The sequence below is a fragment of the Rhizobium sp. RCC_161_2 genome, assembly GCF_041355235.1.
Lineage (GTDB): Bacteria > Pseudomonadota > Alphaproteobacteria > Rhizobiales > Rhizobiaceae > Rhizobium.
This window is the reverse complement of sequence record NZ_JBFUPL010000001.1, coordinates 803,677-858,822: the sequence shown is the minus strand read 5'-3', so window position 1 is coordinate 858,822 and position 55,146 is coordinate 803,677. Positions and strand designations below refer to the sequence as shown.

Annotated in this window: 57 protein-coding genes (2 of these 57 cut by a window edge); 38 read left to right on the top strand and 19 right to left on the bottom strand. The window is 60.7% G+C overall.

What is annotated here, in order from left to right:
* The 3 genes in view from minC to minE are tightly spaced (at most 32 nt apart) and all read left to right on the top strand, a layout consistent with a single transcriptional unit that may run on beyond the window.
* Positions 1–677, top strand: the 3' portion of a protein-coding gene (minC, locus tag AB6803_RS03835) for a septum site-determining protein MinC (RefSeq protein ID WP_371107617.1). 49 nt of this gene lie to the left of the window's left edge; the window shows 677 of its 726 coding nt (coding positions 50–726); the start codon falls outside the window, past its left edge; its stop codon occupies positions 675–677.
* 32 nt (positions 678–709) lie between these two features.
* Positions 710–1,525 (top strand): septum site-determining protein MinD, encoded by an 816-nt coding sequence (gene minD, locus AB6803_RS03830; protein WP_153367792.1) that lies wholly within the window; start codon positions 710–712, stop codon positions 1,523–1,525.
* Complete coding sequence (minE, locus tag AB6803_RS03825) at positions 1,522–1,782, top strand: cell division topological specificity factor MinE (RefSeq protein WP_047458073.1); 261 nt, start codon at positions 1,522–1,524, stop codon at positions 1,780–1,782. Before minD ends, minE begins: the two co-directional genes overlap by 4 nt.
* Positions 1,783–2,043: 261 nt before the next feature.
* Here minE and AB6803_RS03820 read toward each other — a convergent pair whose 3' ends face one another.
* A complete protein-coding gene (locus AB6803_RS03820) occupies positions 2,044–2,169 on the bottom strand; it encodes a hypothetical protein (RefSeq protein ID WP_371107616.1) in 126 nt (41 codons plus the stop codon).
* Positions 2,170–2,258: 89 nt separating this feature from the next.
* On the opposite strand from AB6803_RS03820, the gene AB6803_RS03815 reads away from it, so the two are divergent.
* Complete coding sequence (locus tag AB6803_RS03815; RefSeq protein ID WP_371107615.1) at positions 2,259–4,004, top strand: type I secretion system permease/ATPase; 1,746 nt, start codon at positions 2,259–2,261, stop codon at positions 4,002–4,004.
* Entirely contained in the window at positions 4,001–5,311 is a 1,311-nt protein-coding gene (locus AB6803_RS03810; RefSeq protein WP_371107614.1) for an HlyD family type I secretion periplasmic adaptor subunit, read from the top strand. Before AB6803_RS03815 ends, AB6803_RS03810 begins: the two co-directional genes overlap by 4 nt.
* A 57-nt stretch (positions 5,312–5,368) precedes the next feature.
* Here AB6803_RS03810 and AB6803_RS03805 read toward each other — a convergent pair whose 3' ends face one another.
* A complete protein-coding gene (locus AB6803_RS03805; protein ID WP_371107613.1) occupies positions 5,369–6,808 on the bottom strand; it encodes a family 16 glycosylhydrolase in 1,440 nt (479 codons plus the stop codon).
* Positions 6,809–7,115: 307 nt separating this feature from the next.
* Here AB6803_RS03805 and msuE point away from each other — a divergent pair, with 307 nt between their 5' ends.
* The 4 genes from msuE (at position 7,116) to AB6803_RS03785 (ending at position 9,474) form a co-directional block, all read left to right on the top strand.
* On the top strand, positions 7,116–7,676 hold the full coding sequence (gene msuE / locus AB6803_RS03800) for an FMN reductase (RefSeq protein ID WP_371107612.1): 561 nt from the start codon (positions 7,116–7,118) through the stop codon (positions 7,674–7,676).
* A gap of 62 nt (positions 7,677–7,738) precedes the next feature.
* Positions 7,739–7,915 carry a hypothetical protein gene (locus AB6803_RS03795; RefSeq protein ID WP_371107611.1) on the top strand — a complete coding sequence of 59 codons (177 nt, stop codon included), beginning with the start codon at positions 7,739–7,741 and terminating at the stop codon, positions 7,913–7,915.
* A 205-nt stretch (positions 7,916–8,120) separates the two neighbouring features.
* Entirely contained in the window at positions 8,121–8,705 is a 585-nt protein-coding gene (locus tag AB6803_RS03790; protein WP_371107610.1) for an RBBP9/YdeN family alpha/beta hydrolase, read from the top strand.
* A gap of 109 nt (positions 8,706–8,814) precedes the next feature.
* Positions 8,815–9,474, top strand: a complete 660-nt coding sequence (locus AB6803_RS03785; RefSeq protein WP_371107609.1) for a peroxiredoxin — start codon at positions 8,815–8,817, stop codon at positions 9,472–9,474.
* A 25-nt stretch (positions 9,475–9,499) separates the two neighbouring features.
* On the opposite strand, the gene AB6803_RS03780 is transcribed toward AB6803_RS03785, so the two are convergent.
* The gene (locus AB6803_RS03780) at positions 9,500–10,402 is read right to left on the bottom strand and encodes a LysR family transcriptional regulator (RefSeq protein ID WP_371107608.1); all 903 of its coding nucleotides are present in this window, start codon (positions 10,400–10,402) and stop codon (positions 9,500–9,502) included.
* A gap of 93 nt (positions 10,403–10,495) precedes the next feature.
* On the opposite strand from AB6803_RS03780, the gene AB6803_RS03775 reads away from it, so the two are divergent.
* On the top strand, positions 10,496–11,530 hold the full coding sequence (locus AB6803_RS03775; protein ID WP_371107607.1) for an aldo/keto reductase: 1,035 nt from the start codon (positions 10,496–10,498) through the stop codon (positions 11,528–11,530).
* 28 nt (positions 11,531–11,558) lie between these two features.
* Here the strand turns inward: AB6803_RS03775 and AB6803_RS03770 are convergent, their stop codons facing one another.
* From AB6803_RS03770 to AB6803_RS03745, 6 genes are all read right to left on the bottom strand, one after another.
* Positions 11,559–12,329, bottom strand: coding sequence for a gamma-glutamyl-gamma-aminobutyrate hydrolase family protein (locus AB6803_RS03770; protein WP_371107606.1), 771 nt, complete (start codon positions 12,327–12,329; stop codon positions 11,559–11,561).
* Positions 12,330–12,497: 168 nt separating this feature from the next.
* Complete coding sequence (locus AB6803_RS03765; protein ID WP_371107605.1) at positions 12,498–13,355, bottom strand: transporter substrate-binding domain-containing protein; 858 nt, start codon at positions 13,353–13,355, stop codon at positions 12,498–12,500.
* A 36-nt stretch (positions 13,356–13,391) separates the two neighbouring features.
* Positions 13,392–14,156, bottom strand: a complete 765-nt coding sequence (locus AB6803_RS03760) for an ABC transporter ATP-binding protein (RefSeq protein ID WP_371107604.1) — start codon at positions 14,154–14,156, stop codon at positions 13,392–13,394.
* A complete protein-coding gene (locus AB6803_RS03755) occupies positions 14,153–14,878 on the bottom strand; it encodes an ABC transporter permease (RefSeq protein WP_371107603.1) in 726 nt (241 codons plus the stop codon). Before AB6803_RS03755 ends, AB6803_RS03760 begins: the two co-directional genes overlap by 4 nt.
* Positions 14,878–15,597, bottom strand: coding sequence for an ABC transporter permease (locus AB6803_RS03750; RefSeq protein ID WP_371107602.1), 720 nt, complete (start codon positions 15,595–15,597; stop codon positions 14,878–14,880). The genes AB6803_RS03755 and AB6803_RS03750 overlap by 1 nt, the downstream gene beginning before the upstream one ends.
* 84 nt (positions 15,598–15,681) lie before the next feature.
* Positions 15,682–17,106 carry a M20 family metallopeptidase gene (locus tag AB6803_RS03745; protein ID WP_371107601.1) on the bottom strand — a complete coding sequence of 475 codons (1,425 nt, stop codon included), beginning with the start codon at positions 17,104–17,106 and terminating at the stop codon, positions 15,682–15,684.
* A gap of 186 nt (positions 17,107–17,292) precedes the next feature.
* On the opposite strand from AB6803_RS03745, the gene AB6803_RS03740 reads away from it, so the two are divergent.
* Positions 17,293–17,958: a GntR family transcriptional regulator gene (locus tag AB6803_RS03740; RefSeq protein WP_371107600.1), complete on the top strand. Its 666-nt coding sequence runs from the start codon at positions 17,293–17,295 to the stop codon at positions 17,956–17,958.
* Between the two features lie 88 nt (positions 17,959–18,046).
* Here the strand turns inward: AB6803_RS03740 and AB6803_RS03735 are convergent, their stop codons facing one another.
* Positions 18,047–19,078 (bottom strand): aldo/keto reductase, encoded by a 1,032-nt coding sequence (locus tag AB6803_RS03735; RefSeq protein WP_371107599.1) that lies wholly within the window; start codon positions 19,076–19,078, stop codon positions 18,047–18,049.
* Between the two features lie 251 nt (positions 19,079–19,329).
* Here AB6803_RS03735 and AB6803_RS03730 point away from each other — a divergent pair, with 251 nt between their 5' ends.
* From AB6803_RS03730 to AB6803_RS03720, 3 genes are all read left to right on the top strand, one after another.
* On the top strand, positions 19,330–19,764 hold the full coding sequence (locus AB6803_RS03730) for an FCD domain-containing protein (protein ID WP_371107598.1): 435 nt from the start codon (positions 19,330–19,332) through the stop codon (positions 19,762–19,764).
* A 58-nt stretch (positions 19,765–19,822) separates the two neighbouring features.
* Positions 19,823–20,365 (top strand): recombination regulator RecX, encoded by a 543-nt coding sequence (gene recX, locus AB6803_RS03725; protein WP_371107597.1) that lies wholly within the window; start codon positions 19,823–19,825, stop codon positions 20,363–20,365.
* 101 nt (positions 20,366–20,466) lie between these two features.
* On the top strand, positions 20,467–21,045 hold the full coding sequence (locus AB6803_RS03720; protein ID WP_371107596.1) for a DUF922 domain-containing Zn-dependent protease: 579 nt from the start codon (positions 20,467–20,469) through the stop codon (positions 21,043–21,045).
* Between the two features lie 70 nt (positions 21,046–21,115).
* On the opposite strand, the gene AB6803_RS03715 is transcribed toward AB6803_RS03720, so the two are convergent.
* On the bottom strand, positions 21,116–21,535 hold the full coding sequence (locus AB6803_RS03715; RefSeq protein ID WP_371107595.1) for a heme-binding protein: 420 nt from the start codon (positions 21,533–21,535) through the stop codon (positions 21,116–21,118).
* A 281-nt stretch (positions 21,536–21,816) separates the two neighbouring features.
* On the opposite strand from AB6803_RS03715, the gene AB6803_RS03710 reads away from it, so the two are divergent.
* From AB6803_RS03710 to AB6803_RS03635, 16 genes are all read left to right on the top strand, one after another.
* Positions 21,817–22,839 carry a LacI family DNA-binding transcriptional regulator gene (locus AB6803_RS03710; RefSeq protein ID WP_371107594.1) on the top strand — a complete coding sequence of 341 codons (1,023 nt, stop codon included), beginning with the start codon at positions 21,817–21,819 and terminating at the stop codon, positions 22,837–22,839.
* 83 nt (positions 22,840–22,922) lie between these two features.
* Positions 22,923–24,530 (top strand): ABC transporter substrate-binding protein, encoded by a 1,608-nt coding sequence (locus AB6803_RS03705; RefSeq protein ID WP_371107593.1) that lies wholly within the window; start codon positions 22,923–22,925, stop codon positions 24,528–24,530.
* A 10-nt stretch (positions 24,531–24,540) separates the two neighbouring features.
* Complete coding sequence (locus AB6803_RS03700) at positions 24,541–25,509, top strand: ABC transporter ATP-binding protein (protein ID WP_371107592.1); 969 nt, start codon at positions 24,541–24,543, stop codon at positions 25,507–25,509.
* Positions 25,502–26,368, top strand: a complete 867-nt coding sequence (locus AB6803_RS03695; RefSeq protein ID WP_371107591.1) for an ATP-binding cassette domain-containing protein — start codon at positions 25,502–25,504, stop codon at positions 26,366–26,368. Before AB6803_RS03700 ends, AB6803_RS03695 begins: the two co-directional genes overlap by 8 nt.
* Before the next feature lie 11 nt (positions 26,369–26,379).
* Positions 26,380–27,306 carry an ABC transporter permease gene (locus AB6803_RS03690; protein WP_007695847.1) on the top strand — a complete coding sequence of 309 codons (927 nt, stop codon included), beginning with the start codon at positions 26,380–26,382 and terminating at the stop codon, positions 27,304–27,306.
* A gap of 24 nt (positions 27,307–27,330) precedes the next feature.
* Entirely contained in the window at positions 27,331–28,218 is an 888-nt protein-coding gene (locus AB6803_RS03685) for an ABC transporter permease (protein ID WP_371107590.1), read from the top strand.
* Between the two features lie 40 nt (positions 28,219–28,258).
* Complete coding sequence (locus AB6803_RS03680) at positions 28,259–29,071, top strand: glycerophosphodiester phosphodiesterase (RefSeq protein WP_371107589.1); 813 nt, start codon at positions 28,259–28,261, stop codon at positions 29,069–29,071.
* A gap of 176 nt (positions 29,072–29,247) precedes the next feature.
* Entirely contained in the window at positions 29,248–30,033 is a 786-nt protein-coding gene (locus tag AB6803_RS03675) for a GntR family transcriptional regulator (RefSeq protein WP_371107588.1), read from the top strand.
* 45 nt (positions 30,034–30,078) lie between these two features.
* Entirely contained in the window at positions 30,079–31,008 is a 930-nt protein-coding gene (locus AB6803_RS03670) for an ABC transporter permease (protein ID WP_371107587.1), read from the top strand.
* Positions 31,005–31,862, top strand: coding sequence for an ABC transporter permease (locus AB6803_RS03665; RefSeq protein ID WP_371107586.1), 858 nt, complete (start codon positions 31,005–31,007; stop codon positions 31,860–31,862). Before AB6803_RS03670 ends, AB6803_RS03665 begins: the two co-directional genes overlap by 4 nt.
* A 5-nt stretch (positions 31,863–31,867) precedes the next feature.
* Positions 31,868–32,659, top strand: a complete 792-nt coding sequence (locus tag AB6803_RS03660; RefSeq protein ID WP_371107585.1) for an SDR family NAD(P)-dependent oxidoreductase — start codon at positions 31,868–31,870, stop codon at positions 32,657–32,659.
* A gap of 17 nt (positions 32,660–32,676) precedes the next feature.
* Positions 32,677–33,612 carry a polysaccharide deacetylase gene (locus AB6803_RS03655; RefSeq protein WP_371107584.1) on the top strand — a complete coding sequence of 312 codons (936 nt, stop codon included), beginning with the start codon at positions 32,677–32,679 and terminating at the stop codon, positions 33,610–33,612.
* Positions 33,609–35,150, top strand: a complete 1,542-nt coding sequence (locus tag AB6803_RS03650) for a gamma-glutamyltransferase family protein (RefSeq protein ID WP_371107583.1) — start codon at positions 33,609–33,611, stop codon at positions 35,148–35,150. The genes AB6803_RS03655 and AB6803_RS03650 overlap by 4 nt, the downstream gene beginning before the upstream one ends.
* Positions 35,147–36,118: an ABC transporter ATP-binding protein gene (locus tag AB6803_RS03645; RefSeq protein ID WP_371107582.1), complete on the top strand. Its 972-nt coding sequence runs from the start codon at positions 35,147–35,149 to the stop codon at positions 36,116–36,118. The genes AB6803_RS03650 and AB6803_RS03645 overlap by 4 nt, the downstream gene beginning before the upstream one ends.
* A complete protein-coding gene (locus AB6803_RS03640) occupies positions 36,115–37,110 on the top strand; it encodes an ABC transporter ATP-binding protein (protein WP_371107581.1) in 996 nt (331 codons plus the stop codon). Before AB6803_RS03645 ends, AB6803_RS03640 begins: the two co-directional genes overlap by 4 nt.
* A complete protein-coding gene (locus AB6803_RS03635; RefSeq protein WP_371107580.1) occupies positions 37,111–38,616 on the top strand; it encodes an ABC transporter substrate-binding protein in 1,506 nt (501 codons plus the stop codon).
* Between the two features lie 66 nt (positions 38,617–38,682).
* Here AB6803_RS03635 and AB6803_RS03630 read toward each other — a convergent pair whose 3' ends face one another.
* From AB6803_RS03630 to AB6803_RS03610, 5 genes are read right to left on the bottom strand one after another with little or no spacing between them, the layout of a single operon-like run.
* Positions 38,683–39,408: a ribonuclease activity regulator RraA gene (locus AB6803_RS03630; protein WP_371107579.1), complete on the bottom strand. Its 726-nt coding sequence runs from the start codon at positions 39,406–39,408 to the stop codon at positions 38,683–38,685.
* A gap of 18 nt (positions 39,409–39,426) precedes the next feature.
* Complete coding sequence (gene araD / locus AB6803_RS03625; protein WP_371107578.1) at positions 39,427–41,163, bottom strand: L-arabinonate dehydratase; 1,737 nt, start codon at positions 41,161–41,163, stop codon at positions 39,427–39,429.
* Between the two features lie 55 nt (positions 41,164–41,218).
* On the bottom strand, positions 41,219–42,082 hold the full coding sequence (locus AB6803_RS03620) for an ABC transporter permease (protein ID WP_007695876.1): 864 nt from the start codon (positions 42,080–42,082) through the stop codon (positions 41,219–41,221).
* Positions 42,083–42,085: 3 nt separating this feature from the next.
* Positions 42,086–42,904 (bottom strand): ABC transporter ATP-binding protein, encoded by an 819-nt coding sequence (locus AB6803_RS03615; protein ID WP_051696717.1) that lies wholly within the window; start codon positions 42,902–42,904, stop codon positions 42,086–42,088.
* A gap of 54 nt (positions 42,905–42,958) precedes the next feature.
* Complete coding sequence (locus tag AB6803_RS03610; RefSeq protein WP_371107577.1) at positions 42,959–43,963, bottom strand: ABC transporter substrate-binding protein; 1,005 nt, start codon at positions 43,961–43,963, stop codon at positions 42,959–42,961.
* A gap of 132 nt (positions 43,964–44,095) precedes the next feature.
* Here AB6803_RS03610 and AB6803_RS03605 point away from each other — a divergent pair, with 132 nt between their 5' ends.
* The gene (locus tag AB6803_RS03605; protein WP_371107576.1) at positions 44,096–44,788 is read left to right on the top strand and encodes a GntR family transcriptional regulator; all 693 of its coding nucleotides are present in this window, start codon (positions 44,096–44,098) and stop codon (positions 44,786–44,788) included.
* 28 nt (positions 44,789–44,816) lie between these two features.
* Here AB6803_RS03605 and AB6803_RS03600 read toward each other — a convergent pair whose 3' ends face one another.
* On the bottom strand, positions 44,817–45,353 hold the full coding sequence (locus tag AB6803_RS03600; RefSeq protein ID WP_371107575.1) for an SMI1/KNR4 family protein: 537 nt from the start codon (positions 45,351–45,353) through the stop codon (positions 44,817–44,819).
* Positions 45,354–45,600: 247 nt separating this feature from the next.
* Between AB6803_RS03600 and AB6803_RS03595 the strand changes: the two genes are divergently transcribed.
* From AB6803_RS03595 to nadC, 4 genes are all read left to right on the top strand, one after another.
* Positions 45,601–46,503 (top strand): hypothetical protein, encoded by a 903-nt coding sequence (locus tag AB6803_RS03595; RefSeq protein WP_371107574.1) that lies wholly within the window; start codon positions 45,601–45,603, stop codon positions 46,501–46,503.
* A 69-nt stretch (positions 46,504–46,572) separates the two neighbouring features.
* Positions 46,573–47,544, top strand: coding sequence for a quinolinate synthase NadA (nadA, locus tag AB6803_RS03590; RefSeq protein ID WP_371107573.1), 972 nt, complete (start codon positions 46,573–46,575; stop codon positions 47,542–47,544).
* Positions 47,541–49,082, top strand: a complete 1,542-nt coding sequence (locus AB6803_RS03585; RefSeq protein ID WP_371107572.1) for an L-aspartate oxidase — start codon at positions 47,541–47,543, stop codon at positions 49,080–49,082. Before nadA ends, AB6803_RS03585 begins: the two co-directional genes overlap by 4 nt.
* 1 nt (position 49,083) lies before the next feature.
* Positions 49,084–49,941, top strand: coding sequence for a carboxylating nicotinate-nucleotide diphosphorylase (gene nadC, locus AB6803_RS03580; RefSeq protein WP_371107571.1), 858 nt, complete (start codon positions 49,084–49,086; stop codon positions 49,939–49,941).
* Between the two features lie 22 nt (positions 49,942–49,963).
* On the opposite strand, the gene AB6803_RS03575 is transcribed toward nadC, so the two are convergent.
* Both AB6803_RS03575 and AB6803_RS03570 read right to left on the bottom strand, forming a co-directional pair.
* Positions 49,964–50,740, bottom strand: a complete 777-nt coding sequence (locus AB6803_RS03575; protein ID WP_371107570.1) for an SDR family oxidoreductase — start codon at positions 50,738–50,740, stop codon at positions 49,964–49,966.
* 111 nt (positions 50,741–50,851) lie between these two features.
* Entirely contained in the window at positions 50,852–51,712 is an 861-nt protein-coding gene (locus tag AB6803_RS03570) for a MurR/RpiR family transcriptional regulator (RefSeq protein ID WP_012650309.1), read from the bottom strand.
* A 239-nt stretch (positions 51,713–51,951) separates the two neighbouring features.
* On the opposite strand from AB6803_RS03570, the gene murA reads away from it, so the two are divergent.
* From murA to murQ, 3 genes are all read left to right on the top strand, one after another.
* Positions 51,952–53,208 (top strand): UDP-N-acetylglucosamine 1-carboxyvinyltransferase, encoded by a 1,257-nt coding sequence (gene murA / locus AB6803_RS03565; RefSeq protein ID WP_371107569.1) that lies wholly within the window; start codon positions 51,952–51,954, stop codon positions 53,206–53,208.
* Positions 53,205–54,095 carry a BadF/BadG/BcrA/BcrD ATPase family protein gene (locus tag AB6803_RS03560; protein WP_371107568.1) on the top strand — a complete coding sequence of 297 codons (891 nt, stop codon included), beginning with the start codon at positions 53,205–53,207 and terminating at the stop codon, positions 54,093–54,095. Before murA ends, AB6803_RS03560 begins: the two co-directional genes overlap by 4 nt.
* A 273-nt stretch (positions 54,096–54,368) precedes the next feature.
* A protein-coding gene (murQ, locus tag AB6803_RS03555) for an N-acetylmuramic acid 6-phosphate etherase (RefSeq protein ID WP_371107567.1) crosses the window boundary here: on the top strand, positions 54,369–55,146 show its 5' portion. Its footprint extends 146 nt past the window's final position; 778 of the gene's 924 nt are visible here — the first part of the coding sequence; its start codon is at positions 54,369–54,371; the stop codon falls past the right edge of the window.

Sequence of the window (55,146 nt, the reverse complement as noted above, 5' to 3'; positions counted from 1 at the left end):
CCTTTCTGGCGGTCATGCTTTCTCCGGATCTTCCGTTCGATAACTGGTTGATAAGATTGGATGATCTGGCTGCACGCTCGGCCGGATTCTTCCTTGGGCGACCGGTTGTGCTCGACGTGACGGATCTGCCGATCGACCGTTCGCAGCTGAAGGAGCTCATCGCGGAGCTTGGCCAGCGCAATGTCAGCATCATGGGAATCGAGGGTGCGCGCCCGTCGATCCTTGGGCCGGGCATGCCTGCCGCTCTCAAGGGTGGCCGCGCGGTTTCCGACTTCGAGGTTCCCGAGAAAGAGCCGACCATCGAGCTGCGAAGCCAGCCGGCCACGGTGCCTGAAGCCCGTCCGTCGGTTCAGTCCATCACGATCAGGGAGCCGGTGCGTTCTGGCCAGTCGATCATCTTCCCGGAAGGTGACGTCACTATCGTCGGATCCGTTGCTTCGGGAGCGGAGATCGTCGCCGGCGGTTCGATCCATATCTATGGAACCTTGCGCGGCCGGGCCATGGCGGGGTCGTTGGGCAAGGCGTCGGCGCACATCTTCTGCCGCAAGCTCGAGGCAGAACTCGTTGCCATCGACGGTATCTACAAGATGGCGGAAGACATGCCCGCCAACCTTCGCGGGCAGGCCGTCCAGCTCTGGCTGGAAGGCGATGCCATCAAAGCAGAGAAACTTATCTGAGCCGGAAACCGGTCAGGAAACAGGAGAGCAAGATGGGGAAAGTCATCGTAGTGACGTCAGGCAAGGGCGGGGTTGGCAAGACGACCTCGACTGCCGCGCTCGGAGCGGCCCTGGCGCAAAGAAATGAGAAAGTGGTCGTCGTCGATTTCGACGTCGGGCTTCGCAATCTCGATCTGGTGATGGGCGCGGAGCGCAGGGTCGTCTACGATCTCGTCAATGTTATTCAGGGCGATGCCAAGCTGCCGCAGGCGCTGATCCGCGACAAGCGACTGGAAACGCTGTTTTTGCTGCCGGCATCGCAGACCCGCGACAAGGACAATCTGACGCCCGAAGGCGTCGAGCGCGTCATCAATGAGTTGAAGCAGCATTTCGACTGGATCATCTGCGACAGCCCGGCCGGGATCGAGCGCGGCGCGACCCTGGCAATGCGTCATGCGGATACGGCGGTGGTCGTCACCAACCCTGAGGTTTCTTCGGTGCGCGATTCGGATCGCATCATCGGCCTGCTCGACTCGAAGACGCTCAAGGCGGAGCGCGGCGAGCGCATGGAGAAGCATCTGCTGCTCACCCGCTACGACGCCAATCGCGCCGAGCGCGGCGACATGCTCAAGGTCGACGACGTTCTGGAGATTCTGTCCATCCCGCTCCTCGGCATCATTCCGGAAAGCAGCGATGTTCTGCGCGCCTCCAATATCGGCGCCCCTGTCACGCTGGCTGACAGCCGCAGCGCGCCCGCGATGGCGTATTTCGATGCTGCGCGCCGGCTGGCCGGCGAGGTTCTCCCGATCACGATTCCCGGTGAAAAGCGGAACATTTTCGGCAAGATCTTCGGACGGAGGGCGGCATGAACATTTTTCGTCTTTTTGGAAAGCAAAAGACCGCCCCGGCCGCGCGCGAACGCTTGCAACTGCTTCTCGCCCACGAACGTTCGTCTGTAGGATCGGACCTGGTGTTTCTGCTGCGCGAGGAAATCCTTGCCGTGATCGAAAAACACGTACAGCTCGACAGGGACAAGGTTCAGGTGAAGATGGATTGCAACGAGCACGTCTCGACGCTCGAAATCGACGTCGAAATTCCGTTGAACGCAACCGTGCGAGCCGCTTAAGGCCAGGTTTGCGGCCGCTCGATTAGAGATCGTATATTCAATAGTGCAATCCTCCGGCCACCGGCCGGGGGATTTTCTGCGTGGTGATTCCGCAGCGCGGGGTTGCTCCGAAATTGAGCGGAGGCAACCCGACCATCGTGACTTCCACCATGACATGTTTGTTCGATTGCGTGTCGCAACCGGACAATGTGCCACCATGGAACATGGCCTGAAATCCTAAGATCGGGTTCACTGAAATTGGAGGTTGGGTAAATTTCGACTTCATAAAATGCAAAGAATATTCGATACTTGTGCACGGAGCAGCCGGCTCTCAGGCTGCGGATCAGGTAAGGGGCCATAAGCAATTTTCATCGCCGCCGTAGCAATGTGGTTGGCTCTTTGCGTCATTTCGGTCTCCTCGCTTGAGGGGGACGATGCGGGGCAATGCTGTGGATACTCTGCTGTCATCCAAGGGCTAAGTTAAGGATTGAAGCGACGTGCTTGTTGTTCCGAAAGAACCACCACAGACGTTCATTTTGCTGATGCTGTCATCGCTTCGAAAGGCGTTCTTCAGCATCGCGCTCGCCAGTGCGGCGATCAATGTGCTGGCGCTCACCGGTTCGTTCTTCATGCTGCAGGTTTACGACCGGGTCATTCCCGGTCGCAGTCTTCCGACGCTGGCTGGTCTCGCGATTATCGCCGCGACCCTATTCATATTTCAGGGCGCATTGGAGTTATTGCGCTCCATGTTGCTGGCGCGCGTCGGCGCATCCCTTGATGAACGGATGAACCGGAGGGTTTTCGGCTCGCTCGTTCTTTTGCCGACCAGAATGCAAACCTCCGACGATGGGCTCCAGTCCGTTCGGGATCTGGAGCAGGTCCGCTCGTTCCTGTCCGGAGCCGGATGCGCGGCGCTGTTCGATCTGCCCTGGATGCCGTTTTACCTGGTCCTGTGCTTCCTGTTCCATTTTTGGATCGGCGTCACCGCGCTTTGTGGGGCCGTTCTGCTTGTCATTCTAACCGTGCTTGCCGAGGTGCTGTCGCATCGGCCGGCGCTTGAAGCCGCCAAATCCTCGGCCGCCCGTCTCAGCTTCGCGCAGGCCGCGCGGCGGAACTGGGAAGCTGTTGTCGCCATGGGTTTCAGCGGCCGCCTCACTGAGAAATGGGCGGCGATGAACGAGGACTATCTCGCAAATCAGCTGGCCGCGAGCAACATTGCCGGCACGCTGACCACGATCGCCAAGATATCGCGGATGATGCTTCAGTCCGGCGTTCTGGCCGTGGGCGCGATCCTCGTCATCGACCAGCAGGCAACCGGCGGCATCATCATCGCAAGCTCGATCATGGTCACTCGCGCTCTGGCCCCGGTCGAACTTGCGATCGGACAATGGAAGGGCTTCGTCGGCGCCCGGCAAAGCTGGGCGCGTCTCAACAAGCTTTTGAACCTGATCCCGAACGAACAATGGGCAGTTGCGCTGCCGGCGCCGCAAAAAGATCTCAGCGTCGAGAATATCGGTCTGACGTCTCCGGGAAACCGCGATTTCATCCTGCGTAACATCTCGTTCAAGATAGCGGCGGGAACGGTGCTCGGCGTCGTCGGTCCAAGTGCCTCGGGGAAATCGTCGCTCGCCAGGGCGATCACCGGACTGTGGCCGGTCACCATCGGCGCGATCAGGCTCGATCAGGCGGCGCTGTCGCAATGGGAGCCAAGCGAACTGGGGCAACATGTCGGATATCTTCCGCAGGATGTCGGCCTGTTCGATGGCTCGATCGCCGAAAATATCTCCCGCTTCGCCAGGGACATGCAGCCTGAGCCAATCATCGCGGCCGCGAAGGCCGCCGGCGTCTACGACATGATCGTCAAGCTGCCGGACGGATTCGACACGATCATAGGCGAGGGCGGCTCGCGGCTGTCGGCCGGTCAAAGGCAACGCATCGCCTTGGCGCGCGCGCTTTATGGTGATCCGTTCCTGGTGGTTCTGGACGAGCCGAACTCGAATCTGGATGCCGAAGGGGAGGCGTCCCTGACCAAAGCCTTGATCGGCGTACGGGCGCGGGGTGGCATCGCCATTGTCGTGGCGCACAGGCCGAGCGCGCTTGCGGCCGCCGACAAGGTCATGATTATCGCCAACGGCCAAATGCAGGCCTTCGGCACCAAGGACGAGATACTGGGGACGTCTCCGAAGCCTTCTGGGACCGGACCTGTGCGATTGATGATCGCCGGCGAGGATGTGAGCGGATGAAGAACACGAAGCTCTCCCCCACCGACCGCGCCATCCGCCGCCTTTCCATGTTCGTGTTGGCGACGATCCTCCTGCTGTTTGGCATCATGGGCGGCCTTGCGACAGCAACGAAGATCTCCGGAGCGGTCATCTCATCTGGTACCCTAGTTGTGGACAGCCACGTAAAGCCTGTGCAGCACCTCAAGGGCGGCATCGTCAGTGCGATCAATGTGAAGAATGGCGATCGCGTCGAGGCCGGTCAGGTTTTGATTCGTCTGGATGATACGCAGACCAGAGCCAGTCTCGCCATTTTCAGGAAGCGTCTGAATGAACTTGCCGCCAGAACGGCACGGCTAGCTGCCGAGCGTGACGGCAAGGATGCGATCATCTTCCCGGCGGATCTGTTGTCCAACGCCGACAATGACGACGTGAAGAGCATATTGACCGGCGAGCAACGCCTGTTCAACGACCGGCAGGCTTCGCGACAAGGCCAGAAGTCCCAGCTGCGCGAGAGAATACAGCAGCTGAAACAGGAAGTCGAAGGCCTTGTCGCGCAGGAGAAGGGCAAGCGCACCGAGATCGAGCTCGTCGGCAAGGAGCTCGGCAGCCTGCAGCAATTGCTGGCTCAGGGCATCATTTCGGCGACGAAGGTTTATTCGTTGCAGCGGGATAGCGCCCGGCTGACGGGTGAGCTGGGCAATCTCGTGTCGTCGATTGCGCAGACCAACGGCAAGATAACCGAGACCGAGCTTCAGATCATTCAGATCGATAATGACCGCAGTTCAGAGGTTTCCGATCAGCTGCGGCAGGCTGAGAGCGATACGGGGCAGTTTTCGGAGCGGCTGATCGCCGTCGAGGACGATCTAAGGCGGATAGAGATCAGGGCACCGCAAGCCGGGATCATCGATCAGTTGAACGTGCATGCGGCGGGTGCGGTGATCGGCCCGGCGGAAACCATCATGCAGATCGTGCCGGACAAGGACGCGCTTGTCGCCGAGCTGAAGCTTGCGCCACAGGACATCGCCCAGGTCTCCGTCGGGCAGGTCGTCGCTTTGCGATTTTCCGCTTTCAACCAGCGCATCACGCCCGAACTGAATGGTCGCGTCGAGACCATCTCGGCGGATCTGACGACCGATCAGCATTCTGGCCAGAGTTATTATGTGGTTCGCGCTAAAGCGTCGAAGGAGGAGTGGGACCGGCTGGGCGAGCTGACGCCGCTTGCCGGCATGCCGGTAGAAGCCTTCATGCAGACCGGCTCGAGAAGCGTTCTTGCCTATTTGACGAAGCCGATGACCGATCAGATCAAGCGGGCGTTCAAAGAGAATTAAAAGCGCGGCCGTGATTTAGACGGTCGCGCCAGGCGCCCAAGACACCCTGGCATCAGATCATATATGCCAATCGGTGGTATGGGTGGACTGAACCGCCGAGGCCGTCTGCGTTGTGTGATCATCCAGCGAATAGGCCTTGATATAGTCGATCTTCATTTCCGACCCGTCGTTCTTCAACGTGTCTCCCGGCGTGCCCGCAATACCGCCGACGGCCAGATTGACCAGCATATACATGGGGCCGTGCATATCGGCGGGCGTGTCGGCATGAGCCACGGCAACATCGTCGAAATACCAGACGATCTGGTCCTGATCCCAGAGCACGCCGTAGGTGTGGAAGCCGTCGGTGCTGGGAACCGACACGGGGATGGATTCCATCGTGTGTTCGCCCGTCGCGTTCGAATGTGCCGTCACATGGACCGTGTTCGGGTCCTGGCCGCGCATTTCCACCACGTCGAGTTCCGGCGGCCAGGATCCGTCTTCCGGCAGCAACCAGAAGGCCGGCCACGCGCCCTGATCATGCGGCATCTCTGCCCGCATTTCGAAATATCCGTAGGTCTGGGAGAACGAAGAGTAGCTGGTCAGGATGCCGGAGGTATAGTCATGGTCTTCCACGACCGATTTCAGCGCATCAGGTGTCGCTTTGGCGCTGATCGTCAAAACACCGTCGGAAACGGAAAACGGATTGACCGATGAGGTCGGAGCGTAGGACGGGTTGATGTACCACTGCAGCTCGTCGTTGAGGCTGCTGCCCTTGTCCGGCGACCAATGAAACTTCGCTTCCCAGGTGCCCTGCGTTCCGTTGCTGAGAGAAAGCGAATTGAACTCGTCCGAAAAGGTCTGGGTGAGCGAGGAACGGTCGAGACCGAGCTGAAACTGATCTTCATGAAGATCGGCCACGGTCTTGTTTGCAAAAACCAGGCTTTCGCCATTTCCCAGATCCAGCCGCAGATTGGCACCTTCCTGGGTCGTGTGGCTGGTGACCTGATCGAAGGAGGTCAGTCCGTATTGATTCAGGCGCACCTTGTCGTCGTCGCTGAAATCGGTGATCAGGTCGCTGCCATTGCCCTTGGAGATGATAAAGGTGTCAGCGCCGCCGCCGCCGGTCAGGACGTCGTTGCCGGCACCACCATCGATGGTCTGGCTTCCCGTACCACCGGTAATGATATTGTCGGCGCTGTTGCCATAGGCATGTCGGTTATTGCCGGTCACAGTCAGATTTTCGAAATTGTCCGGCAGGGTATAGTCCATCCAGGTACTGATGGTATCGATCCCGCCATTGGGCGCTTCGTAGGCATGGTTGATGCTGGAATAAAGATAGTAGATATCGTCGCCGGTACCGCCATGCATCGTCACGTTGACGGAGGCGTCGCCCCACATGGAATCATTTCCAGCGGTGCCGTAGAGTATCGGGCCGGAACCGGTGGCGGAGAAAAAACCTGTCGACGTTCCGCTGTAGTAAAGCGGCTGGCCCAGGGCATTGAGAACACTCGTGGTCATCGGCAACCTCTTCCGTTGCGTTAGGTTGTCTCCTCCACAAAGCCAACATTTTTTCGCGCCTTGTCTAGCGAGATAGGGCCGCGGGCATTCTTGCCCAGCCCCACGGAAAAATTTTTTACATTCAAAAGTAGAGATAGTGGCCACATGCGCGGGCGACGGGCGACGTCGGCCCACGCCGACCTCATTTGAACGGAACAGATTTCCCGTTTTCCGGGCAAGGAGAGATGGTCGTTCCTTTTAATCTATCATTTCCATAGACAATATTTGCTCATTGGAAAGCTCGTTTGAAGCTCGGAAAGGAATGAGAATGGTTGCCCGCAAACTCGTCGGCATCGCCGGTAGTTTCAACCGCCCGTCGAAGACATATGCGCTTGTGCAGAACGTGGCCGATCTGGCGACCAATCAGTATGGTTTTGCAAGCAGCCTCTACGACCTGCAGGATGTCGGCCCGTCGCTGGGCGCCGCTCAATGGCGCAAGGATCTGGACGATCAGGCGAAGCGGGTGATCGACGATATCGTTGCCTCTGACGTGCTCGTCATCGGCTCGCCCACCTACAAAGGGTCCTATCCCGGCCTCTTCAAGCACCTCATCGATCTCATCGATCCGCATGAGCTGCGCGCCAAGCCGATCATCATCACGGCAACGGGTGGCGGCGATCGGCATGCGCTGATGGTGGAACATCAGCTGCGGCCGCTCTTCGGCTTCTTCATGGCCCATACGCTGCCAACGGCGGTCTATGCCTCGGATCGCGATTTTACCGATTACAAGATTTCGTCCGAACCGCTTTCCAAGCGCATCGACGAGGTGATCGGCGAACTCGCCGCCTTCTTTCCCGGCGCGACGGCACTGCTTGCCGCAGCCGAGTGACCGATCGTCCCACGGCAACATCTTTTACTTAAGCAAATTGGATCAACGAGATGGAGGATAGCATGAAATTCGATGTCATCACCCGCTTGAAGACGGCCTTTGGCCAGCTCTGGATTCACTGGAAGGATGAGCCTCTTCATCTGATCGATAGAGCGGCTGCCGTCGACGATGATCGGGGGCCATCGGCGCGCGATTACGAGCTCTATTTCTGGTGCTCAACGCCGATTGCCTGGTATTGAGGGGAACGCGCGATGGCTCTGGCTTTCGATCTCCGGCGACCGGTTTCAAGACGCATCCCGAGTTACATTCGATCCCGTCTCGTTCGCGGTGCCGAAGTTTGCACCATTGCCTCCTCCTTCATCTTTCTGTTCGCACTCGTGGCGGGAGCATTCTGATGACCGCTCCCGAGCATCAATTGCCCTTGATCGAAAGAGCGGAGGTGCGATGAGCAGGGTCCTGATATTGCCGGGCCTATTCGGATCGGGGGAAGGGCACTGGCAGCGCTATTGGCTGCAGGATCAACCCGACGGCCATGTGGTGGAGCAGGACGACTGGGATCATCCGAACCTTCGTGATTGGATGGAAAAGCTCGAAGTGGCGCTCGATGAAGCGGGCGACGCCTATATCGTTGCTCATAGTCTCGGCTGCCTGCTGGCTGCCCAATTGGCGAGCCGGCCGGCCGCGCGCCGCGTCAAGGGTGCACTGCTTGTTGCGCCCTGCGATCTCCCCGCGACGGAAACGCTGCATGCGGGGCAGGTTTCCTTCGGCACCATGCCCACCGACCCCCTTCCATTTCCGAGCATGACGATCGGCAGCCTCAACGACATCTATATGACGCTCGACCGCCTTACGATGTTCGGGCGCCTCTGGAATTCCGAGATCAGGAATATCGGCCTTGCGGGCCATATCAATGTCGCAAGCGGTTTCGGGCGTTGGCCGAGCGGTTATGCGCTGCTGGATACGCTGAAAGCGCGAGCCAGACACCGGAGGCCGTATGTTTCTGCGCCGGCAGTGACGGCGAGCGCTTGAGGAGACTTTTCTTCGAGAGCATTCATCGTCGTTCTGCGGCGGATTTCTTTTGCCCAACATCTGTCGCCGGTCATCTGACAGCGACAGCCCTATATCTGGAGGACCGATCATGAGCCTGCGTATCAACGATATCGCACCCGATTTTAGCGCCGACACGTCCCAGGGACCTATCCAGTTCCATGACTGGATCGGCAGCGGCTGGGCGGTGCTGTTTTCTCACCCCAAAAATTTCACGCCGGTTTGCACGACCGAGCTTGGGGCAATGGCAGGTCTTGAGCAGGAGTTTGCGAAACGCGGCGTCAAGGTTATCGGCATTTCCGTCGATCCGGTCGAAAGCCATGCCAAATGGAAGGGGGACATCAAGACCGCCACCGGTTTCGACGTTGAGTATCCGCTGATTGGCGACAAGGATCTCAAGGTCGCCAAGCTCTATGACATGCTGCCGGCTGGCGCCGGCGAAAGTTCCGAAGGCCGCACGCCCGCCGACAACGCCACGGTGCGCTCCGTCTTCGTCATAGGGGCCGACAAGAAGATCAAGCTGATCCTCACCTATCCGATGACGACGGGCCGGAACTTCAACGAAATCCTCCGTGCCATCGACTCCATTCAACTGACGGCCAAGCACCAGGTTGCCACGCCGGCGAACTGGCAGCAGGGCGAGGATGTCATCATCACCGCCGCCGTGTCCAACGAGGACGCCATCAGCCGCTTCGGCTCGTTCGATACCGTGCTGCCCTATCTGCGCAAGACCAAGCAGCCGGCGCTCTAAACGCGCCGTTAGCCAAGCAGGCTCTTCACAGCCTGACATTGTCGTGCAGGAAATCCAGCAGCGCCCGGACGCGCGCTGGAAGCGGGCCACCCTGGCCGATATGGACGGCATAGAATTCCTCGCCGTCGCCGGGGTTGATGTCTTCGAGCACGGGTGCCAGACGGCCGGCCTCGATATCCGCCTTAACCGTGAAAGCGGGAAGGCGTGCGAGGCCGGCGCCCGTAAGCGCCAGATGGCGCATGGCTTCGCCATCGCCGACCTTCAAGCCCGGCGTAACGGGAACCTCTCTCGTCTTGCCGGCGCTTAGCAGGGGCCATCCCTCTACGGCGCGGGCATAGGCAAAGCCGATGCGGCCGTGCTTCTGGAGTTCGTCGATTGATCGCGGCGCGCCACGACGTCTAAGATAGTCCGGTGAGGCGACGATGATCTTGCGGGCCGTTCCGAGCTTGCGAGCGGTCAGGCTGGAATTCTTGAGCGGTCCTGTGCGGATCGCAACGTCGGCCCGCTCTTCCATTAAGTCCACGACCTTGTCGGTGTGAACGATCTCAAGCGAGACGGCAGGGTATAGCGCCATAAAGGATGGAATGAGCGGCGCCAGCACGTGGTTGCCGAAGGAACCGCTGGTATTGATGCGGATGGGGCCGGCGGCCTCTTCGCCCGCCGAGGCATAGCGCTCGGCCTCGGCAATGTCGGCAAGGATCGCTATGCTGCGCTCATAAAAGGTGCATCCTTCCGGCGTCAGTTGTAACCTTCTTGTCGAGCGGTTGATGAGGCGCGCCCCCAGTCGGGCTTCGAGACGCGAAATTAGCTTGCTGACGGCCGATGGCGTCATACGGCAGGCCGTGGCCGCGGCGGTGAAGCCACCAAGCTCGACCGCGCGCACGAAAACTTCCATTTCGCCGGAGCGATTGATGTCCTGACGGCTCATGATGAATTCAAATCATAAATGAGTTTCTTATGGGCAATCTATATCATGGTGGGCGGAGCGTCTATCTCAGTTGAAACGACAGGAGACAGATCGATGGAATATAGAAATCTCGGTGCATCCGGCCTTAGGGTGCCGGTCTTGAGCTTTGGAGCCGGCACCTTCGGTGGCAGCGGCCCACTATTCGGTGCCTGGGGGACGACGGACGCGGTGGAGGCACGTCGTCTCGTAGACATTTGCCTGGAGGCAGGCGTCAATCTTTTCGACACCGCGGATGTCTACTCCGCCGGCGCATCGGAGGACGTGCTCGGGCAGGCGATCCGGGGGAGGCGCGATGCCGTCCTGATCTCAACCAAGACGGCGCTTCCAACTGGCGACGGGCCCGCCGATTGGGGCGCGTCGCGCTCCCGGCTGATCAGGTCCGTTGACGATGCCCTGCGCCGTCTCGGCACGGATTATATCGACCTGCTGCAATTGCACGCCTTCGATGCCTCGACGCCGATCGAGGAGGTGCTTTCCACGCTCGACGGCCTGGTGACGGCCGGAAAGCTCCGCTATGTCGGCGCCTCCAATTTCGCTGGCTGGGAGCTGATGAAGTCGCTGGCCATCTCGGAGAGGCATGCCTATCCCCGTTACGTTGCCCACCAGGTCTATTACTCGCTTGCGGGCCGCGATTATGAATGGGAGTTGATGCCGCTTGCCGCCGATCAGAATGTCGGTGCGCTCGTCTGGAGCCCGCTTGCCTGGGGGCGGTTGACCGGCAAGATCCGCCGTGGCCAGCCTCTTCCTGAGAAGAGCCGCCTGCACGAGACGGCTAGCTTTGGTCCGCCGGTGGATGACGAGAAGCTCTTTGATATTGTCGATGTTCTTGACGAGATCGCCGCCGAGACCGACAAAACCGTGCCGCAAATCGCCATCAACTGGCTCATCAACCGCCCGACTATTTCAAGCGTCATTATCGGCGCGCGGAACGAGGAACAGCTTCGCCAGAACCTCGGAGCGGTCGGTTGGTCGTTATCAAAGGAGCAGATTGGCAAGCTTGATAAGATAAGCGCGACGGCGGCACCCTATCCATACTTCCCGTACCGGAACCAGGAAGGGTTTGCTAAACTAAATCCACCGCTTACCTGATTTATATAATCCGATTACGCAACGTCAGCTAACGACGGCTCTTGTGCCGTCTTACCGCGTCCCCGAACGCCTGAAACAGCGCGCGGTTCACGGGATTGGTTTGCGGATCATGCTCGGCGTGCCATTGCACGCCGAGGGCAAATTCCCGAGCATCCTTGAAGCGGATCGCCTCGATCGTACCATCCTCGGCAATGCCCTCCGCGATCACCTGTTCGCCAAGTTCAAGAACGCCCTGACCATGCAGGGAATTCACCCGGATCACATCCCGGCCGAAAATGCGGGCAAATGTCCCGCCCGGCACGAGCCGGACATCGTGGCGGTCGGCAAAAACCACCTCCAGATCGGGGTGAATTTCTCCGTTCTCCAGACGCGGCATCCGATGGTTCATGCGGCCTGGCAATTCGCGGATTTCCGGATGCAGCGAGCCTCCGGCGGCCACATTCATCTCCTGGAAGCCGCGGCATATGCCGAAGATGGGCAAGCCGCGTTCGACGCAGGCCCGGATCAGTGGCAGCGCGACGGCGTCGCGGTCCTCGTCATACGGCTCATGCTTGGGATGGGGTTCGGTATTGAAGTGGCTCGGATGCACATTGGCCCTGGCGCCCGTCAGCAACACGCCGTCGACCGTGTCCAACAGATCCTGAATGTCAGTGAGGCTCGGGCTACCGGCGAACATCAACGGCAGAGCGTTCGCGACTTCGGTTATGGCCCGGAGATTGTTGTCTCCTACGAGCTGGGCAGGGAAGCGGCTCTCCACAAGGCGGGTATTCCCGATGACGCCGATTACGGGTCTCGTCATTCTCTGGTCTCACCTTCAGGTCGTAACGCTGGCGACCCAGCTTGGTGGGCCTCTCTCACCATAATGGATACCTCCTGCGAGAATGAGGGCGCAAGAGTTATCGTGCCACTTGCCGGTGCAACCGGGTGAACGGCCACCACGAAGGCGGCCGTTTTTAGGAGAAAAATCTCAACGCGGTGTCACGTCGAAGCCGAACCATTTCTGCGAGAGTTTTGCGATGGTTCCGTCAGCCTTGGCGGCGGCTATGGCGTCGTTGAACAACGCCTTCAGTTCCGGATCGGTCTTGCGCAGGCCGACGGAGCTACCGCGTCCGAGCAGGCCGCCCTGGAAGCGTGGACCGGTCAGCGCGAAATCTTCGTTTCCGGGCTTGGAAGCCGCCGTCGACAGATAGGCGGTGGAAGCCATGATCAGGTCGACGCGGCCAGCCTTGAGGTCAAGATCATGCTGCTCGGTCGTCTTGTATTCCTGGATGGTGACGACGTCCTTCAGGTATTTCTGCAGGAAGTTTTCAGCGATCGAAGCCGTCTGGACGCCGATGGTCTTGCCCTTCAGCAAGGGTTCGAGCTGCTTGAGCGCGTCGATCGCTCCCTGTTCGTTCGAACCGAGCGAGAAGACCTGGTCTTTCAGCGGCATTTGCGCCAGCGGATCGGATTTCAGCGTGGCGAAGGTCTGACCGGTCGTGCCATAGGAATCGCTGAAGGCAATGACTTCCTCGCGCTTCGGCGTCGCCGACATGCCGGAGATGATGGCGTCGAACTTGCCGGCCTGCAAGGCCGGGATCATGCCGTCAAAGGACTGAACGACGGTCGTGCATTCCACCTTCATGTGGGCGCAGAGATATTTGATCAGGTCGATCTCATAGCCGTCCAAGGTGCCGTCCGACTTGGTGAAGTTCCAGGGACGGAATTCACCTTCGGTAGCGATCGTGACATGCGTCCATTTCTTTTCCTCCGCATGCACGACGGTCGACGCGAAGATCAGTGTCAGAAGGCTGAAGACCTTCATGAGAGAAATCAGATATTTCATTGTAGTCGTTCCCCTTTTTGTGGTCGTATAGGTGATTTATTTGGAAATGAACTGGCGGAAGCGCTCCGATTTCGAATTGGCGAAAATCTCGTGCGGCTTCCCGTCCTCCTCGATCAGTCCCTGATGGACGAAGATCACGCGGCTGGAGACGTCGCGGGCAAAGCCCATCTCGTGGGTGACGACCAGCATGGTGCGTCCTTCCTCAGCAAGCCCGCGCATGACGCGCAGGACTTCGCCGACCAGCTCCGGATCGAGCGCGGATGTCGGTTCGTCGAACAGCATCACCTTCGGCTGCATGGCAAGCGCGCGGGCGATAGCGGCGCGCTGCTGCTGTCCGCCGGAAAGATGCGAGGGGTAATGGTTGCGCTTGTCGGCAATGCCGACCTTGGCAAGCAGTGCTTCCGCCTCCTCGATGCATTCCGCTCTTGGGCGGCGCTGCACGTGAATGGGTGCTTCGATAATGTTCTCCAGAACCGTCTTGTGGCTCCAGAGGTTGAAGCTCTGGAAAACCATGCCGAGCCTGGAACGGATGCGATCCACCTGCCGGCGATCGGTCGGGCGATTGCCCTTGCGGCCGGACTGCATGTGGATGGTCTCGCCCGCCACCGTGATATCTCCGGAATCCGGTGTCTCCAGCATGTTGATGCAGCGAAGGAAGGTCGATTTTCCCGAGCCGGAGGAGCCGAGAATGGAGATGACATCGCCCTGCTGGGCGTCGAGGGATATGCCCTTCAGGACTTCGACCGGACCGAAGCTCTTGTGCAGGTTCCGGACGCTGAGCGCGGGAGCCGTGTCGGTCATGGCGCATCTCCTTCGGTGGTCGGTATGAGTATGGGTCGCGGCTGACGCAGATGTGGGCTCAGCCAATATTCGAGCAGCTGGATGAGGCGGGTCAGCAGGAAGTTGATGGCGAGATAGATCGCGCCGGCGACGATAAACACCTCGATGGCACGGTAGGTCTCCGAGATGAGCTTGGCGGCAACGCCGGTCACTTCCATCAGGGTGATGATGGAGGCAAGCGAGGTCGCCTTGACCATCGAGATCATCTCGTTGCCGTAGCCTGGCAGTGCCTGGCGCATGGCAAGCGGCCAGATGATGCGTCGAAATTGCATGAAGCGCCCCATGCCGCAGGCGCGCGCCGCCTCGATCTGACCATGCGGCACCGACAGCAGGCCACCGCGAATGATCTCGCTGGCATAGGCAGCCGTATTCAGCGTGAGCGCCAGGACGGCGCACCAGTAAGGCTGGCGTAGGATCGGCCATAGAATGCTGTGGCGAACCGCCGGGAATTGGCCGAGGCCATAATAGATCAGGAAGATCTGCACGAGCAGCGGGGTGCCACGGAAGAGGAAGACATAGAAGCGCGCAAACTGGTCGAGCGCCGTAATGCCCGACAGACGCGCCATGGCAAGCCCCAGCGCCAGCACCGCACCGAAGAGGATCGACAAGCCGGCGAGCGAGAGCGTCAACGGGATCGCGGAGATCAGGCTGACGAAGGTTTCGCTGAGGAAATTCCAGTCCATCAGACCCTCCTGACGCCGCGGTTGAAGTAGCGTTCCGCCTGCCGCATCAACACGCCCGACACCGTCGAGATGGCCAGATAGAGAAGCCCGGCAATCAGATAGAAATCGAAGGGCAGGCCGGTAGAGCCGGCGCCGACCTGCGCCTGACGCAACAGCTCGGCAACGCCGGTGATCGAGACCAAGGCGGATTCCTTCAATACCACCTGCCAGACATTGCCAAGGCCGGGTAGCGCGTGGCGCAGAGTGAGTGGCGCGACGATGCGCCGGAAGCGCAGCCAGCGCGACATGCCGCAGGCGATAGCGGCCTCGATCTCGCCGCGGTGCACGGCCTTGAAGGCGCCGCGAAAGACTTCCGTCTGCTGCGCGCCCGACGTGATGCCAACGGCCAGCGAGCCCGCCAGAAAGCCTGGAAAGCCGACAAACCCCTCCGCGCCGAACAGACGGCCCATTGCCGTGACTGCAGCGCTACCGCCGAAATAAAGAAGGTAGATCACCAGCAGATCCGGAATGCCGCGCAACACGGTCGTATAGGTATCGGCGGCGATGCGGGTGGAGCGGCCGCCCGAGACCTTTGCCCAGGAACCAAATCCGCCGATGACAATGCCGATGGCATAGCCGGAGATGGCAATGAGAACAGTCATCCACGCGCCGGCCAGTAATGCCTTCGCCCAACCGTCAGGCCCGAAACTTAAGATATCGAAGAAGCCTGGCTGGTTCATTGTCGGCCCAGCCGATCGCTTTGGGTCGGCATGGAAATGGGAAACGACATGTTCGGGATCTCGTTTGTCGAGGGGGCCACGGCATCAACCATGGTTGTTCTCCGGCAAAGGCGGCTCAACGTCATCAGGGATTGGATTGACGAAGGGCGTATCCTCGAGGCGAGCCTTGTGATCGGCTTTGGCCGCCTCGATGAGGGCGGGGTCAAGGATGAGATCGAGAGCCGTACTCGCCATGATCTTGGCTGCATGCTCCATGCCCTTATGGGCGGCAGGAAGTTTTCCTTGCGCGACCAGTTGCCAGGAATGGCCTGGTGTGCCGATGGCATAGGTGGCGCCGCGCATCTGTACGGTGGGCACGACCCAGCTGACCGTACCGACATCCGTGGAGCCGACCAGCGTCCCGTCGCCGGCGCCGAGCGGGAAGACGGTATCGCAAAGGCCCTGGCCCTTCTTCGGCTTGAGGCCGAAGCGGCCATAGGAAGCGGCGATATCCTCGGTGCTGAAGGTCTCCTGGAATTTGCGGGCAGTTTCCTCGTCCGCGCTGTCGTAGACCGGCGGTCCGAGCCTTTCGAGATTGGCAAACATCAGCTCTTCCAGCGGCGCATTGCCGACCAGATTGGCGTCGCCGCTGATAATCTCGCTGCGCACGGTGGTTTCCGTCATCAGCGCCGCGCCCTCGGCGACCTTCTTGACCCGTGCGACAAGGGTCAGCAATTCCGGAAGCGTGCGTGCCCGCACCAGATAGCGAACGGTCGCGCGTGCCTGTACGACGTTCGGCGCGTTGCCGCCGGTATCGGTGACGGCGTAATGGATCCGTGCCGTCGAGGGCATGTGTTCGCGCATATAGTTGACGCCAACATTCATGAGTTCTACCGCGTCGAGCGCGCTGCGGCCAAGGTGTGGTGTTGCCGAGGCATGCGACGCGCGACCGGAAAAATGAAAATTGATCTCGTTGCAGGCAAGCGAAATCGGATTGTTGACGCCGGCAAAGGCGGCCGGATGCCAGGAAATGGCGATGTCGACATCGTCGAAGACGCCGGCGCGCACCATGAAGCCCTTGGACGAACCGCCTTCCTCTGCCGGGCAGCCGTAATAGCGGACCCGTCCTCTCAGTCCGTTGGCGGCCAGGTAATCCTTGACGGCGGCGGCAGCTAGCATCGAGCCTGAGCCGAGCAGGTTATGGCCGCAACCATGGCCGTTGCCGCCGGCGACGATCGGGCGCTCTTCGGCAATTCCCGCTTCCTGGCTGAGGCCGGGTAGGGCGTCGAACTCTCCGAGAATGGCAATCACCGGGCCACCTTCGCCTGCCTCGCCCATGACGGCCGTCGGCAGACCGGCGATATTGCGATGAACGCGAAAGCCTTCCTGCTCGAGAAGCCGTTCGTGCTCGGCCGCGGAGCGAAATTCCTCATAATTGGTCTCGGGAATACCCCAGATGCGATCACTGAGATCGAAGAACGCCTGGCGCTTTGCTTCGACCACATCCCAGATTTCTGATGAATTTTTCATGGCGTTTCGACCGAGCTCGGATTATAGAGTTACCAAAATTGGCGCCAATTTAGGATACAAAAAAATTCTGCGCAATATATCGGCATGGATAAATTTTCATCAAAAGGTCCCCGCTGCATTAGACGCAGCCGGCTACAGAAATCCGTGGCAACGTGATATCGATCACGCAATGGCAGGGGAGTTGCGATGAGCGATGTCGAGTTGAAAAGTGACGTGGCGGATACCGAAAGCGAGGCGTCCCGCGATGTCACCGATCAGATTCTCCAGGATATTCTCGGCGGATTGCTTCCTCCCGGCACCTGGCTCAAGCAGATCGATCTCGAGCGGCGCTACGGATGCACCAGGCCGGAAGTGCGTCGCGCACTGGACCGGCTGGCACAGAAGCGGCTTGTCGAACATGTGCCCAACCGGGGTTATCATGTCTATGAGCAGGACGGACGGCGTGCGGTCGAAGTCAGCGATATCCGCGTCATCCTGGAGACGGCGATCGCCGACCAGATCGTCGCGAATGCATCGCCTGACAGCATTGTGAAATTGCGCGCGCTTGCCAAGCGCTTCGACGAGATGATCCTCCTCGGCACTATGCTTGAGCTCTATGAAGCCAATCTTGCGTTCCACCGCGAATTGCTGACGCTTGGCGGCAACAAGGAATTGGTCGATCTCGTCGCCGAGATCCGGCAACGCACCTCTTCAGCCCCGGTCTCGCAATGGCGCACCCGCGCACGCGTCGATCAATCCGGACGTGAGCATCATCTGATGATCGACGCCATCGAGAAGGGTGATGTTGAGGAACTGAAGCGACTGACGGTGTTTCATATCCGTCAGTCCTGGGGGCCGACCTCTTCGAACTGAAAAATATCACCGCAAAGCGAGCTTGCTTCGCCATGCTCACGAATGGCTAGCGGCGGAAGGGCGATCCCTACCGCCGCCAGATCTCGCCTTATCGGCCGCCTTCGATCTTGCGGTGGCGCTGGTTGGTGCCGCCCGTGCCGTAGGGATATTCCGCCGGATGTGGCGCGCTGATCTCGTTCAGCCTGTCCATTTCGGCTTCCGACAGCGCCAATTTCGCCGCGCCAAGATTGTCAGCAAGCTGTTCCGGCGTGCGGGCTCCGAGGATCACCGAAGTTACGGCCGGCCGCGCTGCCGTCCAGGCAAGCGCCACCTGCGCCATGCTGACGCCGCGCGCCTTGGCGATCTCCTCGACTGCGGTGATGATTGCCCAGGTCCGCTCCTGCGCATTGCGCGCCGCATAGGATTCACTGCCCCGATTGGGGTTTTCACCGAGACGGGTCGCGCCGGTCGGGGTGTTATCGCGCTTGTATTTGCCGGTCAGCCAACCGCCGCCAAGCGGCGACCACGGCAGCAGGCCCATGCCCGCATCCTGACAGGCCCCAACGATCTCAAGCTCGATATCGCGGACCAGCAGATTATATTGCGGCTGTAGCGTGACCGGCCGGGTATAGCCACGCGCCTTGGCGACTTCGACGGACTTGGCGATGTGCCAGCCGACATAGTTGGAGAAGCCGTAATAGCCGATCTTGCCGGCGGAAACGGCGTCGTCGAGAAAGCGCAGCGTCTCCTCGATCGGGGTCAGCGCATCCCAGGCATGCATCTGGTAGAGGTCGATATGCTCGACGTCGAGGCGACGCAGCGAGTCGTTCAATGCCTGATTGAGATGCCGACGCGACAGGCCGATATCGTTCGGGCCGTTGCCCATCGGAAAGCGCCCCTTGGTGGCGATCACGGCCTGCCGAGCCTCGTTTGGCCGGGCCTTCAGCCAACGTCCGATGATCTCCTCCGACTTGCCGGCGCTGTAGACGTCGGCGGTGTCGATGAAATTGCCGCCCCAGGCGAAATAGTCGTCCAGCAATCTGTGGGATGCCGCTTCGTCCGCCTCCGCGCCGAACGTCATGGTGCCAAGGCAATAGGCCCTGACGACAGCCCCGCTGGGGCCGAGCTTGCGATAATCCATTCCTGCCTCCTCTGATGGAGCGCCCGCATCCGATCCGCAAAGCGGTCGGCAGAGCCGGAGCTCCGTGATCTATAGCGATGTCGTGCTTGAGACGGCCTCCGCCGTCGAATGATGTACGGCGCTCAACACCTCCGCGTTAGGGCCGTACGGCAACCATAGCCAATCATGCGGCTGCGACCAAGCGGATTTCGCGCTTGAACGGTGTCGTTTTTGTCGCGCCGTCGATTACTCGAAAAAGATCTCGGGTCTCTGTGCCAGCAGCTTATCAATGGTGCGGAAAACCTGCTGAAGATGCAGACAAGGAAGCACGGCTCCATCGGTTTCTGGAGGACCAACGCTGGCTGATCGGCAAGGGCGACCATATCGGCTTCTTCTTGTCCGACGAGGCGATGCACCGCGCACTGATGGAAATCGCCTGCCATCCCCATGTTTGGGGCATGATCGCCTCGGCAAAAGTTTCACTGGACCGTCTTCGATATCTTTCGCTGGAAAGGATCGATTGGCTGGAGATGATCTTTCCCCAGCATGAGGATCTCGTCAAGCGCGTAGTCGCGGGCGATCCGGAAGGCGCGACCAAGGTGATGCAGGCGCATCTGCGCACCGCTTTCGCCGCCATCGAGCGCATCGCCGCCGAGAATGCGGATTTTTCGCGGAGTAGCGGCGCATTGCGCAAGTGGGGAGCGTAACGTAACAATCGATGAACTCCGAATCTTCGCCTCATCGATCCGCGAATATCTCTCCGCCATGGATGAAACTCCGACACCGACACCGCGAATGCTCAGCTGGGCGCGCAACTCGACGATCTATCGTCTTGAACGCAAGATGATGACCGAGAAGCAGTTGTTCGATGCTATTACCAAGAAGGCGAAGCAGAAGTTCGAAGACATCAGCGATGAGCAGATCAAGGCCGTTGCCGATTTCGCGGTCAAGTTTGCCTACGACCAGAATGCGCTCAACGATGTCACCTATGCCGAGATCAGCACGCGCTCGGCCGTGCGCTCTGGTAAATCGAAGAAGGCCATTGCCTTCAAGCTTTCCTCGAAGGGGATAGACAGCGAAACGGTCATCGCGGCGCTGGATGGAGCGGACGATGCGCGCGCTGCTGTCATCTTCGCCCGAAAGCGCGGCTTCGGGCCATTCCGTCGCGGTGATCTCGATGACAAGCGGAAGGCGAAGGAATTGTCGGCTTTCGCCCGCAATGGCTTCAGCTTCGGGATTGGCAAGATGGTTTTCGACATGAGCCTGGAGGAAGCGGAAGAGTTGCTGATCTCCTCATCCGTTTCTTGAGCGCTGACACTCATTGAATATAAAGCCTATGATGGTTAAGTTCGCCGCCGTAAGGTATTGGCTCGGCGGGGATTTCTGTGAGGACAAGCGTTCGACTTTGTATGCTGGCGATCAGCGCGGCCTCGTTTCCAATGGTCGCGCAGGCGGAATGGCAAGCGGTAGAAAAGGTGCAGACCTATGCTATCGCGGGTAAATCCGGCGCGGAACTCTATGATTCGATTGGCGAGCGCGGTCCGTTCCTTGGCGGTAAAACGAGGGCAATTGCCCATACCGATTTCAAGCTGACCTGGACGCGGAAATACGAGCCGCAGCCGGACGGCGCCTGTATGATCACCGTCAACATACCGAAGCTGATCATCACCTACACATTGCCGAAACCCTCTGCGCAACTGACTGGCGCGACCCGCAGGAGCTGGCAGCATTTCATTGCCGGCGTCGAAGCGCATGAGCGCGTGCATGGTGGGTTCATCAAGGACATGGTCAAGGAAATCGAAGCGATGAGCGTCAGCTTCTCTGTGCCCAATGACCCGAAATGCAGCACGATCCGCGTCGAATTGACGAAGCGCCTTGGTGAGATTTCCAAAAGAGAGCGGCAGCGAAACAGCGACTTCGACAAGGTCGAGTTCAGCGACGGCGGCAATCTCCAGCAACTCGTGCTGAAACTGGTGAGAGAGCAGTAGAAGCCGCCGCCATGTGTACGGGAGTGCCTGCGCGGAACGTCGAACGCAGGCACCGGCAGGGAGGCATTTCTTAAACCGCATCAGCTCCGATGGCGGCAAGGGCGGCGCGAGCGACTTCGAAATCCTGATCCCCGGTGCCGGACCCGACACCAATGGCGCCGGCAAGCCGGCTACCGAAGCGGATGGGCAAGCCGCCGGGCAGATGCGTAACGCCGCCCTGCGAGGCGATGCCGGCGGCCGTGCCGAATTCGAAGGACATGGTGCCTGTCGGCGCATTGCTCGATGCAGCTGTCCGAGCCTTGGCGCGGGCCGTAAGCATGCTCAGATACTTAGCGCCGTCCATTCGGATGCTGGTGATGGTCTCGCCGCTTACATCGACGATGAAGATGCATTGCGGAACGCCGATCTTCTCGGCATGTGCAATCGCGGCCACAAGCGCCTGCACCGCGCCGGAATGAGATAGGGTCAAAGTTTCGCGCATAACGGACATGGATTGGTCGCTCCTGTAATAACAAATGCTTATCGCACTACGTTGATCCACCCTAGCTAGACCGGGGTTCTCCCGATTGGCAATGCGAAGAAGCGTCGTTGCGCGGGAGAAATCCGGTGAAACTGATGTTCCAGAACGGCATAAGCGCGTCAGGTGAATGCGCGTGCAGCTTGATATCGGAGCCGGCGGCTTGCCCTGGCGGTGGTGTTTCGCCATTGTCGCCGCGCAGCGGATGAGCCCTTTTGGGGGAAGATGTGAAGACACCGGCGAGAATAGGAATCATGGAAGTGGCGCGGCTGGCCGGGGTCTCGGCGGCGACGGTGTCGCGTGTCCTGAACGACCGCACGGATGCCCGTATTAGCCTGGAGACGCAGGAGCGTGTCAGGGCGACGGCGCGCGAGGTCGGCTATGTCGTCAACCGGCTGGCAACTTCACTCAGAACCCACCGCACTGGCGTCTTTGGCGCCATCGTCGGCAGCCTCTCGGGTCACTACCAGCCGCATCTGACCGGCTGCCTGCAGGCGGCAGCGCAGAGGCGAGGGATGGAGCTGCTGGTGGCGCAGGCAAAAGCCGATGCCGGCGAGGTTGCCGGACAATTGCATCTGTTTCAGGATGATTTTTTCGATGGCGTGGTCATGGTCACCGATCTGCCCGGCCATGAGGCGCTATGCGATCATCTCGACCGCATGGGCAAGGCGCATGTGACGCTTTGCGGTGGTCTTACCGGGTCGAAACCGGCGGTGCTGACCGATGAATGGCGCGGCATGCGTTTGCTGTTCGATCATCTGGTGGGGCTCGGACATCGCCGCATCTCCTTTGTCTATCGCGAAAGCCGAAGCGCTCTTCGTGATCGCCGGACGATTTTCGGGGATGTGGTCAGTGAAAGCGCTGGCGCGATCGAAGGCGGCGTCATCTCGTTTGAAAGAGGGGAGGCGGAGCACGACGCGTTTCGTCAGATATTGATGTCGCCTTTGACAAGGCCAACCGCTTTCATTTGCGGAAGCGACGGGCTCGCGATCGAGGTCGTGGCGGCATTGCGGGAAATGGGGCTGACAATTCCTGATGATGTATCCGTCGTCGGTTACGACAATGTCCCCGACACAGCCTACTGGTCGCCGCCCTTGACGACGGTGGCGCAACCAACAGACCGCCTATGCGAAGCCGCGCTCGATCTGCTTATTGAGCTGACAGGCCTTTCGCCGGAAGCTCGCGCCGCCACACGGCCTATGCGGCTCGTTCCGCCGGAACTTGTCATACGTGCGTCATCGGACGTCCCTAGTTTGCGGCGAATTCCTCCTGCTTAGTTCGAAAGAGTAGTTTTTCACGGCAGGTAGTCTTTTTTCTTTTGCGCAAACGTTTGTGCAAGCCAGAACCGGAGAGCTCGCCGATGCCCGAGAACACCTTCAATGGCCTGAATACGGTCATTACCCGCCGCACGACCTTGTTGATGGGAGCGGCTGCCAGCCTCTCGACCCTGATGCCGGCGCTGCCCGCCTTTGCGGACGATGCCGGCGATAGCAGGCCCGAGCTTCGTATCGCCGTTCAGCTGAACCCGGTCTCGCAGGAGACGGTCGACGCGGCCAGCAACGTCGCTTTCCGCAACAATTACTCGATCCACGAAACGGTTCTTGCCCTCGACATGCGGGGGGACTTCTCCGTGAAGCCCAATCTCGGCACGTCCTGGACCTGGATCTCGCCGACCGTTCTGGAAATGAAGCTGCGTCCGGGCGTGATCTTCCATGATGGCCGCGAAATGACCGCCGAAGACGTGGCCTTCTCCTTCGGTCCCGAGCGACTGCTCAACAAGGATGCGCCGGGCTATCCCACCTATCGCACCAGCTTCACCAGCCTCGATCATGTCGAAGTGGTCGACCCGCTGACGGTGCGCTTCGTCACCAAGTTTCAGGATCCGATCTTCCTGCAGCGCCTGGCATGCTATGCCGCCTCGGTCATCAGCAAGGATGCCTGGCAGAAGAATGGCGGCAACTGGACGACCTGGCGTCAGAAGCCGGTCGGTGCTGGCCCTTACAAGGTCGAGAGCTATACTGCCAACGAAAGCGTGGTCCTTGTGTCCCACGACCAGGCGCTCCGCGGCAAGCCGGCCGCCAAGCGCGTGACCTTGCGCATCGTGCCGGAAGTCTCCTCGCGCATCGCCGGTCTTCTCGCCGGTGACTATGATATCGTCACGGACCTGCCGCCCGATCAACTTTCTTCCGTCTCCGATAGTCACGGCCACGTGATCGTCGGCGGCCCGGTTCCGAACCATCGCATCCTCTTTTTCGACAAGACCAATCCGGCGCTGAAGGACCCGCGCGTCCGCCAGGCCCTGATCCTCGCCATCGACCGCCAGGCCATCGTCGATACGATCTGGAACGGCCGCACGCGGGTTCCGAACGGTCTGCAGTTCGAGCTGTATGGCCCCGTCTATCTCAATGATTATCCGGCCTATAAATACGACCCGGATCAGGCCATGCAGCTTCTGAAGGATGCCGGCTACAACGGTGAGGAAATCGAAGTTCGCTCGCAGAACAACTACTACGCGGCGGAAAATCCGGTCACGCAGGCCGTGGTCGCCATGTGGCAGGCCGTTGGCGTCAATGCCAAGATGAAGTTCGTCGAAGGCGGCAAGCTGTTCGAAGGCACGTCCAGCCGCGCAACCGGCAACTGGTCGAGCACGGCGCAGATCCCGGATCCCTTCATCTCCTTCTATACCCAGTTCGGAGCAGCGGGCAACCTGAACTCGTTCAAGATCTGGCAGAATGCCGATTTCGATGCCCTCGGCGCTAAGATGGAGACGGCGGTCGATCCAGCCGACCGCGCCAAGATATTCCGCGACATGCTGCATCTGGCCGAATGGGAAGATCCGGCTGAGACGGTTCTGCATCAGAACGCGGTCTTCTTCGGCATCCGCAACGGCATAAAGTGGCAACCACTGCCGGCCTTCCAGATGGATCTGGGCGCAGGCAGCCTTTCCTTCGAAGAGCAGAAGAGCTGAGCCGTTCTCAATGGCCACTCCTGTTCTTTCGGTCGACAATCTGAGCGTGACGTTTCGGACCAAGACCGGCCGGTCCCATCCGGTCAACAATGTCTCCTTTGACCTTGCCGAGGGTGAAATCCTCGGCATCGTCGGGGAAAGCGGTTCGGGCAAGAGCGTGACCTGTCTCGCCCTTGCCGGCCTGCTTGGACCGACGGCGAGCGCCACCGGGTTCATCTCCTTTGAGGACGCCATGTATGACGCGGCGGAACTCGGGGCGATGGCGCGGTCGAAACTGCCCTCTATCGGCCTGATCTTTCAGGAGCCGGTCTCCTGTCTCGATCCGGTGCGGACGATCGGCTCGCAGATTGCAGAGGCGGCGATGAGCGCCGGCATGTCGGCGAGCGAGGCGCATGCCGAGGCGCTGCGGCTTCTGGCGGAAGTGGCCATTCCGCAGCCGGAGACGCGCTACAACGCCTATCCGGCGCAATTTTCCGGCGGCATGTGCCAGCGCGTGATGATCGCAACCGCGCTTGCCATGCAGCCACGGCTGATCATCGCAGACGAACCGACGACGGCGCTCGACGTTACCGTTCAGGCGCAGGTGGTGGCGCTGTTGGTGAAGGCGGTACGTGAGCGCGGCATCCCGATGATCTTCATCAGCCACGATCTCGATCTCGTCTCCGAGGTCTGCGACCGTATCGCGGTGATGTATGCGGGATCGCTGGTCGAGCTGAATACCACTGACAACATCTACGACAATCCGCGCCATCCCTATACGCGACTGCTGCTGGAGGCGATGCCCGGGCGGGGCACGCCGCTGGAAAAGCTGGCGGATATTCCAGGCGAACTGAAACTGCATGACGCCATGCCGTCGGCTTGCGCCTTCGCCCCGCGCTGCCCGCGCGTCGAGGCGCATTGCGCGACCACGGTTCCGCCCCTGATCGCGGGCGCGGCGTCGCTTGCCTGCTTCAATCCATGGAGTGCCCACGATGTCTGAGACAAGGTCGCAGTTGAATGGGAATAGAGCGGCTCTCGCGCTCGCCGCCCGCAACCTGCAATTCTCCTACTCGTCCGGTTTTTCCCTGTTGCCGCGACGAACCAAGGGCTTTCACGCGATCAAGGATGTGAGCCTGGAGCTGAAGCCCGGCGAGACGCTAGGGCTGGTCGGGGAATCCGGCTGCGGCAAGTCCACGCTTGCTTCCCTTCTTTGCGGCGACAGGTTGCCCACCTCGGGAGAGATCGAGCTGTTCGGCCAGTCTTTCGGCAGTCTGATGAAGCCGAACAGGCGAGGGCTGGCAAAGCACCTGCAGGTGATCTCCCAGGATACGCTTGGCGCGCTCGATCCACGCCGCACCGTGGGACATCAGATGCTGGAAACGCTGGCGATTCATAAAATCGGCGAGCCCGCCGGTCGCCACGACCGCGCCGCCGAGACGTTCAAGGCCGTCAGCCTGCCAGCTTCGGCCCTGCAGAAATTTCCGCATCAGCTCTCGGGCGGTCAACGTCAGCGCGTTGCCATTGCCCGCGCCCTGATCGTCGAGCCGCAAATCCTGCTCTGCGATGAGCCGGTGTCGGCCCTCGACGTGTCTGTGCAGGCGCAAGTGCTCAATCTCTTGCTCGAACTTCAGCGCGCCCGTGGCCTGTCCCTGCTGTTCATCAGCCATGACGTGCGGGTCGTACGCCATGTGTCGCATCGCGTGGCAATCATGGAGGCGGGTGAAATCGTCGAGACCGGCCGCACGGAAGAGGTTTTCTCGAACCCTGCGCATCCCTACACCGCGAAGCTCCTGGCCGCTGTCCCGCGCGGGCGCCGGCAGCGGCTGCGCCAGACAAATACCGTTCTCGAAACGCTCTAGGGAGACCCGCGATGTTCCAGGCCGTCATCCGCGCCCTTCTTAGGGCCGCTGTCACGCTTTTTCTTGCGGTGACCTTTACCTTCATCATCCTGCGCGTCAGCGGTGATCCCCTGCATTCGCTGTTGCCGATCGAGACGCCGCCGGAAGTCGTGGCGCTGATGCGTCAGCAATGGGGCCTCGATCAGCCGCTCTACATCCAATACTTCTCCTATCTCGGTCATCTTCTGCGCGGCGATTTCGGCACGTCGCTGGTGAATGGACAGAATGCACTGACGCTGGTCTTCTCCAAGGTTCCCGCCACATTGGAGCTGATGGGAGCCGCGCTGGTGGTGGCATTCGGTGCCGGCGTGCCGCTCGGCATCCTCGCCGCGCAGAACCGTGGCAGTCTGATCGACCGCTTCGTCATGGCGCTGGCGGTGCTGATGCACTCCCTCCCGAATTTCCTTATCGCCATCCTGCTGATCCAGCTTTTTGCCGTGTCGCTGCGGCTGCTGCCGAGCGGCGGCGGATCGACGGCGGCGCATCTGGTCATGCCGGTTCTGGTCATCGGTCTCTACAATGCCGGCATCATCGCCCGTTTCGTACGTTCCAGCACGCTGGAGGTCTTGGGGCAACGCTACATCCTGGCGGCACGCGCCAAGCGGATCGGCGAGCGTGCTGTCCTGTGGCAGCATGTCATGCCCAATGCGGCTTTGCCGCTCCTGACGATGCTCGGATTCCTGATCGGCGGCATGATCGGCGGAGCGGCTGTGGTCGAGACCGTCTACGCCTGGCCCGGCGTCGGCCGCTTTCTCGTCTCCTCGGTGGCGCAGCGCGATCTCAACATTGTGCAGACCATCGTCATTCTCGTCACCGCCACCATGGTGAGCGCCAACCTGCTCATCGATTTTCTCTACATCCTCGCCGATCCGCGCCTGCGGCATCGGGCGGCGGCCTGAGCCGTCTTTTCGAAAGGTATCACCATGGCGAATGCCGCAACCGGCGTGGACGATCTGACCAAGGCCAAGGCCGGGAGGTCGCCTCGCAGCGCCAGGCTGGATCTGATGACCGCGATCTGCGTGATCGTGCTCGTCACCTTCATTGTGTTTGCAGTCTTCGCCAATGTGCTTGCGCCCTACGGCTTCGCGCAGATCGATCTTCATGCCCGCAAGGCGCCACCGCTCCTGTTCGGCGGTACCTTTCGGCATGTTCTCGGCACGGACGAGCTCGGCCGCGATATTCTGAGCCGCGTTTTCTACGGACTTCGCACCAGTCTCCTGATCGCGCTCGGCGCATCGGCGATCAGCGTCACGCTCGGCACGATGCTCGGCCTGCTCGCTGCCTTTCGTCGTGGATTTGCCGACACGCTGATCCGTGTGGCCGTGGATTTCCAGGCGTCAATGCCGTTCCTGATCATCGCGCTCGCCGTACTTGCCTTCTTCGGCGACAACCTCTGGCTCTTCATGGGGCTGCTCGGCCTGTATGGCTGGGAGCGCTATGCCCGGCTCGTCCGCACCATGGCCGGGCTGGAGTTGGAGCGCGGCTATGTCGCGGCGCTGAAGCGCAACGGGGCGAGCACCGCGCGTATCGCAGTCATGCATGTGCTGCCGAACATTCTCTCGGTCGTGCTGGTCAACCTGACAGTGGTGTTGCCGGAAATCCTGCTGCAGGAATCGGTGCTGAGCTTCCTTGGCCTTGGCATCCAGCCGCCGTTGGTAAGCCTCGGCAGCATGGTGGGAGCCGGACGTGACTACATGATGACCGAATGGTGGATCTCGATGCTGCCGGGGCTCGTGATCTTCCTGCTGTCGCTGTCGATCAGCCTGATCGGCGACTACCTGCGCGACGCTTTCGATCCGACGCTGCACTAAGCTTTCAGCAATAAGTGTTTCATATCCAAGGAGAATTCCCGTGCCTTTGTCTCTTCACGCCGCCCGCCACGGATCGCTTCGCATTGCCGCCCATCGCGGTTTCAGCCGGCATTTTCCGGAAAATACCATTCTCGCCTTTCAGAAGGGCGTGGATGCCGGTGCCAACGAGAGTGAGATCGATCTGATGCTGACCCGCGACGACAAGATTGTCGTCATGCACGACCGCACGCTGGAGCGCACCACCGGCGGCTGGGGCTTTGTCGGCGATCATGATCTCGACGATATTCTGGCGCTGGATGCCGGCGCGAAATTCGATCCTCGCTTTGCCGGCGCCCGCGCGCCGACGCTTGCCGAAGCGGTCGCCTGGGCCAAGCAGACCGACACGCGCCTTGCCATCGAGATGAAGGAGCGTGAACGCGCCGATCGCCTCGCCGATGTCATGATCGGCACGCTGCGGGACATGGACGCGTTCGAACACGTCGCCATCTCCTCTTTCGATCATCTCGATCTGCGCCGCGTGAAGGAAATCGAGCCACGCTTGCAGACGGAGGCGATCCTGCATCATCGTCCGGTGGATCTGATCAACTCCATGCGTTTAGGCGGTATCGATGGTGTCTCGCTGGAATTGAACTACTTTCATCGCGCCGACGCAGAAGCCTTGCAGGAAGCCGGGATCGCGGTGCGCCTGAGCCTGCTGCTGCCGGAACGGATTGCGAAGTACTGGCAGAGCGGCCGGGACCCGCTCCCGATGATCCGGCGTTGCGTCAAGGACAGGCTGATTGACGGCCTGATCGGCGACGATGTGGATTTTCTTTGCATGCTGAGCAGAAGTGCCGCTGAACTCGAAGGCTGAACCGGCTTTTTCCGGCTATGACCGTGGCATCCGCCGATCGGAGGATGGCGCGGTCGATCTCATTGCCGATTATTTTCCTGAACATATCCCTGGTTCAGCAAAATAGTCTGCAATATCGCTCGTCCGCGCAAAACTGACACTTCAATTTTCAAAACTGAGATGTTAGTTTTGCGTTCATGTTCGATACTCAAAGCCCCTTCCTGCCGACCGGCATGCCGGATGCTGTCTCGATTGCCGAGGACAGGCTGAGGCATGCCGTCATTTCCGGCGCGCTTGCGCCTGGCGAGCGGCTGTCCGAGGTCGGGATTTGCAAGGACTATGGCGTGGGGCGCGGCATCGTGCGTACTGCTCTTGCCCGGTTGGCGCATTCCGGCTTCGTTTCGTCCCAGCCGCGCAGCGGCTGGAAGGTAACGCCGATCACCGCCATCGGTCTGCGGGAGGTGATCCTCGGCCGTCGCCAGCTTGAACCGTTGTTGGCCGATGTCGATCTGCCGCCGGAAGAATTCAGGCGTCTGGAGACGCTGTGCGATATGCATGCGGCTTTGGTTGCCGCGCACGCTGCCGGCCTGGAGGAGCAGATCGCTTTGGCGCGACGCTACGAGCGTCAATTGAAGCATTTGCTGGTGACGCATTTGAGAGCGCCGTTGATTGCCGGCTGGCTCGAAAATCTCTGGGATAAATCAGAGCGTTATGTCGGTTTCCTCGAGGCGAGTGGCGGTCAGAAATTGCCGCTGGCCGATTGGAATGTCTTTGTCGATGCCAAGCGCTCGGGTCGTGCGCAAGCGGCACGCGAATGTCTGGCGGAAATCTGCGAGACATTTGCGCGATTCACGCGGGCGCGGTTTCTGGAAGCCGACGTTGTCGCCGTCGAGCCAACTTCGAAGAAGGCGAAGGCATCGGCGGCGGATTTGCCCGTAACCGTCTTATCCAAGAGCGAAGTCAACCCGAAGCGGGCGAGTTAGCGCGCCCTTCAGTTTTCCTGCGGTCTCCAATAATGGGAGCAAGACGTGCCTGCATTCATCGCCAAGCGTCTGTTGCAGGCCTTCGTCGCGTTGTTCGGCGTGGTAACGCTCGTCTTTTTTCTGCAACGGCTGACCGGCGATCCCGTGCTGCTGCTCGTGCCGCCGGATGCGAGCAAGGCCGATATCGACATCATGCGGGCGGCCCTCGGCTTCGATCAGCCGCTTTATCTTCAATATCTTCGTTTCTTGGCAGGCCTGTTGCGCTTCGATCTCGGTCAATCCTATGTTCAGCATCTGCCCGTCTTGGATATCATCGGCAGCCGTGTTCCCTATACATTGTCGCTCGCATCGGGCGCCTTGGTGGTGGCGTTCGGTCTTGGTGTGGCGATCGGCGTTCTCATCGCCGTGCGCCGTCATTCCTGGGAATCGCGCTGGCTGATGAGCTTCGTGCTGATCGGTCAATCGATGCCAACCTTCTGGACGTCCATTCTGCTCATCATGCTGTTCGGTGTGGTGCTGCGATGGCTCCCGACATCGGGTGCAAGCGGCATGGTGAGCCTGCTGATGCCCGCTTTCGCCCTGGGCTTCCTGTCGATGGCGACCTTCGCCCGTGTCGCCCGCACCGCCGTTCTGGATGAATTGGAAAAGGACTATGTCCGCACCGGCCATGCCAAGGGCTTGTCGATGGCGCGCATCGTCATACGCCATTTGTTGCGCAACGCAGCCGTGCCGCTGGTGACGATATCGGCGCTCGAAATCGCCAACCTGCTGACCGGCGCCATCATTATCGAGACCGTATTTGCCTGGCCGGGCCTTGGCCAGTTGACGATACAAGCAATCAGCGCGCGTGATTTCCCGATCGTGCAGGGCGTCGTGCTGCTCGGCGCGGCCGCCGCCATTCTGCTCAATCTTCTCGCCGATATTCTCTACAGCGTCATCGATCCGCGCATTCGTCTCTCCGGGAGGCAAGCATGAGCGTTTCGGCCGCCGGATCGGTAAGACTTATTCGCCGCACACCAACGGGCGTCGTCATCTCGGTCGTCGTTTTGACTCTGATCGTGCTGATGGCAATCTTCGCTCCGTTGATCGCGCCTCACGATCCGAACACGCAAAATCTCCTCGGCCGGCTGAAGCCGCCAGGCACGGTGGCGCGCAATACGCTCTATCTGATCGGTTCCGATGAACTGGGACGCGATACGCTCAGCCGCCTGATCTACGGCGCTCGGGTTTCGCTGTTCGTTGCGGTCGCCTCCGTACTGCTGTCGGGAATTTTCGGCTCCGTCATCGGTATGCTCGCCGCTTTCTACCGCGGCTGGACCGAGACGCTCATCATGCGGCTGGTCGATATCGTTCTCTCCGTGCCGGCCATTCTTCTGGCGATCATTACGGTTGCGGTGCTTGGTCCCGGTCTTCTCAACGTCGTGCTGATCCTGGCGTTGACCCGCTGGCCGCGCTATGCGCGCGTTGCCTATGGCCAGACGCTGACAGTCGCCAACATGCCCTATCTGCGCTTGTCCCGGTTCATGGGGGCGGGGTGGTTTCGCGTCCTTTGGCGGCATGTCCTGCCGAATATTGCAGGCGGGCTGATCGTTGTTGCAACGCTTGAATTCGGGCTGATGGTGCTGTTCGAGGCCGGCCTTTCCTTCCTTGGCCTCGGCGTGCAGCCGCCGACGGCCAGCTGGGGCGCGATGCTTTCGACCGGGCGCAATTATGTCGCAACGGCTTGGTGGCTTTCCGTCATGCCCGGTGCCGCGCTCTTTCTTCTCGTTCTTTCCGTCAATTTCATCGGTGATCACCTGCGTGATCGCCTCGACCCACGGAGCAGTTGAGTTACATGGTTGATTTTTCAGAGGACTTCAAAGGGAAACGCGTTGTCGTTACAGGTGCTGCGGGCATCTTCGGCGGCTGGATTGCCCAGGCTTTTGCAAATGCCGGGGCGCATGTCCTTATGACGGACAAAGATCCGGCCCGCCTCGGCGCCACTACCGAAAGTCTCGCAGGCAGCGGGCATCTGCAATTTGCGGCGGATCTGACATCGGATGCCGATATCGAGGCATTGCTCGCCTATGTCGCCGAAAATTGGGGCGCGGCCGACGTTCTGGTCAACAATGCCGGCATTTACCCATCCGGCTTCCTCCTCGATATCAATGCTGACGACTGGGATAAAATCTTCGGTATCAATCTGCGTGCGCCTTTCCTGCTGTCACAGGGGATAGCGCGCCAGATGATCGATCAGGGCGTCAAGGGTTCAATCATCAACATCTCCTCCGGTGCGGCGCGCAAGATGCGGCGCAGCGTTGTGCCCTATTGCGTTTCGAAGACGGCGCTTGACCGGTTGAACAAGGGTCTTGCCATCGAGCTTGCCGAGTTCGGCATCCGGGTCAACATCGTTGAACCTGGCTTTGCGCCCGGCAGCGAAGTCAGCCACCTGACGCAGGAGCATATCGACAGCGTGCTCGGCAACATCCCGCTCGGCCGTCCTTCGCAGCCGACTGATGCGGCCAATGCCGTCCTTTTTCTTGCGTCCGATGCCGCTGCCTATATCACCGGCTCGACGCTGGCGACCGACGGCGGCAACTCCATTGGGTCGCTTGCCGTCTATCAGGCGAAGAAGAAGCCACTGTAAGTCGGGAGGAAAAGGACATGGCCCAGGATACGGTCGAACCTCCTAGCAGCTTCTCACCCTTTCCCGCCTATGAATGGCCGGAAGGCAAGAAGAGTGCTGTTCTTCTGAGCGTCGATGTCGACGCGACCTCGCCCTTTCTCTGGGAACAGAGGGAGGGGCTGTCCAATCGCCTGTCGCGATTGGAGGTCCGCCGCTTCGGCCTGCGCACCGGCATGACCCGTATCCTCGATCTCTTTGCACGCTACGATGTTAGAGCAAGCTTCTATGTGCCTGGCGTCGTTGCAAAATCCAATCCTGAGCTTTTGCCGGCGCTGGTTGACGCGGGGCACGAAATTGGGCTGCACGGATATTTTCACGAGCTCGTCGGCGATATCGGTGACGAGGAATTCAGCGCCGCGTTCGATGCCAGCCTGGCGCTCTTCGTTTCCCAGACAGGACAGAAGCCGATGGGCTTTCGCTCGCCGGCCTGGGAAATGACGCCGCATATGCTGGCCGAGATTCGCCACAACGGCCTTGCCTACGACTCCTCCCTCATGGGCTTCGATCATCCCTATGAGATCGACGGGGTGGTCGAGATTCCCGTGCAGTGGGCGCTGGATGATGCGATCTTCTTCAAGTTCGAGAATAGCGGCAACGAACGTTGGGCACCGTCCGCCGGCGCTCAGGTACTGGACGACTGGCTTACGGAATGGCGTGCCCAACACCGCTTCGGCGGATTGTTCACGCTGACTATCCACGACTGGATCTCAGGCCGGGCGCAGCGCATCGCCATGCTGGAAAAGCTGCTCGACGCGATCACCGCCGAGCCGACAAGCTGGGTCGCCACCGCTGCCGATATCGCTCGTCACCATGCGTCGTCGAATAACCGGGCCCGCTTTGCCGTCGAGCCGGACATTCCTTCCGCCATCGGCCGATCCCGCTTCGGTCCCTCGCAGTCTGGAGCGCACGCATGAGCGAGACCTGGCACATCGGAAAGCATGAAACGCGCAGCAGACACGGTATGGTCGCCTGCCAGAATTGGCGAGCGGCGGAAGCCGGAGCCGCTGTGCTGTCGAGGGGCGGCAATGCCATCGATGCTGCGGTGACGACGGCGCTCGTCCTCAGCGTCGTCGAGCCGTGGCTTTCAGGTATCGGCGGTGGCGGCTTCATGGTGCGTGCCGATGCCGGTGGCGCGGTGGATGTCCTCGATTTCAACGTGATCTCGCCTGCCGCGATCAATCCCGCCGACTATCCGCTCGTTCCCGGCCGCGATGGCGATTGGTTCGATTGGCCATCGGTCGAAGGTGACCGCAATCTGATCGGCCACAGCTCGATCTGCGTACCAGGCGCCATTGCCGGTTTTGCTGAAGCGCTCGCACGCTTTGGCACGATCTCCTGGGCCGATGCCCTCGCCCCGGCCATCGAGCAGGCGCATCGCGGCCTGCAGCTTGATTGGTATGCAGCGCTGGCGCTGGCGATCGACGGGGCCAATCTGGCGCAATTTCCGGCAGCGTCGGAACTGTTTCTGCACAATGGCCGTGCGCCGCGCGTGCCGGAGGGTGGACGGACGACCTTCCTGCCGATGAAGGCGAAGGCGAGGACGTTGGAGAGGCTGGCCGCCGCCGGCCCGCGTGATTTCTATGAGGGTGAGCTTGCCCACCAGTTGATCAAGGGGCTTGCCGACGGCGGCTCGGTGCTTTCGGAACAGGATTTCGCCGACTACGCGCCGCGTTGGCTGGCGCCATTGAAGCAGGAGTTCAAGGGACTTGTGGTCCATTCCGTGCCGGAGCTTTCGGGCGGCCCGACACTCTGCGCGGTATTGTCCGAACTGGAGACCAGCCTTCCGGACAATGATCCCTTCGGTGGGATTGCGGCTCTGGCCTTTGCCCGCGCAATCAGGCGCGCCAGCGAATATCGGCTCAAGAATCTTGGCCATGCAGCCGGAGAGAGCTGCACCAGCCATCTCAGTGTTGTCGACGCTGACGGAACCATGGTCTCGCTCACAAACACGCTGCTGTCACGCTTCGGTTCGAAAGTCGTGGTGCCGGAGACGGGCTTCGCCTTCAATAACGGCATGATGTGGTTTGACCCACGTCCGGGCCAGCCCAACTCCATCGCGCCGGCCAGCAAGCCGCTGGCCAATATGTCTCCGATCGTCGCGACGCGCGACGGCGTGCCGGAGCTGGCGCTCGGTGCGGCCGGTGGCCGGCAGATCGTTCCGGCAGTGACGCAGATCCTCACCTATGTCGCAGCCTATGGTCTGTCGCTGGAGGATGCCTTCCTCAGCCCGCGCATCGACGCCAGCGGCACGACCATCCGTGTCAATAGGACAGCAGCATCCGACGTGGCACCGACCGTCGCCTCTGAATTCAATGTCGAAGTCATCGATGACACGCTCTACCCCGTCAATTTCGCTGTTCCTTCGGCGGTTCTCCGGCGTAGCGGCATCAATACGGGCATGGTTCATCCGAAGAACCCATGGGCTGCCGTTCGCGAGGCTGACCCCAGATGACCGCTCCGGTCCTGACCGTCGAAGACCTGCATATCTCGATCGGTGGCAAGCCCGTCGTCGACGGTGTCGGCTTTTCGGTTTCCGCCAGCGAGATCGTCACGCTGGTCGGCGAATCCGGTTGCGGCAAGTCGATGACGGCCTTTTCGGTCATGGGCCTGTTGCCGCGTGTCGCCGCGAGAAACAAAGGGTCGATCCGGCTGAACGGCAAGGAGCTGGCTGGTCTGGATAATGCCGCGATGAAGCGGCTGCGCGGCGACGAGATGGCGATGATCTTTCAGGAGCCGGTCGCTTCGCTCAATCCGCTGATGCCGATCGGCAAGCAGATTGCCGAGAGCCTGATCGTTCATCGCGGCGTTGGGGGCAGGGAGGCGCAGCGGCAGGCGATCGCCATGCTCGAGGAGGTCGGCATTCCCGAGCCGGCCATGCGCTTCCACCAGTTTCCCTTCGAACTCTCGGGCGGCATGTGCCAGCGCGCCATGATCGCCATGGCGCTGATCACCCGGCCGCGCCTGCTAATCGCCGACGAGCCGACGACGGCGCTCGACGTGACGATCCAGGCGCAGATTCTGGAGCTGATGAAGCGGCTACGTGCCGAAACCGGCACTGCAATCCTGCTGATCACCCATGACATGGGCGTCGTCGCCGATATCGCCGACCGCGTGGCCGTGATGTATGCCGGCCGGATCGTCGAAGAGGCGTCCGTCGATGCTATTTTTGACGAACAGAGGCATCCCTATACGCGGATGCTGCTATCGACCATTCCGAGGCTGGATGGCAAGGCGAAGGCGCTATTGCCGACCATCAGCGGCACTGTTCCGGATATCGGCGCCTGGCCGGAAGGCTGTCGGTTCTCGACGCGCTGTCCCTTGGCTGACGAGGACTGTCGGCAGACGCCGCCGCTTGTGGCCGCTGGCGCGGATCGCCGCGCCGCCTGCTGGCATCAATATCTGACGGGAGGGCTCGCATGACCGGGCCGCTTCTTTCCGTGCGTGACCTTCGTGTGCATTTCCCGATCCGTGGCGGCTTTCTCGGTCGTCCGGTCGGCTGGTTGAAGGCGGTCGACGGCGTCGATCTCGATATTGCACCGGGAGAAAGCCTGGCGCTGGTCGGTGAATCCGGCTGTGGCAAGTCCACTCTCGGCGCGACGATCCTCGGGATGCAGAGCGCGACATCGGGCAAGATTGTCTTCGAGGGCGAGGATGTGACGAGCGATGCCTCGGTGCGCCGCGCCGATCTTTCGCGAGACATCCAGATCGTGTTCCAGGATCCGGTGTCTGCCCTCAATCCGAAGCTGACCATCGGGGAGAGCATTGCCGAGCCGCTGATCATCCATGGCGTCGGCACGCGGGAGGAACGTCGGCAACGGGTAGGGGAGTTGCTCGAACTCGTCGGTCTCAATCCGGGCCACGTCGACCGCAAGCCCAATGCCTTTTCCGGCGGCCAGCGTCAGCGCATCGTCATTGCCCGCGCCATTGCGCTACAGCCCAAGCTGCTCATTCTCGACGAACCTGTCTCGGCGCTTGATGTATCGATCCGTTCGCAGATCCTGAACCTGCTCCTCGAATTGCAGCAGCGTCTGGGCCTGTCCTATCTCTTCATCTCGCATGATCTTTCCGTGGTGCGCCACTTCGCCGATCGCGTCGCGGTGATGTATCTTGGCCGGATCGCGGAGACCGGATCGACGGCGCAGGTTTTCACAAAGCCGGTTCACCCCTATACGGAAGCGCTGCTCAGCGCCGTGCCGCTGCCCGATCCCAAGGCACAGCGCCGCCGGCAACGCATCATTCTGCAAGGGGATCTGCCGAGCCCGGCCAATCCCCCAGCGGGTTGCCGCTTTTCGACGCGATGCCCCATCGCCGTGCCGATCTGCCGGACGGTCTCGCCTGAGCTTGAAGCGGTTCAGCAGGGTGGCCATTCCGCGGCATGCCATGTGAGAACGCCCGATTTCCTAAAGGAGTAGATGATGATGTTTCGAAAGCTTCTTGTTTTAACGGCGGTCTTCGGGCTCGCTCTTCTTCCGTTCACCATGTTGGCCCAGGCTGCTGAAAAGCAGCAGATCGTCGTGGATCTCGTCAATGAGCCGTCGACGCTCGATCCGCAGCTGCAATGGAATCCGGACAGCTATTTCGTCTATCGCAATATTTTCGACAATCTCGTCACGCGCGACAATAGCGGCAAGATCGTCCCCGAGATCGCCACCTCCTGGAAGAGCCTGTCCGACACAAAAATCGTCTTCACCCTGCGCGCCGACGTGACCTTTCACGACGGTACGCCGCTGACGGCGGAAGACGTCGCCTTCAGCGTCAACCGCATCATCGATCCGAAATTGGCGAGCCCGCAGCGCAGCCAGTTCGCCAAGATCGCGAAGGCCGAGGTCTCCGGCGAGCATGAGGTGACGCTGACGCTACAGAGCCCCTACCCGCCGCTGCTTGCGCAGCTCACCAAGCTGTCCATCGTCCCCGAGCACGTCGTTCAGAAAGTCGGCGACCAGGCGTTCAATCTGGCACCTGTCGGCAGCGGCCCCTATAAGTTCGCCAAATGGGATCGCGGCGTTGCCGTGACGCTTGTTCGCAACGACAGCTATTGGGGCAACAAAGGCCCGTTCGAGCAGGCAGTCTTCCGCGCAGTGCCTGACGCCTCCACGAGACTTGCCGACCTGCAGGCCGGTGTGGCCGATTTTGCCCGCGCCCTGACGTCCGATCAGGCGGCGCAATTGTCAGGTTCGGAGACGGTCAAAGCCTTGCCGATACTGACGGAGAGAATGTCTTTTCTCCGTATCAACCCGAACAAACCTCCTTTCGACAATCTGAAACTGCGTCAGGCGCTCGCATACGCCGTGGACAAGGTTGGCATCACGCAGGGCATTCTCGGTGGGTTCGATAAGCCGGTGGCTCAGATGATGACACCGGCGCATTTCGGCTGGAGCGACAAGATCACCGGACTGCCTTATGACCCGGACAAGGCAAAGGCCCTCATTGCCAGCGCCGGCAAGCCGCCGAAGTTCCAGTTGACCGTCGGCACCTTCTTTGACCAGCGCGTGGCGGAAGCCATATTGCAGGAATTGCAGGAAGTCGGCTTAGACGTCGAGATTTCGCAGGTCGACACGCCGACCTTCCTGCAGTTGGTTCAGAAAGGCCCGGTCGATGCTCCGCCCCTGGCGCTCAGCACAAATTCTTGCGCCTGCCAGGATGCCGACGGCGTTGTGAACTATCTGTTCCACACGGGCAGCACCTGGGCGATCGTCGCCAAGCCGGAGATCGATACCCTGCTAGACGACGCAGGCTCGTCGCTCGATCAGCAGAAGCGGTTGGCGGATTATGAAAAGATCAGCCAGTTGATCGTGGATGATGTTTACGCTGTGCCGCTCTATCAGATGATTGCGATCTACGGTGCCGCAAAGCCGCTGAACTTCCAGCCGACGCCGAATGAAAGCTTCTTCCTGAATCGAATGAGCTGGGCCGGATAAGTATCTATTATTTTATGCAGAACCCCGCCGGTGCGATCACCGGCGGGGTTTCGATTTATCGCCCGATCAACGGCCCTTCTGCTTCCGCCACTCGGCGAATTTGGCCTTGGGGGCGTCGCTGGTTGCCGGATAAAGGCCGATGATGGTCGCGCCATTCAGCACTTCCTCGGTGACGAAATCCTCGTAGGCGGTCATTTCCACCGTCTCGTCGGCAATCTCGTCGGCCAGATGGGCAGGGATGACGATGACGCCCTCATTGTCGCCGACGAGGACATCGCCGGGGAAGACCGCGACATCGCCGCAGCCGATCGGGACGTTGATTTCGATCGCCTGATGCAGTGTCAGGTTCGTTGGCGCGGAAGGGCGATGATGGTAGGCGGGGATATCGAGAGCGGCGATTTCCGGGCTGTCGCGAAAGCCGCCATCGGTCACGACACCTGCGACGCCGCGCACCTGCAGCCGCGAGATCAGGATCGAGCCGGCCGAGGCGGCGCGGGCATCCTTGCGGCTGTCCATGACGAGGATTGAGCCTGGCGGGCATCTTTCGACGGCAGCGCGCTGCGGGTGCTCGGGATTGCGGAAGACCTCAAGCGTATTCAGGTCTTCGCGCGCCGGAATATAGCGCAGCGTGAAGGCCTGGCCGACCATGTTCGCCTTCTTCGTCGACAGCGGATGCACATCCTGGATGAACTGGTTGCGCAGGCCCCGCTTGAAGAGCGCGGTGGCGATGGTCGGTGTGGCGACGCCCAACAGCTTGTTGCGCGTCTCACTGCTCAGCACGTAATTGCTCATGAGATATATCCTTTGCGATCAATAAATGTCGGGTTCGCCCGGCGACGGGCCGAAACCGGGTTCCAGGAAATCGAAGTCGCAGCCGGTATCGGCCTGCGCGACATGGCGGTTGAACATCCAGCCATAGCCACGCCCGAATTTTTCGGCCGGCTTCACCCAGGCGTCGCGTCGCCGCTGCAATTCATCTTCGTCGACCAGCATATCGATGCGGCGTGCTTCGAGATCGAGGCGAATGATGTCGCCGTTCTTCAATAGCGCCAACGGACCGCCGACATGGGATTCCGGCGAGACATGCAGAATGCACGCCCCATAGCTCGTGCCGCTCATGCGGGCGTCGGAGAGGCGGAGCATATCGCGATGGCCCTGCTTTAGCAGCGCCTTCGGGATCGGCAGCATGCCCCATTCCGGCATGCCCGGTCCGCCCTGCGGTCCGGCGCCGCGCAACACCATGACGTGATCGGGCGTGATGTCGAGGTTCTCGTCATCCACCGCCGCCTTCATCTCCGGATAACTGTCGAAGACCAGTGCCGGCCCCTGATGCTTGTGGAAGCGCGGATCGCAGGCAGCAGGCTTGATGACCGCGCCCGTCGGCGCAAGATTGCCTTTCACGACGGCAAGCGATCCCTCGTGATAGACCGGATTGTCGAGCGAACGAATGACATCGTCATTGTAGCATTTGGCGCCTTCGAGGGTTTCGCCGAGGGTAACGCCCGACACGGTGAGGGCGGAGAGGTCGAGCTTCGAGGACAGCTTCACCATCAAGGCTCTGAGGCCGCCAGCATAGTAAAAATCTTCCATGAGGTAGGTCTTGCCGGTTGGCCGGATATTGGCGAGCACCGGCGTCGTGCGGCCGGCCTTGTCGAGATCGTCCAGCTTCAGGTCGACGCCGGCGCGGCGCGCCATCGCGATCAGGTGCACGACGGCATTGGTGGAACAGCCCGTCGCCATGGCGACCGCGACAGCATTATTGAAGGCGGCTGCCGTGACGATCTTCGATGGCACGAGATCCTCCCAAACCATGTCGACGATGCGGCGGCCAACGGCCGATGACATGCGGATGTGGTTAGCATCCGGCGCCGGGATCGAGCTGGCGCCCGGCAGGGTAAGGCCCAATGCCTCGGCAATTGCCGTCATCGTGCTCGCCGTGCCCATGGTCATGCAATGGCCGTAGGAGCGGGCGATGCCGGCCTCGACATCGACCCATTCCTTCTCCGTAATCGTGCCGGCGCGACGTTCGTCCCAGAATTTCCAGCCATCCGAGCCGGATCCCAGATATTCGCCGCGATAATTGCCGCGCAGCATCGGCCCGGCCGGCAGGTAGATCATCGGCAGGCCCATGGAGAGCGCCCCCATGACAAGGCCCGGCGTGGTCTTGTCGCAGCCGCCCATCAGGACGGCGCCGTCGATCGGATGCGAGCGCAGCAGCTCCTCCGTCTCCATCGCCAGCATGTTGCGATAGAGCATGGTGGTCGGCTTCACATAGCTTTCCGATAGCGACAGCGCCGGCAGTTCGAGCGGGAAACCACCGGCCTGAAAGACGCCGCGCTTCACGTCTTCGACGCGGTGCTTGAAGTGCGCGTGACAGGGGTTGGCGTCGGACCAGGTGTTAAGGATGGCGATGACGGGCTTTCCGGCCCATTCTTCCGGCGCATAGCCCATCTGCATGGTGCGCGAGCGATGCCCCGAGCTTCTGAGGTCGTCGGGTGCGAACCATCTGGCGCTGCGCAGTTCTGCCGGTTTCTTTTTGCTGCTCATTGTATTCCAGCCTTGTATTCAACGGTTGGTCGAAGAGATAAATCCGCGCGTAGGGTCATTCCTTCATGCCCCATTTAAGCAGGGTGCGGCGCTCGATCGTCTGGAACACCAGGTTCTCGACAATAAGCCCAATAACGATAACCGTCAGCAGGCCTGCGAAGACCGCGGGGATGTCGAGAAGGTTGCGGTTTTCGAAGATGAACCATCCAAGTCCACCCTGGCCGGAGGAGACGCCGAAGACGAGTTCGGCGGCGATCAAGGTGCGCCAGGAGAAGGCCCAGCCGATCTTCAACCCCGTCAGGATCGATGGGAAGGCGGCGGGGATCAGGATGCGGAAGACATAGGAAAGCCCGGTCAACCCGTAATTCGCGCCGACCATGCGCAGGGTGCGCGACACGCCGAGAAAGCCGGCATGGGTGTTCAGGGCAACTGCCCAGAGCACGGAATGCACCAGCACGAAGACGAGGCTTGCCGGCCCGAGGCCGAACCATATGAGGGCAAGCGGCAGCAAGGAGATTGCCGGCAGCGGATTGAACATCGCCGTCATGGTTTCGAGGAAATCGGTGCCGATGCGGGTGTTGATGGCGACGACAGTCAAAATGGCGGCGAGGACCGTCCCCGTCACATAGCCGGTTATCAGTACCTTCAACGTCGTCCAGATGCGCTCAGGCAGAACGCCGTCTGCGAAGCGATCGTAGAGCGCGCTCAACGTGTCGCTCAGCGTCGGGAACAGCAGCGGATTGTCGAGGTGCCGCGCATAGACTTCCCAGATGATGGCGAGAATTACGATCAGCAGCGATTTGCGGAAGAAACTCGACTGCCAAAGGAGTTCGAGGGCGCCGAGTTTCTGTTCGACAGCGGCGATGTGGTTGGCGGAATCGGCCGCATCGGCTGCAAGGATGATCTGCGGTGCGCTCATGGCCTATTCCCTATGTCCGGCTTCGGCAAACAGCATGTGATGGATTTCCTGCTCCAGCTTGGCGGCAGCTGCCGTGTCGTTGCGGACGGATTCGACATTGCGGACCTCGGCCTTGACGCGGCCGGGATGCGGCGACAGCAGCAGGATGCGGTTGGAGATCTTGATCGCCTCGGCGATCGAATGCGTGACGAAGATGACGGTGAAGCGCGTATCTTCCCAGAGCTGGAGAAGCTCGTCCTGCATCTGCCGGCGGGTCAGTGCGTCGAGTGCGGCGAAGGGCTCGTCCATCAGCAGGATATCGGGCTGCATGGCCATGCCGCGGGCGATCGCCACGCGCTGCTTCATGCCGCCTGAAAGCATGTGCGGGTAGGTGTCTACGGCGCGGGTGAGCTTCACCTTGTCGATATAGTCGCGAGCGATCGCTTCGGCCTCGGCGCGGGGCAGGCGGCGGGCGGTCGTCAGCGGAAACATGACGTTTTCGAGGACGGTCTTCCAGGGCAGCAGCTGGTCGAACTCCTGAAACACCATCATCCGGTCGGCGCCCGGTTTCTTGACCAGCTGCCCCTTGATCTCGATGCGGCCGCTCGTCGGCGTCAGATAACCGCCGATCGCCTTCAGCAGGGTCGATTTTCCGCAACCGGACGGTCCGAGCAGCACGAAGCGATCGGATGTCTCGACGGAAAAGCTGACGTCCTCGGTGGCCGTGATTAGAAGGTTGGGCGTCTTGTAGCGAAGCGTCACCTTGTCGACGTTCAAGAGCGGTGTGCCGGCGATTGCCGTTTGGGTCGTTGTCGGATCGGCTGCGATTTTTGCCTGAAGCATGAAGGCTCCTCCAAGAATTGGATCGAGAGGCGGCATTTGCGCCGCCTTCCCGGATCAATTGCCGTTCAGATCGGCGGCTTCTGGCAGATAGTAATCCGTCCAGGCCTTCGGCATCGTCTTCAAGGTTCCGACCTTGTGGAGATGAGCCGCGAACTTCATGGTTCCCTGTGGGTCCATGCGGAATTCCATCATGTGCGGCTGGTTCAGGATAGCCAGAAGGTCATCGACGCTGGTCTTGTCGCCGCTGACAGTCTTATAGGCTTCGACCGCGGTCTTCGGATCCTTCTTGATCACATCGATGGCGTCGGCCGTGGCCTGGCGGACTGCCTTGATGATCGTCGGATTGGCCTCGGCGAATTGCGTGGTCGTGAAGAAAGTGCCCTGGGTCAGCTCGCCGCCGATGATGTCGCGTGAGTTGACGACTTCATGAACGCCCGGCTGCTTCAGCTCCAGATACTGGAAGGGTGGCGCCGAGAAATGGCTCTTCACCTCATGGTTCTGGTTGGCAAGCGCCGCCATCGCATCGGGATGGCCGAGCTGCACCGTGCTGGAGTCGAACTTGTGCACCTGATCGTCGCCATACATCTGGGCGGCGGCCATCTGCAGCAAGATCGCCTGCGTCGAAACGCCGACCGTCGGGACAGCGATCCTGTCGCCCGGCTGGATGTCCTTCAGGGATTTGATGCGCGGGTCGCGCGACACCATGATGACCGGCTGGGCGGAGTTGGTGACGATGCCCTTGACCTTGCCTCTGGTGCGGTCCCAGAGCAGCAGCAGGTTGCCGGTGCCGGTATTGACGATATCGACATTGCCGGCAAGCAGCGCATCGGTCTGCGCACCGCCGCCGCTGAAGGTGCGCCAGTCGACTTTGACGCCAGCCAGACCGTCGGCCTCAGCTCGTTTCTCGATCAGCTTCTGCGTCTCCATGACGTGACTGACGAGATAAAGGATGCCCGGCTGGCGCGTGATTGAAATATCCGTCTTCTCGGCGGCGCCGGCGGACAAGGCGCTGGCAAGCACGAGACAGGTCGCGGTCAGGCCGCGAAGAAAAGCTCTCATCATTTCCTCCCAAAAATGATCCAAACGCATGAGATTGCGTTGGCATGGATAGACTAAAGCACTAATGTATCAGTGCATCAAGTCCCAAATTGTGTTTAATGGGCTGAGAGCTTCGATCAGGAAGGTGGCCGCGTGAAAGTAAACCCGAGAGAATTTACCCTGGACCGTTCGCGCCAGGTTGCGCCGCAGATCCTGGAAATCCTGCGGTCCCGTATTCTTTCGATGAGCCTGCCGCCGACGACGGTGCTGTCGCGAATCTCGCTGCAGAGCGAATTCAACGTCAGCCAGACGCCGGTTCGCGACGCCTTGATCCGGCTGGAAGAGGAGGGGCTTGTCGAGGTCTATCCGCAATATGCCACCGTCGTCTCCAGGATCGATATCGGCAACGCCAGGGAGGCGCACTTCCTGAGACTATCGATCGAGCTGGAGGCTATCCGGCGCCTGACGGCTGAAGAGCCGGCGGAGACGGCCGCCGCATTGGCGCAGGTTCTGGCCCGGCAGGAGCATGTCATGTCGCCCGAGACCTACGACTTCTTCGATTCGCTCGACAAGGATTTTCACCGGGTTCTCTTCGAGAGGGTCGGGATATTGGGGCTGTGGGCAACCGTTCGCCGCCAGAGTGTCCATCTCGACCGGCTACGCCGCCTGAACCTGCCGATGCCGGGCAAGCTGCAGCAGGTCATGGCCGACCATCGCGCCGTTGTCGATGCTGTCCGGTCGGGCGATGCGGAATTGGCGGTTGCGGCCCTGCGCAAACATCTCTCCGGAACGCTGTCGATCATCGATCTGATTTGCGAACAATATCCGGACTATGTCCGCCGATAGGGTGGTGATCAGGCATGCAGTTGGGCGGTTACCCGTCAGATTTGGGGGACGAAAATTCTAGTGTTAGGCCTTTGATGAAGGCCTCGAAGTTCTGGGCGACCATCGTAATACGATAATCGAACGCCTCATCCACATGCACGACCTTTGGCTCACCTGCCGGTCCGGACTCCCGATAGTCAAGGCATAACATGTCATGTCCGGCAGATGGGCAATCGCAAAAATATACCCCTATGGGTGGATAATCCCAGTCGTCTATCCAGAACTGACTTCCCATGCTGCTGGCCAAAGACCCCTTTGCGTGTCCAATACCGAAAATTCCAGTGATCGCGATGTGATCGGTTGCCCAGGATGTGGGTGATGAAGTCCTGTGTTCTCTGCGAACGGGCATCCCCCCATTCTTCTGACGCATCAACGCGACGTAGGCGGATGGAAGCTTGTAACCCAGTTGCGTTTCAACGGAGGAAAGAAGATTGTCAGTCAACGGCTCATCAAGATATTCTTTACGGGCGAATTCACTGTCGTCCCAAAAATCCGAGAGATCGAAATCTTCGAATGGTTGCGTCATTTTTTCTCGATCCTCACTGGCTGGATTGGGGATTGCGCGCATGCACCGATGTTAATCTGGTTGGAACGGCGGCAATACCAGCTTTTGTCGTTCAAAATTGTAGGCATCATAATGCGAAGCCTCAATGCTGAACTCTCTATTAGCGCCATGAAAATCATCGACGGACGCTCTCGTTGCGCAGGCTGCATTGGCATCAGCTATTCTTCATGCGACAAAAGTGCAGGTTGAAACGAGATATGGAGATTCCTTGACCATCGGACTTGCGCATGCCGAGCTGATTGCGGTTCTGACGGCCGTCACCGGCAACGAGCCCCGGGTGATGACGGTACGCTCCGGCGATGCCTTGCCGTCCGGGCCATTCGAGCTTGGTCATCGAACGCTGCAAAGCGGCCTTCGGGAATGGGTTCAGGAGCAGACCGCGCATCCCGTCGGGTATCTGGAGCAACTCTACACTTTCGCCGACCGCGACCGGAATACAGAAATTCTGGGCGGGCGGACAATCTCGATCAGCTATCTCGGCCTGGTGCGCGAACAGGCTGCCCCCGGAGCCGGCCAGCCGAGCTGGCATGGCTGGTACGAATATTTGCCATGGGAAGACCATCGCAGCGGCCGTCCGTCCGTCATGAGCCAGATCGTCGAGCGCCTGGATGGCTGGATCGACAGCGAAACGGCCAGATGCGATCAGCGCCGACGCCGCGCCGATTTCGCCTTCGGATTGAGCGGAGCCGCCTGGAATGAAGATCTCGTCCTGCAGCGCTACGAGCTTCTTTACGAGGCTGGATTGGTTTCGGAGGCGGGCTGCGCCCAACAGGGCAATTCCGGCCGTCCGATGTTTGCCGATCATCGGCGCATTCTTGCAACCGGGATGGCGCGATTGAGGGCGAAGATCAAATATCGCCCCGTCGTCTTCGAGCTCATGCCGGAGAGTTTTACCCTCCTGCAACTGCAACGCACCGTCGAGGCGCTGGCGGGGCTGACGCTGCACAAGCAGAATTTCCGCCGCCTCATCGAGCAGCAGGATCTGGTGGAGGAAACGGGCGCATCCGAAAGCGAGACGGGCGGTCGTCCGGCCAAGCTTTTCCGCTTCCGGCATGCCATCCTCGAAGAACGCGAACTCGCCGGAACGAAATTACCGCTCTCCCGCAATTGACATATGCTCATATCGAGAATATCTATTTGCGCATAATATGCTCAAAATGAGTATAATAAGGAGCCGGTCATGAATTCCCCCATATCCGCATCCTCCCTTTATGATCGCGTCAGTCGCGTCATTTCCAAAGCCGAATGGATGACGTTTCAGGACGATGTCGAGGCAATCCTCGAGCTGAAGCGCCGCCGCAATGCCGTCATCCTCGCCCATAACTACCAGACGCCGGAGATCTTCCACGGCGTTGCCGATATTGTCGGAGACAGCTTGGCGCTTGCCCGGAAGGCGATCGATGTGGATGCCGATATCATCGTGCTCGCCGGCGTGCATTTCATGGCTGAGACCGCCAAGCTGCTCAATCCGGAAAAGACCGTGCTGATCCCGGACATGGCTGCCGGCTGTTCTCTTGCGGACTCGATCACGCCGGAAGACATTGCACTACTGCGCCAGGCCCATCCCGGCGTTCCCATCATCACTTACGTCAACACATCCGCTGCGGTGAAGGCGGCCTCCGACATCTGCTGCACGTCGGGCAACGCCAAGCAGGTCGTGGAATCGCTCGGCGTTCCCAAGGTGCTGATGATCCCGGACGAATATCTGGCGCAGAACGTCGCGCGCGAGACCAATGTCGAGATCATCGCCTGGCATGGACATTGCGAGGTGCACGAGCTTTTCACCGCCGACGACATACGCCAGCTTCGCGAAAACTATCCCGGCGTGACGGTGCTTGCCCATCCGGAATGCCCGCCTGACGTCGTGAAGGAAGCGGATTTTGCCGGCTCCACCGCCGTCATGTCGGATTATGTCGGCAACAAGCAGCCGGCGCGCGTCGTGCTGCTCACCGAATGCTCGATGAGCGACAATGTCGCCGTGCATCACCCAAATGTCGAGTTCATCCGTCCCTGCAATCTCTGCCCGCATATGAAGCGCATCACGCTCGGCAATATCCGCAAGGCGCTTGAGGAAAACCGGCACGAAGTCACGGTCGACGCGGCGATTGCCGCCGATGCGCGCCGCGCGGTGGAAAGGATGTTGGCGATATGACCGAGATTCTTCACGATCTTTCCGGCCGCGTCGTCATTGTCGGCAGCGGTCTTGCCGGACTGATGGCGGCGCTAACCTTGGCGCCACAGCCCACTGTTATCGTCACGCGCGCGGCTCTCGGCGGGGAGGCATCGAGTGCCTGGGCGCAAGGCGGCATCGCCGCCGCCATGGGAGCCGACGATAGCGCGGAGCTGCATCTTGCCGACACACTTGCCGCCGGTGACGGGCTTTGCGATCCCACCGTCGCCGCGAGCATTATCGCTGAGGCGCCGGCGGCGATTGCTTCGCTGGAACGGGCGGGCGTCCGCTTCGACCGGAACAGCGCGGGTAGCCTGTCGTTCGGCCTGGAGGCTGCGCATTCGCGCCGCCGTATTGTGCATGCCGAGGGCGATGGTTCGGGTGCTGCGATTGTCCGCGCGCTGGTTGAGGCTGTCGCCTACACGCCGTCAATCACCATGCTTGAGGGATATGAGGCTCGCAGGTTGCTTCTGGACGGAGGTCAGATCAGCGGCCTGCTCTGCGCAACGCCAAAGGGGTTGGTGATCCTGCCGACATCCAGGGTGCTTCTGGCGACGGGCGGCATCGGTGGTCTCTTTGATGCAACGACCAATCCGATCGGTAATTTCGGCCAGGGGATTGCGCTTGCCGCAAGAGCCGGGGCGCTTCTGGGCGATATGGAATTCGTTCAGTTCCATCCGACAGCCCTCGATTCCCGCCGCAGGCCGTTGGCGCTGGTCAGCGAAGCCGTGCGGGGCGAGGGCGCCTTGCTTGTCAATGAGAAAGGCGAACGTTTCATGGCGCAGGCTCCTGGCGCGGAACTGGCCCCACGCGATGTCGTCGCTCGCGCCATCAGCGCGGAAATCGCCCGGGGCGGTCGTGTCTTTCTCGATGCTCGTGAGGCGCTCGGCCACCGTTTCGCTGCACGTTTTCCGGTGATCGATGCGCTCTGCCGGGAGGCGGGCATCGATCCGTCCTGTGAGCTCATTCCCGTACGCCCGGCGGTTCACTACCACATGGGCGGTGTCGCGGCGGACGGAAACGGCCGCAGCTCCGTCCCCGGCCTCTGGGTGGCGGGGGAGGCAGCTTCGACGGGCCTGCATGGCGCCAATCGGCTCGCCAGTAACTCTTTGCTCGAGGCCTCTGTTATGGGCATGCGCGCAGCGCAGGACATTGGTGGCGTGTCTTCACGCCCGACAGCTCCTCTGTCGGAGGATTCACACTTGCCGGCTCCCGATGCTTCCCTTGTTCGTCCGATGGTGTCACGGCATCTCGGCGTGCTTCGCAACGCCGGCGCCATCCATGGGGCAATAGCCGCACTGCTGCCGCTTGCCGAAAGTGATAGTGCGGCAGCCGATCCGGCTATCGTGGCACTGCTGATCGCCGTCTTCGCCAATCTGCGCACGGAATCGCGCGGTGCCCATGCCCGTACGGATTTCCCCTTGAAGCAGCAACAGGCGCAGCGTCGGATGATGCGCCTCACCGATGCTGTGGACATCGCCCGATCCGTTATTCCTTATTCCTTCGCCAGGAGCGCCTGACATGACCCTCGTTTCTCTTCCGCGCCTTATTGTCGAGCCGCTGGTCCGCAACGCCCTCCTGGAAGATCTCGGCCTTGCTGGCGACATTACGTCCGTCGCGGTCATTCCCGAGGATCATCGCTCCACGGTCGCCATGGCGGCCCGCCAGCCGGGCGTGGTTGCTGGCCTCGATGCCTCGGAGCTGGCGTTTCAGCTCGTCGACCCCAGCATCGTCATGACTCGCCATGTTCACGACGGTGCCAAGGTCGCGGCCGGCGACGCGATCGCAACGATCGAAGGTCCGTCCCGTGGCCTGCTGACGGCCGAGCGGACGGCGTTGAATTTCCTTGGCCATCTCTCGGGCATCGCCACGGTGACAGCCGGTATTGTCGAGACGATCAGTGGTACGAAGGCGTCGATCGTCTGCACCCGCAAGACGACGCCGGGGCTGCGGGCGTTGGAGAAATATGCGGTGCGGGCCGGCGGTGGCATGAACCATCGTTTTGCGCTCCATGACGCCGTGTTGATCAAGGACAATCATGTGGCAATCGCCGGTGGTGTCGCCGAAGCGATCCGCCGGGCCAAGGTCGGCGTCGGCCATATGGTCAAGATCGAAGTCGAGGTGGATACGCTCGATCAGCTCCGCGAGGCCATGGAAGAGGGCGTTGATGCCGTGTTGCTCGACAACATGACACCCGATCAGCTTCGCGATGCCGTGGGCATGGTTGCCGGCCGGGCGATCACCGAGGCATCGGGCCGCATCACGCCGTCAACCGCAGCCGCCATCGCCGCATCCGGCGTCGATCTCATCTCCGTCGGCTGGTTGACGCACAGCGCCCCGACGCTCGATATCGGGCTCGATTGGAAATCGGTCGCATAGAAGGCGCCGGATCCTTATCCGGTTAAACTACGGTCGGGACCTGCGCTCCATCCATGCTGATGACGACGCCGGTGACGTAGCTCGCCTTGGATGAACTCAGGAACGCGACGACATTGGCGATGTCGTCCGGGCTAGCCATCCGGCCGATCGGGATGCGCTTCAGCGCATCGGCGAGCGCCTCTTCCTCGGTGGAACCGGCAAGTTTTGCGGATGCCTTCAGACCTTCCGCGACCCGATCCGTCTCCGTCAGGCCCGGATTGAGGCCGACGACACGTACGCCCTGGCTGGCATAGGCATTGGCAAGCCCGACGCTTGCGAGCATCAGTGCCGCGTTGGCCGCGCCACCGGCAAGATGGACCGGGGAGGCGATCTTGCCACCATTGCCGATGATGTTGACGATGGTGCCGGAACCGCGCGCGGCCATGCGTTTGATGACGGGATCGAGTACGTTGATATAGGAAAAATACTTCGCATCCATCGCGGCGCGCCAGGCCGCAGGCGTGAGGTCAGAAGCCGGTGTTCGCGTCGCGGCGCCGGCGCTGTTGACGAGGATATCGATGGGGCCGATGTCGTTCTCGATCCTGTCGACGACGTCGAGGGCTTGTGTGTCGGAGGTCAGATCGGCGGCATAGCCATGGGCGCCGGGCAGGCCGGACAATGCCTTGTCGATATTGGCTTGTGCTCGCGAGCAGATGCCGACGCGCGCACCCTCGGATAGGAACAGGCGGGCGCAGGCATAGCCGATGCCCTTCGAGCCACCGGTAACCAGGGCGACTTTATTGGTGAGACCGAGATCCATCTGATTCTCTCCGCATGGATTTCAATGGGAGCTGGAAGCTATGTCTTGGCGACAGCGGAGTACAGGTCGTATCGCCCTCGTCACGACCTGTTTATCGGAGTCCAGTCGCGGCTAGGACAGATGCTTGGCCTTCAGCACCGAGACGGCCGCTTCGCTGTTGTGGACATAGTCATGGGCGTCAGGCTGCCTTTGCACCAGCAGGATGAACAGTAAATCGGTCAGCATCAGCTGTGCATCGCGCGCCGTGATCGCCGAAGAGCGGACGCGATCCTCATCACCGACGGTATAGAGGCGGATATCGGCGACGCGGGTCAGGGGATTGTCCTGGAGGCCGGTGACGGCAATGACGGTTGCGTCCCTCTGGCTGGCGAGTTCGGCAATTCGCAAGGTCTCGATGCTCGCGCCGGAATAGGAGAGCGCGAAGAGCAGATCGTCGGGGCCGAGTGTCGAGGCGTTGGCCATCTGCACATGGCTGTCGCTGTCATGCAGGACGATGCGCCCGAGCTTCATCAGCTTGTAGGAAAAGTCGCGCGCCACCAGCGACGATGCGCCGACGCCGGCCAGATGAATGCGCCGGGCTTCGTGCAGCGCCTTCAGCGCCCGGCCGATATCCAGTTCGTTGTTGACGGCGATGGTCTGCTGCATGGCCTGCAGCTTGCTGCCGAGCAATTTCTGCAGGATGGTCAGATAGCCGTCGTCCACTTCGATCGTACCGTGGATCATGCCGGCCGGGGCCTGCCATTCCTGCGCCTTGGCCTCGCTGACGGCAAGCTTCAGTTCCTGATAACCGGCATAGCCGAGCTTCTGGCTGAATTTGACGACGCTCGACTGGCTGCGGCCAGTCTCGGCGGCAAGGGCTGCGGATGAGAGGCGCAGCATCTGGTCGGGATTTTCAACGATGAACTGCCCGATCTGCCGGTCAGCCGGCGCCATGACCTCGAGCTTAGCGCTGATTTTCTTTAAGATAGACATCCGCCCCTTCAGGCCATGGAGGCCGGTTCATGCGTCGATACGGTCGAGCCACAAAGATAGCATTCGGCCGGAAACGGACAACCATGCGTTCGGCCGGCTGCCTGCCGATGTTAGCATAAACAATTGGAATAAAAAATTCCAAACAACATTGACATGATGGAATGACCGAATAGTCTTGAATGAGAGTCGGACGTGCTATTGTCCGCTCCTTCGCCCCTTTCTTCGGCGGGTTTCATATCATGGACAGATTGCGGGTATCGGGTGGACGACGGCTGCAGGGCGCAGTGACGATTGCCGGCGCCAAGAACGCCGCCTTGCCGCAGATCGCGGCGGCACTGCTGAGCCCCCATCAACTGGAATTGACGAACCTGCCGGCCGTGACCGATGTCGAGAACATGCTCGGTGTCATCTCGCTTCATGGGGCCATCGTGACCCGTTCAGCACACGGCACCACGATCGATGCGAGCGGTATTGTTTCGAAGGAAACTTCCTACGACACAGTGAGGCGAATGCGGGCCACGGTTCTGGTCCTAGCGCCACTGCTGGTGCGCTTCGGCCATGCACGCGTGTCCCTGCCCGGCGGCTGCGCCATCGGCGCGCGACCGGTCGACATGCATATCAAGGCGCTGGCGACGTTGGGAGCCGATATCGCCATCGAGAGCGGGCTGATCGTCGCGTCTGCTCCAAAGGGGCTGAAGGGTGCGCGGATTGTTCTGAGCTCCCCTTCCGTCGGTGCGACCGAAACTGCGATGATGGCCGCTTGCGCCGCCAAGGGTGAGACGGAGATATTGAATGCGGCGCGCGAGCCGGAGGTGGCTGATCTTGCTGCCTGTCTCGGTGCGATGGGGGCCAGAATCGAGGGCGCCGGCACGCACCGCATCCTGATCGACGGCGATACGAGCTGGCGCCCCGCCAGGCATCACGGAATACCCGACCGGATCGAAGCCGGCACCTATGCCGTTGCCGCCGCCATTACTGGCGGGCAGCTCGAACTGATCCATGCCCGGCTTGAGAACCTGGCGTCTGTGGTGCAGATGTTGGAAGCCATGGGCGTCAGCATCTGGCCAAGCGACCGGGGCCTCGTCGTTTCGAGGGATGGTCCGCTCAAGGGCGCCGATATCACCACCGAACCCTATCCGGGCTTTCCGACGGACTTGCAGGCGCAATTCATGGCGCTCGCCTGCTGCGCCGAGGGCGCGTCCCTGTTCCGCGAGACGGTCTTCGAAAACCGCTTCATGCATGTTCCCGAGCTGATACGCCTCGGCGCGAACATCAAATTGCAAGGCACCACGGCGCTGGTGCGTGGCGGAACGTCTTTGCGAGGCGCGCAGGTGATGGCGACCGATCTGCGTGCCTCCGTCTCGCTGGTGCTGGCGGCGCTGGTGTCGGAAGGCGAAACCATCGTCAACCGCGTCTACCATCTCGACCGCGGCTATGAGCAACTGGATCGCAAGCTCCGCCTGTGTGGCGCAGACATCGAGCGGCTGACATCATGAGCGCCGAAACTGATGGCACGTACTATTTCCTCGGCATCGACGGCGGTGGCACCGGTTGTCGCGCAAGAATTGAGGATGCGGAAGGAAGCGTGTTGGGGCAGGGGCTATCCGGCCCAGCAACCACGCGGCTCGGTATTGAGGAGGCCTGGGCATCGATCGCAAGGGCCTTCGATGCTGCGATCGAAGAAGCGGGTCTAGGGCCTAATCAAATCGCGCGAATTCATGCCGGCGTCGGACTTGCCGGGATCGGACGCAAGGGCGCGCTTGAGGCATTGCGAGCCATGAAACATCCCTTTGCCAGCATTGATTTCGTCAGCGACGGCGAAGGCGCATGTCTTGGTGCCCATTCAGGGCGCGACGGAGCGATCGTCATTGCCGGAACAGGATCGATCGGTCTTGGTTTTGTCGAGGGTCGCCGTTTGCGGGTCGGCGGCTATGGTTTTCCGATCTCCGACGAGGGCAGTGGGGCGGAGCTAGGGTTGAAGGCCGTACAGCTAGCACTGCGCGCCTATGACGGCCGTTACGAAAAAACGGCGTTGCTGGCCGAGATCATGCAGCGGTTCCAGCAGGATCCGATGGAGGCGGTCGCGTGGATGGACCGCGCCTCCGCCACCGATTATGCCGCCCTGGCGCCCATGGTCATGCGCCATGCCGATCAGGGGGATGCTGCCGGGCGGCGCATCGTCCAGAGCGCGGCCGAGCACATCGATACGCTCATCCGCACGCTCTTCGACAAGGGCGCACCACGCGTTTCCCTGCTCGGTGGTCTCTCCAGTCCGCTCGAGCCGTGGTTGGCGCCGGATGTCCGCCGCCGCCTAAAGCCCATCGATGGTGATGCCGTTTCGGGAGCCATCATCCTCGCCAGGAAGTCGGCCTCCAACCATTGAAAGAACGACGCGTTTTGCACCGGATTTCTCACATTGATGTTGGAATATTTTATTCCTTTTGCAATTGACGAGCGGAATAAATGGACATAATCTTAACGAAGGTAAACAGGGAATGGGCGGAGAACGAAGCCGAAGAGGCCGGCCGCCTGAGCTGATGTCGAGCGTTTTGTTGCGTTGAAAATTTAACGACTGCTGCGGCTTACCCGATCGCGTTCGATCGAGCTCGCCATCCCTGATCCATTGATATCGACGCATAGTTTCGAGAACAGGCCCATGACAGAACAGAGATTGATATCCGAACTGGAGCAGTTGGTTTCCGAGGGTCGCAATCCGAATACGATGCATATCGATCTGCTGCCGACCTTCGATATCCTGCGCGAAATCAACTATGAGGACCAGACCGTTCCGACGGCGGTCGAGAAGGTCATTCCGGCGATCGCCGCCGCCGTGAACCAGATCGTCGCCGCCTTCCAGAAGGGGGGACGGTTGATCTATATGGGTGCCGGCACCAGCGGCCGGCTCGGGGTTCTCGACGCTTCGGAATGCCCGCCGACCTTTAGCGTGCCGCATGACATGGTGATTGGCCTGATTGCCGGTGGCCCCGAGGCGTTGCAGAACTCGATCGAGGGCGCCGAAGATGATCCCGAACAGGGCCGTCAGGCTTTGCAGAACATCAAGCTGACAGCTGCGGATGTCGTCGTCGGCATCGCCGTCAGCGGCCGCACGCCCTACGTCATCGGCGGGCTGAACTATGCGAAGAGCATTGGCGCCGTGACCGTCGCTCTCTCCTGCAACCCCAATTCCGTCATCGCCGGCATTGCCGATCTGGCGATTTCTCCCGTCGTCGGCCCGGAGATCTTGACGGGATCGACCCGGCTGAAGTCCGGCACCGCGCAAAAACTCATTCTCAACATGCTGACGACGGCGAGCATGATCCGCATCGGCAAAAGCTATCAGAACCTGATGGTCGATGTGCATGCGAGCAACAAGAAGCTGGTTGCCCGCGCCACCAGGATCGTCATGCAGGCGACGGGTTGCACACAGGCGGATG

Coding starts and splice junctions, on each gene's coding strand:
- minD (WP_153367792.1), top strand. CDS start 710: ATGGGGAAAGTCATCGTAGTGACGTCAGGCAAGGGCGGGGTTGGCAAG.
- minE (WP_047458073.1), top strand. CDS start 1,522: ATGAACATTTTTCGTCTTTTTGGAAAGCAAAAGACCGCCCCGGCCGCG.
- AB6803_RS03820 (WP_371107616.1), bottom strand. CDS start 2,169: ATGACGCAAAGAGCCAACCACATTGCTACGGCGGCGATGAAAATTGCT.
- AB6803_RS03810 (WP_371107614.1), top strand. CDS start 4,001: ATGAAGAACACGAAGCTCTCCCCCACCGACCGCGCCATCCGCCGCCTT.
- AB6803_RS03805 (WP_371107613.1), bottom strand. CDS start 6,808: ATGACCACGAGTGTTCTCAATGCCCTGGGCCAGCCGCTTTACTACAGC.
- msuE (WP_371107612.1), top strand. CDS start 7,116: ATGGTTGCCCGCAAACTCGTCGGCATCGCCGGTAGTTTCAACCGCCCG.
- AB6803_RS03795 (WP_371107611.1), top strand. CDS start 7,739: ATGAAATTCGATGTCATCACCCGCTTGAAGACGGCCTTTGGCCAGCTC.
- AB6803_RS03790 (WP_371107610.1), top strand. CDS start 8,121: ATGAGCAGGGTCCTGATATTGCCGGGCCTATTCGGATCGGGGGAAGGG.
- AB6803_RS03785 (WP_371107609.1), top strand. CDS start 8,815: ATGAGCCTGCGTATCAACGATATCGCACCCGATTTTAGCGCCGACACG.
- AB6803_RS03780 (WP_371107608.1), bottom strand. CDS start 10,402: ATGAGCCGTCAGGACATCAATCGCTCCGGCGAAATGGAAGTTTTCGTG.
- AB6803_RS03775 (WP_371107607.1), top strand. CDS start 10,496: ATGGAATATAGAAATCTCGGTGCATCCGGCCTTAGGGTGCCGGTCTTG.
- AB6803_RS03770 (WP_371107606.1), bottom strand. CDS start 12,329: ATGACGAGACCCGTAATCGGCGTCATCGGGAATACCCGCCTTGTGGAG.
- AB6803_RS03765 (WP_371107605.1), bottom strand. CDS start 13,355: ATGAAATATCTGATTTCTCTCATGAAGGTCTTCAGCCTTCTGACACTG.
- AB6803_RS03760 (WP_371107604.1), bottom strand. CDS start 14,156: ATGACCGACACGGCTCCCGCGCTCAGCGTCCGGAACCTGCACAAGAGC.
- AB6803_RS03755 (WP_371107603.1), bottom strand. CDS start 14,878: ATGGACTGGAATTTCCTCAGCGAAACCTTCGTCAGCCTGATCTCCGCG.
- AB6803_RS03750 (WP_371107602.1), bottom strand. CDS start 15,597: ATGAACCAGCCAGGCTTCTTCGATATCTTAAGTTTCGGGCCTGACGGT.
- AB6803_RS03745 (WP_371107601.1), bottom strand. CDS start 17,106: ATGAAAAATTCATCAGAAATCTGGGATGTGGTCGAAGCAAAGCGCCAG.
- AB6803_RS03740 (WP_371107600.1), top strand. CDS start 17,293: ATGAGCGATGTCGAGTTGAAAAGTGACGTGGCGGATACCGAAAGCGAG.
- AB6803_RS03735 (WP_371107599.1), bottom strand. CDS start 19,078: ATGGATTATCGCAAGCTCGGCCCCAGCGGGGCTGTCGTCAGGGCCTAT.
- recX (WP_371107597.1), top strand. CDS start 19,823: ATGGATGAAACTCCGACACCGACACCGCGAATGCTCAGCTGGGCGCGC.
- AB6803_RS03720 (WP_371107596.1), top strand. CDS start 20,467: ATGCTGGCGATCAGCGCGGCCTCGTTTCCAATGGTCGCGCAGGCGGAA.
- AB6803_RS03715 (WP_371107595.1), bottom strand. CDS start 21,535: ATGTCCGTTATGCGCGAAACTTTGACCCTATCTCATTCCGGCGCGGTG.
- AB6803_RS03710 (WP_371107594.1), top strand. CDS start 21,817: ATGGAAGTGGCGCGGCTGGCCGGGGTCTCGGCGGCGACGGTGTCGCGT.
- AB6803_RS03705 (WP_371107593.1), top strand. CDS start 22,923: ATGCCCGAGAACACCTTCAATGGCCTGAATACGGTCATTACCCGCCGC.
- AB6803_RS03700 (WP_371107592.1), top strand. CDS start 24,541: ATGGCCACTCCTGTTCTTTCGGTCGACAATCTGAGCGTGACGTTTCGG.
- AB6803_RS03695 (WP_371107591.1), top strand. CDS start 25,502: ATGTCTGAGACAAGGTCGCAGTTGAATGGGAATAGAGCGGCTCTCGCG.
- AB6803_RS03690 (WP_007695847.1), top strand. CDS start 26,380: ATGTTCCAGGCCGTCATCCGCGCCCTTCTTAGGGCCGCTGTCACGCTT.
- AB6803_RS03685 (WP_371107590.1), top strand. CDS start 27,331: ATGGCGAATGCCGCAACCGGCGTGGACGATCTGACCAAGGCCAAGGCC.
- AB6803_RS03675 (WP_371107588.1), top strand. CDS start 29,248: ATGTTCGATACTCAAAGCCCCTTCCTGCCGACCGGCATGCCGGATGCT.
- AB6803_RS03665 (WP_371107586.1), top strand. CDS start 31,005: ATGAGCGTTTCGGCCGCCGGATCGGTAAGACTTATTCGCCGCACACCA.
- AB6803_RS03660 (WP_371107585.1), top strand. CDS start 31,868: ATGGTTGATTTTTCAGAGGACTTCAAAGGGAAACGCGTTGTCGTTACA.
- AB6803_RS03655 (WP_371107584.1), top strand. CDS start 32,677: ATGGCCCAGGATACGGTCGAACCTCCTAGCAGCTTCTCACCCTTTCCC.
- AB6803_RS03650 (WP_371107583.1), top strand. CDS start 33,609: ATGAGCGAGACCTGGCACATCGGAAAGCATGAAACGCGCAGCAGACAC.
- AB6803_RS03645 (WP_371107582.1), top strand. CDS start 35,147: ATGACCGCTCCGGTCCTGACCGTCGAAGACCTGCATATCTCGATCGGT.
- AB6803_RS03640 (WP_371107581.1), top strand. CDS start 36,115: ATGACCGGGCCGCTTCTTTCCGTGCGTGACCTTCGTGTGCATTTCCCG.
- AB6803_RS03635 (WP_371107580.1), top strand. CDS start 37,111: ATGATGATGTTTCGAAAGCTTCTTGTTTTAACGGCGGTCTTCGGGCTC.
- AB6803_RS03630 (WP_371107579.1), bottom strand. CDS start 39,408: ATGAGCAATTACGTGCTGAGCAGTGAGACGCGCAACAAGCTGTTGGGC.
- araD (WP_371107578.1), bottom strand. CDS start 41,163: ATGAGCAGCAAAAAGAAACCGGCAGAACTGCGCAGCGCCAGATGGTTC.
- AB6803_RS03620 (WP_007695876.1), bottom strand. CDS start 42,082: ATGAGCGCACCGCAGATCATCCTTGCAGCCGATGCGGCCGATTCCGCC.
- AB6803_RS03615 (WP_051696717.1), bottom strand. CDS start 42,904: ATGCTTCAGGCAAAAATCGCAGCCGATCCGACAACGACCCAAACGGCA.
- AB6803_RS03610 (WP_371107577.1), bottom strand. CDS start 43,963: ATGAGAGCTTTTCTTCGCGGCCTGACCGCGACCTGTCTCGTGCTTGCC.
- AB6803_RS03600 (WP_371107575.1), bottom strand. CDS start 45,353: ATGACGCAACCATTCGAAGATTTCGATCTCTCGGATTTTTGGGACGAC.
- nadA (WP_371107573.1), top strand. CDS start 46,573: ATGAATTCCCCCATATCCGCATCCTCCCTTTATGATCGCGTCAGTCGC.
- AB6803_RS03585 (WP_371107572.1), top strand. CDS start 47,541: ATGACCGAGATTCTTCACGATCTTTCCGGCCGCGTCGTCATTGTCGGC.
- nadC (WP_371107571.1), top strand. CDS start 49,084: ATGACCCTCGTTTCTCTTCCGCGCCTTATTGTCGAGCCGCTGGTCCGC.
- AB6803_RS03575 (WP_371107570.1), bottom strand. CDS start 50,740: ATGGATCTCGGTCTCACCAATAAAGTCGCCCTGGTTACCGGTGGCTCG.
- AB6803_RS03570 (WP_012650309.1), bottom strand. CDS start 51,712: ATGTCTATCTTAAAGAAAATCAGCGCTAAGCTCGAGGTCATGGCGCCG.
- murA (WP_371107569.1), top strand. CDS start 51,952: ATGGACAGATTGCGGGTATCGGGTGGACGACGGCTGCAGGGCGCAGTG.
- AB6803_RS03560 (WP_371107568.1), top strand. CDS start 53,205: ATGAGCGCCGAAACTGATGGCACGTACTATTTCCTCGGCATCGACGGC.